This is a genomic window from Paenibacillus sp. DRB1-1 (assembly GCF_052119485.1).
GTDB lineage: Bacteria > Bacillota > Bacilli > Paenibacillales > Paenibacillaceae > Paenibacillus > Paenibacillus polymyxa_B.
Genome location: NZ_JBODQH010000001.1, coordinates 4,200,687 through 4,258,357 on the forward strand (window position 1 = coordinate 4,200,687; position 57,671 = coordinate 4,258,357).

At 42.6% G+C, this 57,671-nt stretch carries 46 protein-coding genes and 2 pseudogenes (2 of these 48 cut by a window edge); 33 read left to right on the plus strand and 15 right to left on the minus strand.

Features of this window, described 5'->3' with window-relative positions:
• From ACQW03_RS18910 to ACQW03_RS18930, 5 genes are all read left to right on the plus strand, one after another.
• Positions 1 to 4,471, plus strand: partial view of a WIAG-tail domain gene (locus ACQW03_RS18910; protein ID WP_441951161.1) — the 3' portion only. The gene continues 2,270 nt to the left of window position 1, outside the view; 4,471 of the gene's 6,741 nt are visible here — the last part of the coding sequence; its start codon lies off the left edge, out of view; its stop codon occupies positions 4,469 to 4,471.
• Positions 4,472 to 4,628: 157 nt separating this feature from the next.
• Positions 4,629 to 5,135 (plus strand): hypothetical protein, encoded by a 507-nt coding sequence (locus tag ACQW03_RS18915; RefSeq protein WP_076293888.1) that lies wholly within the window; start codon positions 4,629 to 4,631, stop codon positions 5,133 to 5,135.
• Positions 5,136 to 5,303: 168 nt separating this feature from the next.
• Complete coding sequence (locus ACQW03_RS18920; protein ID WP_076293889.1) at positions 5,304 to 6,014, plus strand: response regulator transcription factor; 711 nt, start codon at positions 5,304 to 5,306, stop codon at positions 6,012 to 6,014.
• A 2-nt stretch (positions 6,015 to 6,016) separates the two neighbouring features.
• Positions 6,017 to 7,396 (plus strand): HAMP domain-containing sensor histidine kinase, encoded by a 1,380-nt coding sequence (locus ACQW03_RS18925; protein ID WP_076293890.1) that lies wholly within the window; start codon positions 6,017 to 6,019, stop codon positions 7,394 to 7,396.
• A 214-nt stretch (positions 7,397 to 7,610) separates the two neighbouring features.
• Positions 7,611 to 8,678, plus strand: coding sequence for an ABC transporter ATP-binding protein (locus ACQW03_RS18930; RefSeq protein WP_013311421.1), 1,068 nt, complete (start codon positions 7,611 to 7,613; stop codon positions 8,676 to 8,678).
• Between the two features lie 146 nt (positions 8,679 to 8,824).
• Here the strand turns inward: ACQW03_RS18930 and ACQW03_RS18935 are convergent, their stop codons facing one another.
• The gene (locus tag ACQW03_RS18935) at positions 8,825 to 10,108 is read right to left on the minus strand and encodes a pectate lyase family protein (protein ID WP_071642335.1); all 1,284 of its coding nucleotides are present in this window, start codon (positions 10,106 to 10,108) and stop codon (positions 8,825 to 8,827) included.
• 479 nt (positions 10,109 to 10,587) lie between these two features.
• Between ACQW03_RS18935 and ACQW03_RS18940 the strand changes: the two genes are divergently transcribed.
• Positions 10,588 to 11,325 (plus strand): cyclase family protein, encoded by a 738-nt coding sequence (locus tag ACQW03_RS18940; protein WP_441951165.1) that lies wholly within the window; start codon positions 10,588 to 10,590, stop codon positions 11,323 to 11,325.
• Between the two features lie 159 nt (positions 11,326 to 11,484).
• Here the strand turns inward: ACQW03_RS18940 and ACQW03_RS18945 are convergent, their stop codons facing one another.
• Positions 11,485 to 11,898, minus strand: a complete 414-nt coding sequence (locus ACQW03_RS18945; RefSeq protein WP_071642331.1) for a DUF4183 domain-containing protein — start codon at positions 11,896 to 11,898, stop codon at positions 11,485 to 11,487.
• Between the two features lie 448 nt (positions 11,899 to 12,346).
• Between ACQW03_RS18945 and ACQW03_RS18950 the strand changes: the two genes are divergently transcribed.
• Positions 12,347 to 12,970, plus strand: a complete 624-nt coding sequence (locus tag ACQW03_RS18950; RefSeq protein ID WP_071642329.1) for a DUF4183 domain-containing protein — start codon at positions 12,347 to 12,349, stop codon at positions 12,968 to 12,970.
• A 56-nt stretch (positions 12,971 to 13,026) separates the two neighbouring features.
• Here ACQW03_RS18950 and ACQW03_RS18955 read toward each other — a convergent pair.
• A pseudogene (locus ACQW03_RS18955) lies at positions 13,027 to 13,347 on the minus strand (oxidoreductase); the annotation flags it as partial.
• A gap of 237 nt (positions 13,348 to 13,584) precedes the next feature.
• Between ACQW03_RS18955 and ACQW03_RS18960 the strand changes: the two are divergent.
• Entirely contained in the window at positions 13,585 to 14,169 is a 585-nt protein-coding gene (locus ACQW03_RS18960; protein WP_071642327.1) for a TetR/AcrR family transcriptional regulator, read from the plus strand.
• Between the two features lie 74 nt (positions 14,170 to 14,243).
• Complete coding sequence (locus tag ACQW03_RS18965; protein ID WP_025723258.1) at positions 14,244 to 14,825, plus strand: NAD(P)H-dependent oxidoreductase; 582 nt, start codon at positions 14,244 to 14,246, stop codon at positions 14,823 to 14,825.
• A 287-nt stretch (positions 14,826 to 15,112) separates the two neighbouring features.
• Here ACQW03_RS18965 and ACQW03_RS18970 read toward each other — a convergent pair whose 3' ends face one another.
• Both ACQW03_RS18970 and ACQW03_RS18975 read right to left on the minus strand, forming a co-directional pair.
• On the minus strand, positions 15,113 to 15,748 hold the full coding sequence (locus tag ACQW03_RS18970; RefSeq protein ID WP_071642325.1) for a LysE family translocator: 636 nt from the start codon (positions 15,746 to 15,748) through the stop codon (positions 15,113 to 15,115).
• A 300-nt stretch (positions 15,749 to 16,048) separates the two neighbouring features.
• Positions 16,049 to 17,242, minus strand: a complete 1,194-nt coding sequence (locus ACQW03_RS18975) for a glycoside hydrolase family 5 protein (protein ID WP_441951169.1) — start codon at positions 17,240 to 17,242, stop codon at positions 16,049 to 16,051.
• Between the two features lie 338 nt (positions 17,243 to 17,580).
• On the opposite strand from ACQW03_RS18975, the gene ACQW03_RS18980 reads away from it, so the two are divergent.
• The 10 genes from ACQW03_RS18980 (at position 17,581) to ACQW03_RS19025 (ending at position 28,632) form a co-directional block, all read left to right on the plus strand.
• Positions 17,581 to 18,603: a substrate-binding domain-containing protein gene (locus tag ACQW03_RS18980; RefSeq protein WP_441951171.1), complete on the plus strand. Its 1,023-nt coding sequence runs from the start codon at positions 17,581 to 17,583 to the stop codon at positions 18,601 to 18,603.
• A 333-nt stretch (positions 18,604 to 18,936) separates the two neighbouring features.
• Positions 18,937 to 20,175, plus strand: coding sequence for a PTS ascorbate transporter subunit IIC (locus ACQW03_RS18985; RefSeq protein ID WP_230486389.1), 1,239 nt, complete (start codon positions 18,937 to 18,939; stop codon positions 20,173 to 20,175).
• A 75-nt stretch (positions 20,176 to 20,250) separates the two neighbouring features.
• On the plus strand, positions 20,251 to 20,592 hold the full coding sequence (locus ACQW03_RS18990) for a cupin domain-containing protein (RefSeq protein ID WP_023989787.1): 342 nt from the start codon (positions 20,251 to 20,253) through the stop codon (positions 20,590 to 20,592).
• 224 nt (positions 20,593 to 20,816) lie between these two features.
• Entirely contained in the window at positions 20,817 to 21,260 is a 444-nt protein-coding gene (locus ACQW03_RS18995; RefSeq protein ID WP_441951174.1) for a HEAT repeat domain-containing protein, read from the plus strand.
• Between the two features lie 209 nt (positions 21,261 to 21,469).
• Positions 21,470 to 22,462 carry a Gfo/Idh/MocA family protein gene (locus ACQW03_RS19000; protein WP_441951176.1) on the plus strand — a complete coding sequence of 331 codons (993 nt, stop codon included), beginning with the start codon at positions 21,470 to 21,472 and terminating at the stop codon, positions 22,460 to 22,462.
• A 275-nt stretch (positions 22,463 to 22,737) separates the two neighbouring features.
• The gene (locus tag ACQW03_RS19005; protein ID WP_441951178.1) at positions 22,738 to 24,504 is read left to right on the plus strand and encodes a cache domain-containing sensor histidine kinase; all 1,767 of its coding nucleotides are present in this window, start codon (positions 22,738 to 22,740) and stop codon (positions 24,502 to 24,504) included.
• Between the two features lie 2 nt (positions 24,505 to 24,506).
• Positions 24,507 to 25,307, plus strand: a complete 801-nt coding sequence (locus tag ACQW03_RS19010; RefSeq protein ID WP_071642316.1) for a response regulator — start codon at positions 24,507 to 24,509, stop codon at positions 25,305 to 25,307.
• A 136-nt stretch (positions 25,308 to 25,443) separates the two neighbouring features.
• Positions 25,444 to 26,787 carry an extracellular solute-binding protein gene (locus ACQW03_RS19015; protein WP_441951181.1) on the plus strand — a complete coding sequence of 448 codons (1,344 nt, stop codon included), beginning with the start codon at positions 25,444 to 25,446 and terminating at the stop codon, positions 26,785 to 26,787.
• A 26-nt stretch (positions 26,788 to 26,813) separates the two neighbouring features.
• Positions 26,814 to 27,695, plus strand: a complete 882-nt coding sequence (locus ACQW03_RS19020; protein ID WP_071642313.1) for a carbohydrate ABC transporter permease — start codon at positions 26,814 to 26,816, stop codon at positions 27,693 to 27,695.
• Positions 27,696 to 27,750: 55 nt separating this feature from the next.
• On the plus strand, positions 27,751 to 28,632 hold the full coding sequence (locus ACQW03_RS19025; RefSeq protein ID WP_071642311.1) for a carbohydrate ABC transporter permease: 882 nt from the start codon (positions 27,751 to 27,753) through the stop codon (positions 28,630 to 28,632).
• Positions 28,633 to 28,973: 341 nt separating this feature from the next.
• Here the strand turns inward: ACQW03_RS19025 and ACQW03_RS19030 are convergent, their stop codons facing one another.
• The 3 genes from ACQW03_RS19030 to ACQW03_RS19040 form a co-directional block, all read right to left on the minus strand.
• Positions 28,974 to 29,483: an ankyrin repeat domain-containing protein gene (locus ACQW03_RS19030; RefSeq protein ID WP_076293898.1), complete on the minus strand. Its 510-nt coding sequence runs from the start codon at positions 29,481 to 29,483 to the stop codon at positions 28,974 to 28,976.
• Between the two features lie 309 nt (positions 29,484 to 29,792).
• Positions 29,793 to 30,401, minus strand: coding sequence for a hypothetical protein (locus ACQW03_RS19035; protein ID WP_076293899.1), 609 nt, complete (start codon positions 30,399 to 30,401; stop codon positions 29,793 to 29,795).
• The gene (locus ACQW03_RS19040; RefSeq protein WP_441951184.1) at positions 30,388 to 33,564 is read right to left on the minus strand and encodes a contractile injection system protein, VgrG/Pvc8 family; all 3,177 of its coding nucleotides are present in this window, start codon (positions 33,562 to 33,564) and stop codon (positions 30,388 to 30,390) included. The genes ACQW03_RS19035 and ACQW03_RS19040 overlap by 14 nt, the downstream gene beginning before the upstream one ends.
• A gap of 376 nt (positions 33,565 to 33,940) precedes the next feature.
• Between ACQW03_RS19040 and ACQW03_RS19045 the strand changes: the two genes are divergently transcribed.
• From ACQW03_RS19045 to ACQW03_RS19070, 6 genes are all read left to right on the plus strand, one after another.
• Entirely contained in the window at positions 33,941 to 34,903 is a 963-nt protein-coding gene (locus tag ACQW03_RS19045) for a helix-turn-helix transcriptional regulator (RefSeq protein ID WP_441951186.1), read from the plus strand.
• 113 nt (positions 34,904 to 35,016) lie between these two features.
• The gene (locus tag ACQW03_RS19050) at positions 35,017 to 35,643 is read left to right on the plus strand and encodes a type 1 glutamine amidotransferase family protein (protein WP_071642301.1); all 627 of its coding nucleotides are present in this window, start codon (positions 35,017 to 35,019) and stop codon (positions 35,641 to 35,643) included.
• Positions 35,644 to 35,694: 51 nt separating this feature from the next.
• The gene (locus ACQW03_RS19055; protein WP_441951189.1) at positions 35,695 to 36,219 is read left to right on the plus strand and encodes a VOC family protein; all 525 of its coding nucleotides are present in this window, start codon (positions 35,695 to 35,697) and stop codon (positions 36,217 to 36,219) included.
• Between the two features lie 785 nt (positions 36,220 to 37,004).
• Complete coding sequence (locus ACQW03_RS19060) at positions 37,005 to 37,277, plus strand: hypothetical protein (protein ID WP_441951191.1); 273 nt, start codon at positions 37,005 to 37,007, stop codon at positions 37,275 to 37,277.
• A 425-nt stretch (positions 37,278 to 37,702) separates the two neighbouring features.
• A complete protein-coding gene (locus tag ACQW03_RS19065; RefSeq protein ID WP_441951193.1) occupies positions 37,703 to 38,827 on the plus strand; it encodes a serine hydrolase in 1,125 nt (374 codons plus the stop codon).
• A 313-nt stretch (positions 38,828 to 39,140) separates the two neighbouring features.
• Positions 39,141 to 39,662 carry a M23 family metallopeptidase gene (locus tag ACQW03_RS19070; protein WP_441951195.1) on the plus strand — a complete coding sequence of 174 codons (522 nt, stop codon included), beginning with the start codon at positions 39,141 to 39,143 and terminating at the stop codon, positions 39,660 to 39,662.
• A gap of 390 nt (positions 39,663 to 40,052) precedes the next feature.
• Here ACQW03_RS19070 and ACQW03_RS19075 read toward each other — a convergent pair whose 3' ends face one another.
• Positions 40,053 to 41,480, minus strand: coding sequence for a pyridoxal phosphate-dependent decarboxylase family protein (locus ACQW03_RS19075; protein WP_441951197.1), 1,428 nt, complete (start codon positions 41,478 to 41,480; stop codon positions 40,053 to 40,055).
• A gap of 221 nt (positions 41,481 to 41,701) precedes the next feature.
• Between ACQW03_RS19075 and ACQW03_RS19080 the strand changes: the two genes are divergently transcribed.
• Positions 41,702 to 41,866, plus strand: a complete 165-nt coding sequence (locus ACQW03_RS19080; RefSeq protein WP_328800533.1) for a hypothetical protein — start codon at positions 41,702 to 41,704, stop codon at positions 41,864 to 41,866.
• A 195-nt stretch (positions 41,867 to 42,061) separates the two neighbouring features.
• On the opposite strand, the gene ACQW03_RS19085 is transcribed toward ACQW03_RS19080, so the two are convergent.
• The 4 genes from ACQW03_RS19085 to ACQW03_RS19100 all read right to left on the minus strand — a co-directional run bounded on the left by ACQW03_RS19085 (position 42,062) and on the right by ACQW03_RS19100 (position 46,906).
• Entirely contained in the window at positions 42,062 to 42,421 is a 360-nt protein-coding gene (locus ACQW03_RS19085) for a putative zinc-binding protein (RefSeq protein ID WP_013311396.1), read from the minus strand.
• Between the two features lie 190 nt (positions 42,422 to 42,611).
• The gene (locus ACQW03_RS19090; RefSeq protein ID WP_328800532.1) at positions 42,612 to 42,893 is read right to left on the minus strand and encodes a hypothetical protein; all 282 of its coding nucleotides are present in this window, start codon (positions 42,891 to 42,893) and stop codon (positions 42,612 to 42,614) included.
• A 192-nt stretch (positions 42,894 to 43,085) separates the two neighbouring features.
• On the minus strand, positions 43,086 to 43,784 hold the full coding sequence (locus ACQW03_RS19095; protein ID WP_328800531.1) for an Imm3 family immunity protein: 699 nt from the start codon (positions 43,782 to 43,784) through the stop codon (positions 43,086 to 43,088).
• 20 nt (positions 43,785 to 43,804) lie between these two features.
• Positions 43,805 to 46,906, minus strand: coding sequence for a deaminase domain-containing protein (locus tag ACQW03_RS19100; RefSeq protein ID WP_328800530.1), 3,102 nt, complete (start codon positions 46,904 to 46,906; stop codon positions 43,805 to 43,807).
• A gap of 423 nt (positions 46,907 to 47,329) precedes the next feature.
• On the opposite strand from ACQW03_RS19100, the gene ACQW03_RS19105 reads away from it, so the two are divergent.
• From ACQW03_RS19105 to ACQW03_RS19125, 5 genes are all read left to right on the plus strand, one after another.
• Positions 47,330 to 47,899 carry a GNAT family N-acetyltransferase gene (locus ACQW03_RS19105; RefSeq protein ID WP_441951201.1) on the plus strand — a complete coding sequence of 190 codons (570 nt, stop codon included), beginning with the start codon at positions 47,330 to 47,332 and terminating at the stop codon, positions 47,897 to 47,899.
• A gap of 325 nt (positions 47,900 to 48,224) precedes the next feature.
• Positions 48,225 to 48,812, plus strand: coding sequence for a restriction endonuclease subunit S (locus ACQW03_RS19110; RefSeq protein ID WP_262384613.1), 588 nt, complete (start codon positions 48,225 to 48,227; stop codon positions 48,810 to 48,812).
• A 4-nt stretch (positions 48,813 to 48,816) separates the two neighbouring features.
• Positions 48,817 to 51,873: a type I restriction endonuclease subunit R gene (locus ACQW03_RS19115; RefSeq protein WP_328800528.1), complete on the plus strand. Its 3,057-nt coding sequence runs from the start codon at positions 48,817 to 48,819 to the stop codon at positions 51,871 to 51,873.
• Between the two features lie 42 nt (positions 51,874 to 51,915).
• Positions 51,916 to 53,157, plus strand: coding sequence for a restriction endonuclease subunit S (locus tag ACQW03_RS19120; protein WP_328800527.1), 1,242 nt, complete (start codon positions 51,916 to 51,918; stop codon positions 53,155 to 53,157).
• 18 nt (positions 53,158 to 53,175) lie between these two features.
• Positions 53,176 to 54,792: a type I restriction-modification system subunit M gene (locus tag ACQW03_RS19125; RefSeq protein WP_328800526.1), complete on the plus strand. Its 1,617-nt coding sequence runs from the start codon at positions 53,176 to 53,178 to the stop codon at positions 54,790 to 54,792.
• Between the two features lie 184 nt (positions 54,793 to 54,976).
• On the opposite strand, the gene ACQW03_RS19130 is transcribed toward ACQW03_RS19125, so the two are convergent.
• Positions 54,977 to 55,222 (minus strand): nucleoside triphosphate pyrophosphohydrolase, encoded by a 246-nt coding sequence (locus tag ACQW03_RS19130; RefSeq protein ID WP_081112477.1) that lies wholly within the window; start codon positions 55,220 to 55,222, stop codon positions 54,977 to 54,979.
• 72 nt (positions 55,223 to 55,294) lie between these two features.
• Positions 55,295 to 56,057: pseudogene (locus ACQW03_RS19135) on the minus strand (IS5 family transposase).
• A gap of 161 nt (positions 56,058 to 56,218) precedes the next feature.
• Here ACQW03_RS19135 and ACQW03_RS19140 point away from each other — a divergent pair.
• Entirely contained in the window at positions 56,219 to 57,091 is an 873-nt protein-coding gene (locus ACQW03_RS19140) for a restriction endonuclease subunit S (RefSeq protein WP_328800525.1), read from the plus strand.
• Positions 57,088 to 57,671 carry the 5' portion of an ImmA/IrrE family metallo-endopeptidase gene (locus tag ACQW03_RS19145; RefSeq protein ID WP_328800524.1) on the plus strand. 187 nt of this gene lie beyond the right edge of the window, so only the first 584 of its 771 coding nucleotides appear in the window; it begins with the start codon at positions 57,088 to 57,090; its stop codon lies off the right edge, out of view. Before ACQW03_RS19140 ends, ACQW03_RS19145 begins: the two co-directional genes overlap by 4 nt.

Here is a 57,671-nt window from a genome sequence, read left to right on the forward strand (position 1 = left end):
CAGCGTGGGTCCTGGACATTTGGCTGCGCAAGCCGTACACACTCGGCATTTGGCAGCAGGAGCAGTACAGGAGACGGAATTAGCCCAGAACGCTGTGAAGTCTGCACATCTTACAGCAGAATCCGTCCAATCAGAGCACTTGCAAAGCGGGGCTATTCTGGAAGAGCATATTGCACTGCAGGCCATATCAACCGATGCTTTGCAGGATGCATCCGTTACATCCGATAAATTGGCGGATGAGGGTGTGACTTCCTCCAAGCTGTCAGCCCATGCAGTGCAGTCCGAGCATATTATGGACGAAGCTGTACGAAGCAACCACTTGGCTGTGGCCGTTGTGGACTCGACCCATCTAGCATCCGGAGCGGTCACTTCGGTGCACCTACAGGCTTCCTCTGTGCTAACGAGACATTTGGCTCCGGATAGTGTGTCCGGTCGTGCGCTTCAAGCAGAAAGTGTTACCTCGGAAAAGCTGGCGGCGCGTTCGGTACAAGGAATGAACCTTGCGGAAGGCAGTATCGGTCCTTCACATCTATCTGTGCAATCCGTTCACACGCGGCATTTGGCAGCCGGAGCGGTACAGGATCGTGTGCTGGCAGAGGGAGCAGTGAAGTCCGAGCACATTGCCCCGGAATCAATCCAGCCGCGCCATCTGCAAGCTGAAACCATTCAGGGAGAACACATTGCAACCCAGGCCATATCGACTGATGCTTTACAGGATGAGTCCGTAACATCTGACAAACTGGCAGATGAGGGTGTGACTTCCGCCAAGCTATCGGCCCACTCGGTACAGTCGTGGCACATTACAGACGAAGCTGTGCGAGGAAATCATTTGGCAGAAGAGGCCATCCAATCGAGCCATCTGGCGCCGGAATCCGTCACCTCAGCTCACTTGCAGGCTTCGGCAGTGCTCACAGGTCATCTGGCCCCAGAAAGTGTGTCCGGCCGTGCGTTACAAGCGGAAAGCGTCACCTCTGAAAAGCTGGCAGCCCAATCAGTGCAAGGAACGAATCTTGCAGAAGACAGCGTCGGCCCGTCACATCTGTCTGCACAGTCGGTACACGCCCGGCATTTGGCAACTGGCGCAGTACAGGATACAGCGCTGGCAAAGGGAGCAGTGAAGTCGGTACACATTTCCCCGGGGTCGATCCAGTCACATCACCTGCACACTGGAGCCATTCAGGGAGAGCATATCGCATCTGAGGCCATATCGACCGCTGCTTTGCAGGATGCGTCCGTTACGTCCGATAAATTAACGGATGAGGTTGTGACTTCCGCCAAGCTGTCGGTCAACTCGGTACAGCCGTGGCACATTACCGATGAAGCTGTGCAAGCCAATCATTTGACAGCGGAGGCGATCCAGTCAAGTCATCTGGCCTCGGAATCTGTTACCTCTCGTCATTTGCAGGCTTCGGCAGTGCTCACGAGCCATCTGGCGCCGGATAGTGTATCTGGTCGTGCACTACAGGCGGAAAGTGTTACCTCGGAAAAGCTGGCGGCGCGCTCGGTACAAGGGACGAATCTTGCGGAAGGCAGCATCGGCCCCTCACATCTGTCTGCACAGTCCATACACAGCCGGCATCTGGTAGCCGGAGCGGTACAGGATCGAGCGTTGGCAGAGGGAGCAGTGAAATCCGTGCATATCGCCCCGGAATCGATTCAGTCGCACCATCTGCACACTGGAACCATACAGGGAGAGCATCTGGCACCCCAGTCGATATCGGCTGATGTTTTACAGGATGCGTCCGTTACGTCCGATAAATTGGCAGATGAGAGTGTAATTGCCGCCAAGCTGTCGGCTCATTCGGTGCAGGCGTGGCACATTACAGATGAAGCCGTGCAAGCCAATCATTTGGCAGCAGAGGCCGTTCAGTCGAGCCATCTGGCGCCGGAATCTGTCACTTCAGCCCACTTGCAATCTTCGGCAGTACTTGCGAGCCATCTGGCCCCGGATAGTGTATCCAGTCGTGTGCTACAAGCGGAAAGCGTCACTTCAGAGAAGCTAGCGGCCCACTCGGTTCAAGGAACGAATCTTGCGGAAGGCAGCGTTGGTCCTTCACATTTGTCAGCCCAGTCGGTACACACCCAGCATTTGGCGAATGGCGCAATAGAGGATACAGCGCTAGCAGAGGGGGCAGTGAAATCTGTACACATTGCCGCAGAATCAATTCAGTCGCACCATCTGCACATTGGAATCATACAGGGCGAGCATCTGGCACCCCAGTCGATAACGACTGATGTTTTACAGGATGCGTCCGTTACGTCCGATAAATTGGCAGATGAAATCGTGACCGCTGCCAAAATATCTCCACATTCCGTACAGCCATGGCACATTACGGATGAAGCTGTGCAAGCCAATCATTTGGCAGAAGAGACCATCCAGTCGAGCCATCTGGCGCCGGAATCCGTCACCTCAGTCCACTTGCAATCTTCGGCAGTACTTGCGAGTCATTTGGCGCCAGATAGTGTATCCAGTCGTGCGCTACAAGCGGAGAGCGTCACATCGGAGAAGCTGGCAGCCCACTCGGTGCAAGGAATGAATCTTGCGGAAGGCAGCGTCGGTTCTTCGCATTTGTCCGCCCAGTCGGTACACACCCAGCATTTGGCGAATGGCGCAGTACAGGATACAGCGCTAGCAGAGGGGGCAGTGAAATCTGTACACATTGCCGCGGAATCGATTCAGTCGCACCATCTGCATACTGGAACCATACAGGGCGAGCATCTGGCACCCCAGTCGATATCGGCTGATGTTTTACAGGATGCGTCCGTTACGTCCGATAAATTGGCAGATGAGAGTGTAATTGCCGCCAAGCTGTCGGCTCATTCGGTGCAGGCGTGGCACATTACAGATGAAGCCGTGCAAGCCAATCATTTGGCAGCAGAGGCCGTTCAGTCGAGCCATCTGGCGCCGGAATCTGTCACTTCAGCCCACTTGCAATCTTCGGCAGTACTTGCGAGCCATCTGGCCCCGGATAGTGTATCCAGTCGTGTACTACAAGCGGAAAGCGTCACTTCAGAGAAGCTAGCGGCCCACTCGGTTCAAGGAACGAATCTTGCGGAAGGCAGCGTTGGTCCTTCACATTTGTCCGCCCAGTCGGTACACACCCAGCATTTGGCGAATGGCGCAGTACAGGATACAGCGCTAGCAGAGGGGGCAGTGAAATCTGTACACATTGCCGCAGAATCGATTCAGTCGCACCATCTGCACATTGGAATCATACAGGGCGAGCATCTGGCACCCCAGTCGATAACGACTGATGTTTTACAGGATGCGTCCGTTACGTCCGATAAATTGGCAGATGAAATCGTGACCGCTGCCAAAATATCTCCACATTCCGTACAGCCATGGCACATTACGGATGAAGCAGTGCAAGCCAATCATTTGGCAGAAGAGACCATCCAGTCGAGCCATCTGGCGCCAGAATCCATCACCTCAGCCCACTTGCAATCTTCGGCAGTGATGACCCGGCATATTGCGCCCGGGAGTATATCGGTTCACGCGCTCCAGGCAGGCAGCGTGAACGCTGAGAAGCTTGCGCTTCGGGCGGTGCGTGCTTCGAATCTAGCAGAAGCCAGCGTAAACTCCGTCCATTTGACGGAGCATGCCGTACACGCTCAACATTTGGCCGATGGGGCGATCCAAGGGTCCGCACTGGCAGAAGGCGTGGTGCAGTCCAGGCATATCGCGCTGGATTCAGTCCAGTCGGAGCATCTGCAAGCAGGGGCTATTCAGCCACAGCATGTAGGCTGGCAGGCGGTGGCTGAGGAAGCTATACAGGAAGGAGCTGTGACATCCAGCAAGCTGGCAGATGGAACGGTACAGTCTCGTCATGTGGCTGAGGAGGCTATTGAAAGCCACCACATTGGAGAGGAAGTTATTGATTCGCATCACCTAAAGCCGGGCTCGGTGACACTGGCTCAGCTGTCCACAGATATACATCTCTCGGGACTTTTGCCAGAGGAAGGTGTCAGTGGCGACAGACTTCAGGCAAACAGTATATCTCGCAGCCATCTGAAAGCTCAGGCCGTCGACAGCGAGGTGCTAAGCCCGGAAGCTGTGGGACCAGAGCATCTGCAAGCGGCTGCGGTACAAAGCCATCATGTGGCAGAGCGGAGCATTGAAGGTCATCATCTGGTGGAAGGCTCGGTAGGCTCACGTGAGCTGGAGCTGAACGCAGTGAAGCCGGAGCATTTGAGCATCACTCCGGTCCGTACTTGTGCGAATCAGCCCGCATTACAGCAGTTCGGCAGAGCGCCGTTTCTTTTGAAAGGCAGTGAAGGAGAGACGGAAGTAACCATTGTATTCGGAGAGCCTTTTGTAAACCCGGACTACACGTTGGTAGCGATGACGAACCATCCTCTCTTTCATGCGACGCTGAAATCTCAGACGCCGAATGGAGCAGTGATCGTCGTAACCAAGTGGAACGAAACCGCGCATAACTACGGTATTATTTCCTGGATCGCCATTGGTTAGTGAAGATGGTTATTGTAAAACTCATAGCGTGCAGACTCATGTATTTTCTAAATACAGGGCTGCACGCTTTTTCATATACTTTTCACACATTTGCTCCACAATTATCCCGAATTCTCCTGATAAGCTAAAGATACTTTAAAGGAGAGGTGATTCAATCATGAAAAAATGGACTAAAAATGCAGCAGCCGTATTGACCGTAGTAAGTGTACTGGGAGGAGCAAGCAGCGCATTCGCCGCTACAGCAACAACGACTCCAGCGAGCACTGCACCAGCAATTAAAGCTCCTGCGGTTACAACTCCGGCTACCAAAACACCGGCAAAAGCACCTGTGACGAAAACACCTGTGGTGAAAGCACCCGTTAAAAAAGCTACAACAGATCATAAAACAACAACCAAAGCGAAGAAAGCCCCTGCCAAAAAATCCGTTGCGAAAAAAGTGGCAAGCCACAAAACAAAAGCAGTGAAAGTGCAGCACCGTACAGTTAAACATCATGCAAAAAAACATAATGTTGTCAAACACAAAGCAACAACTCATAAAACTCGTGCACATCATGTCGTAGCTAAAAAAGTGACCCACAAAGCTCCAGTTAAAAAAGCAGTCCCAGCCAAAACAGCTTCAAAAACAGTCAAAACAGCTCCAAAAACAGTAACAACCAAGAAATAAGATTGATATGCAGTTAGCATTCAGCTCGCCTGGCATATACAGCAGCGATTCATGATAAGAAAGACGGGACCGGGAACGGTATACCCGTCTTTTGTCTATTCTGCTGGGCTTCTGTTAAGCTTAAAGAGAGGATGGAAGCATCCAGAACAACGGCAAGGGGTTAAGGTCATGACAAAAATAGTAGTAGTGGATGACGATGTGTTCATTCTGCAATTAATATCTGAATATTTGAAAAAAGAATCCTACGAGGTCACTTCCTTTTCCAGTGGTAAAACACTGGTAGAGCATATCCGTACGAACCGTCCGGATTGTCTCGTTCTTGATATTATGATGCCTGGCATTGATGGGCTTTCTCTATTGACTCAGCTTCGCGAGTTTACGGAAATGCCGATCATTATGATCTCTGCCCGTGGAGAAGAAAACGACCGTATTCACGGGCTGGAGCTGGGATGCAGCGATTTTTTGACCAAGCCCTTTAATCCAAGGGAGTTGGTAGGAAGGGTCAAAGCGATGCTGAGACTGAGCATGGCCGGAATGTCTGCATCAGACGATAGGCAAGCGGCAGAAAGCGCAGATATATGCCATGCGGGCAATCTGTATATTTTTGCTGACTTTCGTAAAGTCACAGTGGACGGACAAGAGCTAAATTTGACCTCACGTGAATTCGACCTGCTGTTGTTTCTTGCGAATCATCTGGAAAGACCTTTCGGCAGGGAGCATCTGATTCAGCAGGTGTGGAGCTATGATTTTATAGGTGATGTGAGAGTCGTGGATGATCTGGTCAAACGGATTCGTAAAAAGTTAGCTGAGTACCACTCTACGCTCGTCATTAACACCGTATGGGGCTTCGGATATAAAGCAACAGTTCAGGAGTTGTAGCCATGCGTACGATGAGAGCTAAAATACTGCTTTCCCTAACCATCGCCATGCTTATTACCGTCTGTATTACGGTGGTCTTATTCATCAGGCTTATCGACGACATTCTGGTGAATCAGGCCAAATCCAAGCTTCATGAGCAGGCACGCAAAGCCGTCCATATTATGAGTGACGGAGGCTTTGATCGACTGGATAATGCTGAATTTAACTATGTTATCAAGGGCGTGCTTTTATCTGCCGATTACTTTATTTTAAGCACGGATAACCGCATCATCGACTCAAGCGTCTCTGGAATGGAAGGCAAAAAGATCGAGCGTTTGCTTTTGATCCGACAAGGATTTTTTGCATCGGTTCATCCGTCTGCCCAGGATCTGACCGCTACACATGAAGGGGTGGCTGTGCTTCAAGGTAAAAAGGTACTGTTTACGAATGAAGAATTGCCCGGACAACCTTTTCGTATTTTTGTATACTCACCCTTATCTTCTTTGCGAGCACTGTATGTACCGTTAATGAGAACCACATTACTATCTATCATCGCGGGTTTTTTGGTAATTCTCGTCATTGGTCTGATGGTTGTCTCACGTCTGGTGCGTCCGCTCAAACGATTGATGGAGGCGGTAGGCAACTATGAGCCGAATCAGCCGCAGGATAGTGATTTTCCGCAGGCGGATAAAAGTGAGATTGGCGAGCTGATCAGCACCTTTCATTCCATGTCCGCCCGTATTCAGCACCACCACCACGGTCAAATTGAATTTCTGCAAAATGTATCTCACGAGCTAAGGACACCGTTAATGTCCATTCAAGGCTATGTATATGCCATTCAGGATCAAGTGGTATCCCAGGACGAGGGGCTGAGTATCATCAAAGTGCAGTCCCAGCGGTTAATTGATATGGTGGAAAAGCTGCTGCAGCTATCGAGGCTTGAGGCGCTGAATGAAGAATGGCCTGTCTCTCTGGTTGATCTTAGAAGCATGGCGGAGGATGCTGTTCATCTATTGATGCCAGTGGCTGCTGAACGTTCTATCTCGCTTCGAGTGGAGGGAGAGGGCCTGCATGTGGCCGTTCCGGCCGAGCAATTGTTCCGTATGATATTGAATTTGTTGCAAAATGCAGTTCGGCACACCTCTACGGAGGTTGTCATTCATTTGGAGACAGGGACAACACCGGAGGTTGTATGGGTTATGCACGTGGATGATGATGGGGAAGGGCTGACCGAACAAGAGGCAGCTGAGGTATTTGGAAGATTCTATGCGGGCTCGAATGGTGCCACAGGTCTTGGATTGGCTATTTGTCGTCAAATTGCTACCCGATTGAATGGAGAACTACTCTGCACACGTTCGCCATTGGGTGGAGCACGCTTCAGCTACATCCAGCGCATGTTATAAATGAGTACAGAAATGGTTAAAAATGATCGTTTTTTCGGACAAACATTCCATTTATATAACATGATATGAGAGGTTTTTGATGATATTTTAGATATAGCTTGACTGGTAGGTACTAAACTGAGTAAAATTAATCGTATATACCTTGACTCATGGACGTCGTTTTTTTAGATAGTGGTCAATAATAGTGATGAATAATAAATGAAAGAGTGATGAGATGAACCGCCTTTTGGAAGTGAAGGACTTAACGATATCTTTCAAGACCCGCCAGGGACTAGTGCAGGCCATTCGTGGCGTAAACTTTCATGTCAATAAAGGAGAGACGCTGGCGATTGTGGGTGAATCCGGCTCAGGCAAAAGCGTAACCTCACAAGCTGTTATGAAGTTGATTCCGACCCCTCCAGGCATTTATCAAAAGGGTCAAATTATGTTTGACGGACAAGAGCTAATTAATAAAACAGAGAAGCAGATGCAAAAAATTCGTGGTAAGGAAATTGGCCTGATTTCTCAGGACCCAATGACTTCGCTTAACCCGACGATGAAAGTGGGCAAGCAGATCACGGAAGTGCTTTTCAAGCATGAAAAAATATCCAAAGATGCTGCTCGCAAGCGGGGTATTGAGTTGCTGAATCTGGTAGGTATTCCACATCCTGAACAGCGTTTTAACCAATATCCGCATGAATTTAGTGGCGGTATGCGTCAACGTGTCGTTATTGCGATGGCATTGGCTGCTAATCCGAAACTTCTGATTGCCGATGAGCCGACGACTGCGTTGGACGTAACGATTCAAGCTCAAATTTTGGAGCTGATGAAGGATCTTCAGAAAAAGATCGATACTTCCATCATCTTTATTACTCATGACCTCGGTGTTGTGGCGAAGATGGCTGATCGCGTTGCCGTTATGTACGCAGGACAAATCGTGGAAACAGGTACGGTTAATGAAATTTTCTATAACCCGAAACATCCATATACATGGGGCCTTCTCGCTTCTATGCCAAGTTTGGACAGCCATGGTCAGAAGCTGGCAGCTATCCCGGGAACACCTCCGGATCTGCTTCACCCACCTGTAGGGGATGCTTTTGCAGCCCGTAGTTCTTATGCTATGAAAATTGACTTTGAGAAAGAGCCTCCACTCTTTCAATTATCCGATACGCACTTTGTGAAATCATGGTTGCTGCATCCAGATGCGCCTGCGGTTGAGCCACCAGAAGCGGTAAAGGCTAAACTTCGCAAGCTGGATAACGCATTTGAAAAGCCGGTTTTGGTAGAACAATACGGCAGTTAAGGCGTGTTATATTTGTAATTAAACAAATGAAAAATAAAAAAAAGGCTGTTCTCTCCGTGTGGAATTATTCTACGGAGGAAACAGCCTTTTTGGTGTAAAACCGCAGGTTGTATGCGCCTGTGGTTATTTGTGTTAGCGGGCAGTGTTTACAGCTTACCGGAACCGGCTTGGGAAGTGACTTCTGCCTTCACACTGGCGGATGGGGAAATTTTATCGTTCAGCGATGGTTTCCAGCCTACAGAGGAGCTAAGACCCGCGCTGGAGCCTGCGTTAACAGCTTGTCCATTCAGGATTGTGCCCGTATCTGACAGGGCAGTTCCTCCAAAGACAGTCACGATTTTAGCTGCAGATAAACCGGCAACGTCAATGACATTGTTTTCGGCGAAGATTTTGGAGGATTTGCCTGCGCCCCATATATACAGTGAAGGATATTCGGAGCGTTTTACATCACCAGTATAGTAATTGTTGTACAGATGGACTTGTCCATACCGCACGCGTGGTGTGCGTTGTACCGTGTTTTCATAATAATTGTGGTGTAGGGTTACACGTAAAGTCCCTTCATCTGCTGTTTTACTGTCGCTGTTGCCAATAATCGATGATTTATCATGATCGTAAAAATGATTGTAAGAAACCGTAACGAGATCGCCTTGGTTAATCACATCGAGAAGTCCATCATGATGCTGGTATTCTTGGCCGTAAAAGGTGCCATTTTGGCTATCGGGGTGAGACCCATCATTGAAGGTATTGTGGTCTACCCATACATGTGTGGCGCCGTTAACTGTAATGCTGTCATATTCCGAATTCCAATTGCCTGTACTGCCGTCCGTTGGGTCCCATTGAGGAAAATAATCGTAGGCATCCTGGAATTCGATATTACGGATAATAACGTTGTCTGTCCCTTTTTTTAGTTGGAAGTTTGCGCCATTAATGACCGCGTCGCTTCCCAGACCGACAATCGTAGTATTGGACGGAATTTCAATGACGACACGACTGGCCTGATTTTTTTGTGAAGCCTCACGTGCCTTTTCCAATGTGCCAGACGGGGCCTTTTTACCCCATGTGGACGGGTCATACGCTTTGAGGTAGGCGTCAAACTCATATTTAGAGTCCTTGTAGTCGTTCAATCCTAACGGTTTATTATTGTCATCGACGTTGGCATTGATCGTGCCTTTGACATAAATAATTTTAGGCGTTGTGTTGCTGCTTTTGCCTAAGGCATCAACTAATTGCTTGCGATTCGTTACGGTGAAAATATTGGAAGAAGAGGCTGCAGCTCCGCCCGTTGTGCCTGTAGAAAAAGCTGCCCATCCGTTTTTGCTGCCAAGCGTTTCTTTACCAATATCGCTGGCTGCATGAGCAGGTGCACCAAGAGGGGACAGGGTAGTGAACAGCAGAGCTGCCGCGATTCCGAGTGAAAATCTCTTTTTCATAAAATACCTCCGTATATTGGATTAATGGAGTAGACGAACGAAGGGAGTCCCGGGTGCTCCTGTGGTTTCTACATTTTCTATCATACTTTGTGTTCCAGTATTTGTTAATATAATAAAAGTTACATACTAAAATTTTTGTCGAATTTTTTATATAATTCAATAGACCCCTTCTTTTTCCAATCAAGACGTATATGTAATAATGAAAACGTTAACAATCACACGGAATAGGAAATGTATATATGAATATATGGAATTGTTTTTGTATTTTTATCAGAATGTTAACGATTTCATTCTAAAAGGAGGGATATCCAATGTTAAGAAATCGCTCATTTCATCGTAGACGGGAGGGTAGCTTCTTCGTCCATACGGTCGCACAAAATAGATTTTGTCTATATATTAGAATAGCAGATCGATTTATAGATTTTTGAAGAATCCTCAGGTAAAATGGCTTGTAATAAAGCTGAGGAGGAATGGGCATCATGGCAGAGCATTTAGCAGATATCTTGAAGTTGTTGAAGCAAAAAGAGTGGGTGGATTTGTCCCACGCTTTTTATCCTGAAATCCCTCATTTTCCAGTATTCGATAATGTTCAGGTGGATACCCTGTTTACCCACGATGATGGCTTTTTTGTAAAACAATACTGCTTTCCCGGTCAGTATGGGACTCATATTGACGCACCCGTTCATTTTGTGAAGGGCAAACGGTACTTGCATGAGCTTTCGTTGAAGGAGCTGATTTTGCCGCTAGTTGTCATTGACCGTTCAGCAGCCGTTGCAGATAATTCTGACTATGAACTTACGGTTGCGGATATTTTGGACTTTGAGAAAGAGCATGGACGCATTGCTGATCAGTCCTTTGTAGCTTTTCGCAGTGATTGGAGCAACCGTTGGCCTGATTCAGATGCCTTCTCAAACAAGGACGACGCCGGAGATGCACACTGTCCGGGCTGGTCGCTGGAAGCGCTACGCTTTTTGGTAGAAGAACGGAATGTGGCTGCCATTGGACATGAAACACTAGATACCGATTCCTCTGTAGCTTATCGCAAAGCTGGCAAGCTGGTAGGGGAATATTACATATTGGAGCAGGATCGGTATCAAGTTGAGGTGCTGACGAATTTGGACAAGCTGCCCCCGACGGGCGCGGTCATATATAATATCGTTCCCAGCATTCAAAATTCCCCTGGATTTCCGGTGCGTTCCTTTGCTATTTTGCCTTAATCATACAGTATCCAGTCATTTGAAAACGATTATATAATCATCTTGAACTTAAAAGACCGATTCAGATATTGACATCTGAATCGGTCTTTTCTAGCTTTTACGGGGTAATGTACATCGGGCTTGAATGTTCAATCCGTCAGACTTAAAATGTGAAACGTCTCAACTGGTAATAGTAATGGTAGGAGCAGAGATGGTAGGTTGGGTTGAGATGGTAGAGGCTGTGCCGCTAAAATTTGATATTTCGATAATAACCGGAACACCTACTGAAATATCAGTGGAGTCAATGACCAGACTTGTTGTGCTTAGGGTGAATAAGGAGCTTTGCTGAACAAGTCCATTAACAGAATAACTAGAAGTATCATTAGCCGTTAATGTCGGTAAATTAACAACCGGAGCATTGGCGTCATCTACAAAGCTTGCAGCAGGAATGGTTGTTACTGTTGCTCCGATCATCCCGGCGGTAATCGTTGCGAAAAAACGAGTGGTGGTTGGGGTTACGGTCGTGGTTACAGCACCACCTGTTGACACTGGAGCAGTAGCCACTGCTGTAAAAACGGGTTTTACGATAGGCATCGTTCTCACCTCCTTTCTTTACTGGTAATGAGCCATTCGCTGGCTCTTAATCAATAAATGATTTTTCAACCTATTCGGAAACGGCATATTAACCTTTCTATTAATAATAGGGTAAATGGAGAAGGCCCTATTTTGCTACAAATATAGATGGAAGCGAATACTTGGAATCAGCATGCTACAGATGCCTAAAACCCTAAAGGGGGATGTGCATACAATACATAAATAAGCATGTGATAAGGAGGTGTATACGGCTGGTATGAGGAGACGCGATTCATCACTAAGGAGGCTAGGAAAGAGGACCATACATTACAAGATCAACAAACGTAAAAAGTGTAAAACAAGTTATTCATTCAAAGGTAGAACAAAAACGGGGTTCCATCCCAAAAAGCATCCAAAGCTAATCATGCAACGGCAGTGTAGAAATACTCCTAGCAAGCGGAGGAGGAGCATGAGCCAGACGGGAAAGCGAGCTGCACCGGGTTCGGCAGGAGCACAAGGCATTCCCGGTTTGACAGGGGTACAAGGTATTCCAGGTTTAGCAGGAGCCCAAGGCATGCCGGGAACTGCGGGAACACCGGGAGTCCAAGGAATACCAGGAATACAGGGTCCAGCAGGAACACGGGGAGCGACAGGAGTGCCAGGTCCGGCTGGAGTCCAAGGTAGTTCAGGTGCAACAGGTGCACCTGGCCCTACTGGAGCACAGGGCATAGCGGGCCCTACTGGAGCCCAAGGTATAACAGGCCCAACCGGTCCGGCAGCTGACATTTCAAATATTGAAATTATACCCATAGCTGAGCGGTATTTTTATTTTGCACCTGCTACAATTGAATCTTCAATCACGATTATGGCGGATCAATTTTCTGTAGATGGTGTACAGGGGGCCTTTCAGCATTTTAATGTCGGAAGCAACAGTTATGCCAATCTATACATTAATGGAATGATACAAGAAAGCACATTGTATAGCCTAACACCTTCATCGCTGACGATTCGCCTTAACGAAGGAGAGGCAATTCTCTCCGGCACACCTATTATTGTGGAAATTGTCCAATTTAGTGTGCGATCCAGTGGATGATACTGTTTGCGGTGAGGTAACCCAGAGGCAGATATAGCTGTTTCTTGGGGCAACGAGCCTTTGCGTCCGACATGCCAAAGCTGAAGACCGGCTTTGGAGCCTTGGTCATGGATGGCTTGCACGACTTTTTGCAGCGGGGAAATGTGCTCGTCGCTCCATATGCCAAGACTGCCTGAGTCTTTTCCCTGCTGGGTGACTGCATGCACCTCAAGCATAATTAGTCCCACCTATCCTAGCGCCCGAGCACCATAATGCAGCGTATGCCAATCGGTTGCTTTTCCGTCTTCAGCAGCTGAGACGGTACCCATTGGAGACATCATAATCCGGTTTTTTAGCTCTACATCGTGTATTTGAAGGGGTTGAAACAGTAAGCTCATTGGGTTCACTCCTCTTTATTTACGGTTCAGAACACCCGTTTTTATTCGGTTACATATCTATTTTATATGAATAAAATGTGGTGATAAACGTATTGTTTAAGGTGTTCATGATCATTTGCTTATAAAAACATGTTATTTTAGGTTGAATCCAATATATTTTAAATGGAGATATGAAGACCGAATGAGCCTGCATAAATATAATTTGCACTTTAGTTAGTTATCGCTTACTATAAGCTTATGAATAAGAAAACACATGTAGACAGCAAAAAGAAAGATATTCTGCAGGCAGCAATGCGCTTATTTGCAACCAAAGGAATTGACGGGATTTCAGTCAAAGAAATTGGAGAGGCTGCTGGTGTGACGGATGCCGCGATTTATAAGCATTTTAAGAGTAAAGATGCGATGGCCTTGGAAGTATTCGGGCAGTATTGTAATAGCTACACCACATTAATTGACTTCTATCGCAAGCAGAGTGGGAACTTCGTTAGTCGTTTCCATCAACTGGTGGATGAAGTGCTGGATATGCATGACGAGGACCAGTATGGTTTGCTTCTACTATCACAGCATCATGAGCTGTATGTTGAAGCAAGCCAGAGCCAGAATGTGCGTCAGCCGCTGGAGGCGTTGACTGAATTCATCGAACAGGGGATTCAACAAGGTGAACTGCCGAAGCAGGATGCTCTGCTATCCGGTGTGCTCATCATTGGAGCCATTACACGCTTGTCCGTGTCCAGCCTGGAAGGTGAACTTCCACAGCAGTTGGTTCCATTTGCAGCAGAGGTCAAACAACGTTTAACTGCTTTATTAAGTAAAGGTCAGTAGTGACCTTTTCTTTTTAAATATAAAGTTAGTGTATTCTAACTAAAATCATAATATGAAGGTAGGAAGTGGTTTATATGTCTAAAAAAATATTGGTGATTCAAGGGAATCCGGTCGCTGGCAGTTATGGGGAAGCGCTGGCTCAATCCTATGTAAAAGGAGCGAAGGCTGCAGGGGCGGAGGTTCGTTTGTTGCAGCTATCCGCGTTGGACTTTAATCCAAATCTATTAGGTGGATATCGTAATAAATTGCCGCTGGAACCTGATTTGATCCAAGCACAGGAGTCGATTAAATGGGCAGAACATCTCGTTTTTGTCTTTCCGATCTGGTGGGGCAGCTTGCCTGCATTAATGAAAGGATTCATTGACCGTACCTTTATGCCGGGATTTGCGTTTAAGTATCAAAAAGGAAAACCCCTGCCTGACAAGCTTCTAAAAGGAAGAACGGCCCGCCTCATTACAACGATGGACGGTCCGCATTGGTACTACCGATTTTTCCAGGGACAGCCTGGACATCGGATGATGAAGGATTCCACGCTGCATCTATGTGGTGTCAAGCCGGTGCATTCTACTGCGATTGATCTCATGAATAAATTATCGGATCAGCAGCGCAACGATTGGCTGAGCAAGGTGGAGCAGCTGGGGCGAAACATGAGCTAGGTTTTCAACTGCCTGCCCCAAATTCATTGGCCTACAGGTAAATCATGGTGGTATCTGATCATAATTGACCTGCGAAAGGAAAAAGACCACAATGGGAGCAACTGGCTCGCATTGTGGTGTTCGGAATAGCTCATGTTTGCAATCAACGTTATGTAAATATCGATGCAACGATTAAAATAAATCCGATCGCTAGGCCGACAGGGCCCCAATAATGCATGGGAATAAAAAACAGACTGTAATTCAAAAATGTTCCTGTTAGTGGAACATTTTTGAACAATTATTCAGGTTTATTGAGGAGCCTTTGTTCGAAGAAGATTTAATCCTAATCCGATGAAGATTATCCCGGTTATTTTGTTTAAATAGCTGCTAAGCCTTTGGTTGACTTTTATTTTATGGGTAATGTAAGAGGAAAAATAGGCAATAAATAAGCACCATAACAATCCGGTGAACGAAAATGTAAGTCCTAAAATGATAAATGGAATGGGCCCAGAAGCCTTTGTATCAATAAATTGTGGAAGAAAGGCAATGAAAAACAAAGAAACCTTGGGATTCGTAAGACTGGTCAACATCCCTTGTAGATATGTTTTTCTGTTGCTGTGTTGTTTATTGGATTCAGATGCTCTAAAACTTGCATTTGTTTTATCTAATAGCATTCTAACCCCTAGATAAACTAAATAAATAACTCCAATTATTTTAATCATGTTGAACACGATAATTGACTTTGTAAGTATAATTGATAAACCAAAAGCAACTAACAACGTATGGATCAATGAACCACTAATGATACCGAAAACAGAATACACACCGGCTTTTCTCCCTTGTGCAATGCTTTTCCCAATTATATACATTGTGTCTGCACCAGGAATTAGATTTAGGAGGATTCCAGTAAGCAAAAATACTTCATAATTTACGATTCCAAACATTTTTTGAGCACCACCTCTTCATTATGAAATACATTAAAAGGTAATAATAATTTAGTAAATAGCTCATTGTCAATCATCAATATCTGTTATACGTATGTGTAAGTTTACCTAAAAAAACCGCTTTTCCCCCTCCATAGGTCTGGCATGACCTGATCCTGAAGGGGGGAAAGCGGCTTTTACAATGAGTATACTACGTAGTTACTCATTCACGATAATCAGCAAAAAACATGGGCAGCCTGTCCTGTGTCAAATGCCCAAAGGATGGGCCGTTGTCATATAACCGCGGAGCAGGCGACAGGCTTATTCGGCGGTTGCTTTCGCTTGTTCCGCTACAAAAATAACAGGTTTCATAATCCGGCTCAGCATATCTTGCTTCGGACGATTCCAGGTAACCCAGTCATCCAGTAGCAGACCGCCTGTGTCGCCGCTATTCGGATTCAGGGACCAGTACGTAAAGTACAGGTTGTTGGCACCAATATAGTCTACGAGTGCATTTTGCCATTTCCCCTCAGTAGTAGACACATCAACATTACGACCGCCGAATTCACCGACCAGCACCGGAGCTATGTTTTGCTTGCTGATGTAGCCCCAGGTTTGATCCCAGATCGCTGGCAGGTTGGACGGGAAAGACGAGTCGTTGAACCATGGCTGAGAAGACACACCAGGGCCGTAATCATGAGGAGAATATACGACACGGTTCGGTACGTCCAGAACGACAGGATAGTTGGCTACACCTGTCAGGTTGCCACCCCACCAGTATTGGCTATTGTTGCCTTGTACATTGTGGTCTACACCTTCTACGAGAATTAGCCAATTCGGATTCACGGACAGAATCGCATTCCCTGCACGTTGTGCCGCCATACGCCAGTCTGTGGAGGTATTGCCTGTACCCCAGCTTGCTTGCCCGTGTGGCTCGTTGTGCAAATCCGCACCAATGACGGTGGGGTTGTTTTTATAACGGTCAGCTAACATTTTCCAGTCACTAATCCAGCGAGACTCAGGGTACTGGGATGTGTACCACAGCTCGGATTGCCCACCTGAGTCTGGACGGTGACGGTCAAGGATAATCTGAATACCGCGTTGTCCAGCTTTTTCGATCAGCTTGTCCATAATTTGAATCGGAGTTAATCCGACCAGATCAGGGTTTTTATGGTAATCAATACTGTCTGGACGGGAACTGGAATCGAATAACTGATTGCTGTAAGGCAGACGAATCAAATTGTAGCCTTCTTTCTTCACCTGATCTAGCATGTCGTCCATTGAGCGGCTCCATAGTCCATGCAAGGTGTAATTAGGAGTTTCCAGACCGAACCAGTTCAGGCCGTTAAATGCCGCTTCTTTCCCGGATTCGTCTACAATCTTGTTTCCTTGGGTGTGATAATATCCTTTCACACTGGCTGCATCTACTGAAGCGGGAGTATAGCCATACAGTGTGAAGCCCATTACGAGGGAGGTAATGACGAAAAATGTTTTTTTCAGTCCTTTTTTCTTCATAATTCTGCTTCCTCCTTTATTTAAAAGAAATTGCAACCGATTACATTATCATTTTATGTTCAAATCTTCCATCAAACAAGTTCATAAAATTCGTATAATTCTAAGATTTCGTTCGAATTCAATAGATTCGTAACAACGGATGGTTAAGCTAAGTATCCAGCTTTTGTGGGAGTGGTTGTTTAGGGGCTGGAGGGCACGCTCTAACTCCTCATTTATTATATTTTCCTGCTGTAAAAGAAGGTATATAATAAAGTGAAATTCACTTTACACACAGGTTGCAGAATATATATATTTGAAAATTAATACACCTGACATGCAGGAAGGAAAGGAGGGTAATTATGGTAACAACGATGAAGGAAGTTGCAGAACGTGCCGGGGTGTCGAAGAGTACAGTTTCGCAGTTTCTGCAAAAGAGATACAACTATATGAGTGAAAACACCAAGAAGAAGATCGAGCAAGCGATTGAGGATCTCAGTTATATACCTAATGAGGTGGCACGTAGTCTCAAGCAGAAGAAGACCTTTATTGTGGGGGTTATTTCTTCAACCATTTTATCGAGATTTACAACAGAAGTCGTGCGTGCCATTGAAGATGAATGCCAACTGGAAAATGTCCAGGTCATTGTCTGCAATACCGATGATGATTCGCTCAAAGAGAAAAAGTATGTCCAGTCGATGATTGCTCGGCAAGTGGATGGACTTATTATTTTCCCGACGGAAGAGAACAAGAAATTATATGTTTCCCTTGTCAAAAATGGCTATCCTTTCGTGTTTGTGGACCGAAAAATCGATGAAATCAGCGTAGATACAGTGCTGTTGAATAATGAAAAGGCCAGCGAGCTTGCGGTTGAAGCACTCATTGAGCATGGTCATAACAACATTGGGATTATCACGTTCCCCTTAGGCAAAAAAGCAATCACCACACGAAGTGAGCGGCTGTCAGGTTATCGAAATACGTTGGGCAAACATGACATACCAGTGAATGAAAACTATATCAAAAGCGGCAGGTTGGATGAAATGCCTAATCTGATTGGACAACTATTCCACATGGAGCATCCGCCCACCGCAATCATTGCTACTAATGATATGATTTTGGAGCAGGTGCTGATTTATGCAAAAAATAATCATCTGACCATACCTAATGACTTTTCCTTGATTGGCATAGATGATGTATCCTTTGCTTCTTTTTATAATCCGCCGATCACAACCGTTTCCCAGCCGAGTTTTGAAATGGGGAAAAGAAGTGCGAGGTTACTGCTGGAGAAAATTGATCAAAAAGAACAGGATCATGAGAAGCTGTCAGAAATCATCCGAATGAATCCGGTCATTAACCACAGAGAATCTGTCCAAAAACTGAACTGAATGATTGAATAAGTCCTTTTCATCTTTTTGAAAACGTTTTTATAAATTCTATTGTAAAAAGAAAATAAAGAGCTATAATGATCTTATGATTCGAGTCATGAATACCCTTTCATTTATGTATGTCCTGAATTTAGTGATGATTGCGATTGAAGAGAGGGGAGGAATGAAGCTTAAACGAATAATGTATGGAGTAAGTTGTGAAATTATTCACAAAAAATGATTCTGCTTCTTTTTACATTCCCGAGAGGGAAATTTTTTTCGAGTATTACTAAATCGATTTAGTAAGAATGGAAAATAAATAAAAGAAAGTCGGAGATCACTATGGAAATGTTTATGAGCATTATCAGAGAGCCATCCATCATTATCGCGATTGTGACATTACTCGGCCTTATATTCCAAAGGAAGAAAGTATCAGAGATCATTACGGGAACTACCCTTTCTTTTATGGGTTTCACCATGATCAAGGTCGGCGGCGGAATTTTAGGTGGTGTTCTCACTAACTTCAGCCAAATTTTTTCTTATGCGTTCAACCTTAAAGGTGTCGTACCAAGCAATGAAGCCATTATGGCACTGACCATTGATCAGATCGGGGCGGATGCTGCGCTCATTCTGCTCTTTTCCATGATCCTTAACATCGTGCTTGCACGCCTGACCAAGTTCAAGTACATTTATTTGTCTCTTCACTTGATTTTGTTTATGAGCTTTGCCGCTACAGCCGTTATGAAAGGTCTGGGTCTCAGTTCGCTAACTACGATCATCGTCGGTTCTTTGGTAATTGGGAGCTATATGGCGGTGTTTCCTTACCTACTCCGGAATGCCAGCAAAAACATTATTAAATCGGATGAATATACGATTGCTCATGCTTCCATGACCTCTTACATTCTAGGTACCTATTTGGGGAAAGTTTTTGGCAACCGTGAAAATGACACCGAAAATGTGAAAATTAATGACCGCATCAGTTTTTTGCGCGACCCCAATGTTGCAACGACCTTGACGATGCTTGTGCTTTTACTGGTATCTGGACTGGTTGCTGGTTCTGATTATGTCAGCAAATTATCGGATGGCAAAGAATATATCGTCTTCATCCTCGAACAGTCAGCTATTTTTGCTGCCGGCTTGTATATCGCAAAAGCAGGTGTTAAGTTGTTCACAACTGAAATTGTACCCGCTTTCAAAGGTTTCTCCCAAGTGTTCGCACCTGGAGCAATCCCTGGTGTGGATGTTCTGGTACTGTTCGACAAATCACCCAATTCCGCGTTGGTAGGCTTCTTGGTTAGCTTCTTCACAGGCGTAGCCTGCGTCTTTCTTTTCCCGTTTATCGGATTGCCTGTCATTGTGCCAGGGATCATGGCCTGCTTCCTCGCTGGTGGTGCAGCCGCGATATTTGGCAATTCCAGCGGTGGTTTCAGAGGAGCTGTTATTTCCAGTTGTCTTAATGGATTCTTGCTCTGTCTGCTGCCGGCTCTCACCTTGCCGCTCTTTTCTTTTTTGGGTGCCGAAGGGGTAACGTTCGCCGATCCCGACTTTACTACCCTTTCTGGAGTACTTTGGCTTATTTTTCGCTGGTTTTAAACTAAATCGATTTATGAATTTTTTTCAAAATAACTTATCTAAATCATTTGCGCTTAAAAAGAGGAGGAATTATCCATGTTTTTTAACGATCAAGATATTCAAATTGATATCGTTGACAGTAATACCACCCGAAAAGTGCTGGCCCACAGTGACCAGCTTATGTATGTCAAAGTGATGTTTGCTAAAGCCCAAACAGGGGAGATTCTGTTGCATAAGCATGTCCATGAACAAGTCACTTATGTAATAAAGGGAAGCTTTAAGTTCATGATCGATAATGGCGAAACAAAGGAAGTGCAGACTGTCAAAGAAGGAGACAGCATCCATTTTCCATCCGATACTCTTCATGGCTGTATCCCACTGGAGGATGGCGGTATTCTGTTAGATGCATTTACACCAGCACGTGCAGATTTTCTGTAAATTCCCCTTTCAAAATACGGTTTATCTACCCAGATATCTGGAGGAATTTACGATGCTTTTCAGCGGCAGACAACAGAGGCGAATGAACGCCTTCTGGCCATGTCATGTCCGATACATTTCTTTTTATCTTTTTTTAGAAGAAGACCTGCAAGTATGTTATATTTAACAAACGGCAATCGTGATGAACAGTAATATAGTGATTTTTAGAAAAGGATGAGATTATTTTGGAAAACAACGAAACTCAGCAGGAATTTGCAGAAGTATATGAGCAGCTTAAAGTAGCTGCAAACCGAACCTCCGATTGGAAAACACGCCTAGCCGCGGTAAATGATCTGGGTGCATGGAAGAACCAGCAGACGATTGACTTGCTGACACACCGTTTGAATAATGATACGGTATATGCCGTTCAGGAAGCCGCTTACCGCAGACTTCAGGAATGGGGCGAGAATGTACAGCCGCCTGTGCGCAGAGAGGGTGAGCTTGTTAAGGGCCTGACGAAGATTCTGGTGCGGATTAAAAAAAGCTTGCCAGCCGACCATACCTATAACGATTTTCGCGAGAAGCTGCACAAGATGAGAGTCGATATTTATGACATCTATGAAGGCGACAAGGGTGCTGAATTTGATCAGTGGCTGGAGCAAAAATGGGCTTCGTTATCCACAAGATAATGTCTGAACCCTGTAATTGAATGTATTTTTAAGGATTGTTGCTGGTGATACAGACAGAGCCTTAACAAGGATAAGGGATTATCTTTGTTAAGGTTTTTTATCTTGTTCTCCTTAAGAATCATGTCCTTTATCTTTATGCCACTGTATATATACTTCAGCAATATACGATGGGATCGGATTATTTTAGTGTGTACATGGGAGGGACTAACATGAGCAAGGCGAGGCTGTGTTTTATCGGGGCGGGCTTTCATGCTTCAACGAATATATATCCTGCTGTCATTGGGGCAGGTGCTGAAATTCAGGCGATTGCGACTAGAGATCTAAGCAGATCGAAGACAGCACTTCAGCGGTTTGGAAGCAGCGGCACACCTTATGACAATTACAAGGCTATGCTGGAGCAGGAAGACTGTGATGGAGTTGTCGTGATTGCACAAGCGGTAGATCATCCTTCGCTCGTACTGGACTGCATTAAGGCTGGAAAACATGTTTTTGTAGACAAGCCACTGGGCTGGAATGCCGAGGAAGCGGCCCGAATTGCAGATGCGGCAGAAGCAGCGGGTGTCGTACTGATGGTCGGTTTCATGAAGCGTTACGCACCTGTATACATAAAATTAAAAGAATTGATTGAGGGTGGATCACTTGGAGCCGCACGCTCATTTCAGGCAAAATTTCTCGTGGACAGTACCCTGTTTTGTAAAACCGGCGAAGATTTCATGAAGCTGGCGGCGGTTCATATGGTCGATCTGGTACGTTATTTGTTCGGGGAAGTGGCGCAGGTTACCGGATTTGCTAACGATAACGGCGAGTGTATTTCCCATACGATTGCTCTGAAATTTGAAAATGGTGTAGTGGGTAGCCTATACTTCGCAGGAATGACAGCATGGACACGCGAGAGTGAAGGGTTCACGTTAACCTTTGATCATGGTTTTGCGAACGCGGATGAGGTGAATACACTGATCATTCACAAGTCGGAGAGTCATACAGAGCTTCCTTGGAAATCCCTTGCGGAAAACGATACGGTTCTGACACCGTCAGCCTCCGCGATGTCGGGCGGATACCGTGATTTGTACTTGCGCGGTTTTGTTGGTGAAATCGCACATTTCATGAACTGCTGCCAAGAAGGACGGACGCCTGATTCAAGTGGACGGGATAACGTGAAAACGATGGAGCTGTGCGACCGCATTTTGGCTGCGCTCCAATAGGATACCCATTTCATATACAAGCTTCGGAGCCTGGACGGTACCTTAGTTTGGGTGATTTGAAAGAAGCTTCGGTGTAACTGGTCAGTAGATGGCTCCTGCATTGTCGGGAGTCATTTTTCCGTTTACCCTACGTTCTTTCTATTTCATAGCATTCTTGCCCATTTTGATTAATCTCTGCTGAAAATACGCCAAAAGACGAACGATGCGATAGAATAGAAAAAGGAAAGCGCTATCATTACCCATTTTTTCTGCGATGGTTCAGGAGGAGAAGGCATATGCGTTCAAAGTCAAGGTTTCAGCCATTAAACACATTACGTAATCAGATTTTTATCGGATTTATACTGGTGATGCTCATTATGATGAGTGTGGCGGGGGCGTTCATTTATCTCAATGTGTCTCACTTGTTAAAAGACAGTGCCGAGCGACATATTGGTCAGACTGCGGTACAAGCAAGCGGTAGGCTGGATGCATTAATCGGCCAGATGGATAGCTTGACGGAGCAGGTCGCGAATCACCCGTCTGTTCAGCATATTTTGCTGGAGGAGCGCAACGGGGGCAAGGTGAATTTCGGACAGCGTCAATCACTCCTGCAAGTGATGCATAGCTATCAGGCATATATGCCGAGTGTCGGCTCGCTGGAGCTGTATACCGCCGAAGGGAAGATGTTGTTTCCGATTAGAGAGGGCAGTCTGGAGGAACGTATCGGACAGGCAGACATCCGGGAAGCGAATCAGATGAAAGGAAGACTGGTCTGGATCGGTATTGATCCCGAAGACCCCCGGTCACTGCTGGCAATTCGGCAGGTGAGCCTGGTGGATCGCTGGTTCTCGCGCGGAGGGTACCTGATTACCCGTATGGAGCGAAGCTATTTTGGATTGAATGGTGCGTCAGCGGTCAATGAGGAAGCGGATGAAACCATGCTGCTTGTAGATCGTCAAGGCCAGCTGCTGTCGGGTGAACCAATGAACCAGACGGATTTGTCAGGTGTACTGCACAGTAAGACACAGACGGTTCATATTGGGGAACGGGAATATGTGAAGGCAGTTCAGCAGTCGGAGCGGACGGGCTGGTCGCTGCTGATCCTGATTCCGGTTAGCGTCGTCACAGACGGAATTACGGTTTTACGGACTACACTTATCATTTCCGCGTCTCTTGGTGCCGTGCTATTCCTGTTCATGTCCTTTATGTTGTCTACGTTGATTACAAGACCGATAGGTCACTTGATTCAGGCGATGCGCCGTTCACGGGAAGGGGCATTGGCCCTGAATCCAGAACCGGCAGCAGCAGTCGAGCTGCGAGAATTGAACGCAGAGTACAACACGATGATTGTCGATATTAATGAATTGATCCGTGTTATTTGCGAGAAGGAGGTTTTACAAAGCCAAACCGAACTTAAAGCTCTGCAGGCGCAGATTAATCCGCATTTTCTTTTTAATACGCTGGATGCTTTCAACTGGTCGCTACAGGAGAAGGGAGAAGAGGAGCTTGCCGGGCTGATGGTGTCCATGTCGCGGCTGTTTCGTTATGTTATCGAACCGGCTCACCATGACTCTTGGGTGACCCTCGGGGAAGAAATGGCGCAAATCCGTCGTTATCTGGAACTGATGGAGATGCGTCTGGGTGAACGTTTGAGCTGGCAAATTCATATGCCTTCGGAGGCAGCCAGAATTCCGCTTCCTAAACTGCTGATCCAGCCTATTCTAGAGAATGCCATTTTGCATGGTGTCGAAAATCGCATCGGCAACGGTCGTGTTGAAATTAGTGTCACTCCTTCGACCAGAACGGGTTGGACCAAGATCGCGGTCATAGATAACGGACCTGGAATGACACTGGAAGAACTTGCAGCTGTGCGTACAGCGTTGATGGGGGGAGCAGCCTGCCAGAGCAAGGGAACCGGTATGGGACTAGTGAATGTGCAGCGCAGGCTTGCTCTCTATTATGACAGCGCATTTTATCCAACGGACGGCGTGCTGATACATAGTGCTGAGCAGGAAGGAACTGTGGTCGCTTTTGAAATTCCTGATGAATATGGAGGGCGGTAGAAATGAGTGTTTCATCCAAAACCATTGTCATTGTAGACGATGAACAGCGAACACGTCAGGGGATACACCAGACATTGGAGCAATGGGCCGCCGGGAAATACCGGATTGTAACATTCGATAATGGTTTGGAAGCGTTAAATATACTGCGTGCAGAGACGGTTCATCTGTTGATTACGGATGTCCGGTTGCCGGAATTCAGTGGGCTGGATTTAATCCGCTCTCTGGAACGGGATTCACGACGACCAGCGATCATTGTCATCTCGGGTTATGCGGAGTTTGATTATGTCCAGCAGGCTCTTCGTCTGGGAGCCGTCAATTATTTGCTCAAACCGATTGATAAGCAGGAGCTGTTGAATGCGGTCAATGAAGCGCTTCGGCTGGAAGAGGAGCGACAGCGGTACGAGAAGCTGGACAAGCTGGCTGACCCTGTTTTGCTAGAGCTTGATCTCCAGGCGGCTACTCTTAGTGATCCGGTACGACGTGCCTTCACCTATATGGCGGAGCATCTTCACGAATCCATTACGATGGCGCAGACTGCCGCGCATTCACACCTGAATGCGAGCTATTTTAGCGTTTTGTTCAAGGAGCAAAGTGGTTTATCCTTCAGCGAATATTTGCACCGGCTGCGGATCCAAAGAGCTAAGGAGTTGCTGCTGCATACTCAGTTGACGATTGCCCAAATCGGCGAGCGATCAGGCTACCGAACAGATAAATATTTTATTAAAGTATTCAAAGCGACCGAGGGGGTAAGTCCCAGCCGCTACAGGCAGCAGATGCGTACAGGGCCGGAGAATATCGACTGACGTATAGGCAGATCAAACCCAATAAAAGTGGAATTATACCCAATGAGTGTACCCTGTTGGAAGCCGAAATGAAGTGCTAAACTTACAAATGACAACGGTTACAAAAAATATAATTACAATAAACGGAGGTCTAACGATGTCCAACAAGAATGATTTGAGTAAGCGCTCACATCAAAAATGGTTTGCAGGGTTTGCCCTGCTGCTGTCACTTATGCTGGTACTATCTGGTTGTGGTGTTGGTAAGGATGGTCAAGGCGGTTCCAGTAAAGAAGGAGGAAAGGTTACACTCAAAATGATGCACCTGTGGCCAGAGGGAAGCTCGGCACAGCAGAGTAAGCTTGTGACTCAGATTATAAATCAATACCAAAAGGATCATCCGAATGTCGTCATTCAGCAAGAAGTGCTGGAAAATGAACAATATAAAAACAAGCTCAAAGTGCTGTCGGCTTCCAATGAATTACCGGATGTCGGCATTACCTGGGCAGCAGGCTTTATGGAGCCTTACGTTAAAGGTGGATTATTTACGCCTATGGATGACCTGCTGAACGGTTCCAAGCTGAAGGACAAATTTGTACCGGGAACGACCGAAGCTTATGCGCTGAATGGCAAAACGTATGCGCTTCCGATTGAATTGAACATAACACCTATTTATTACAACAAAGCTATATTCCAAAAATACAATTTGAAGGTACCTACGACATTTGACGAATTTAAGCAGGTTGTGAAAACTCTTACGGATCATGGAGTTGCACCGATTGCATTGGGCAATAAGGATCGCTGGACCGGCTCACTCTGGTACATGTATCTGGCAGAGCGTATAGCAGGTAATGACACGCTGAAAAAAGCGATTGACGGCTCAGGATCGTTCGATGACCCAGGTTTAATTAAAGCAGCCTCTGAAGTCCAGACACTTGTGGATATGAATGCTTTTAACAAAGGATTTAACGGCTTGTCCAATGATGAGGGAAAATCCGAGTTTATGAACAATAAGGCAGCTATGTATTTGATGGCTACTTGGGAATTGCCGAATTTTACGACCAATCCCGCAATCCCACAAGAATTTAAAGATCAAATTGGCTTCTTTAAATTCCCGATGGTTGCAGGTGGCAAGGGCAACGAGAACAGTTGGGTAGGAGGTCCGGGAGTAGGTTTGTTTGTTTCGGAGAATTCCAAGGTGAAAGAAGAGGCCAAAGCGTTCGTTGAATACTTTGTACTCAAATGGGGAGAACAATCGGTCACACAGGCTGGCGTTATTCCAGCGACGAAAGTGGACACCTCTAAAGAAAAACTGCCTCAGCTGTATGTTGATTTGCTGAACGGGCTGAACCAGGCCAGCAGCATTACATTGTTCGCTGATGTACAGATGAAGCCAAATGCAGCGCAGGTGCATTTGAACATGATTCAGGCGTTGTTTGGCAAAGCGGTGACACCGCAACAATTTGCCGACCAGCATAAGGCTGCCATCGAGAAAGGGAATTGAAATTGACCACCTAAGGAGGTCCGACCGTGGAAAAGGTCATGTCGAATAAGCTCGTCATTGCTCTATATGTATTGCCTTCTCTACTATTGCTATTCGCTATTATATATGTACCCATCGTACTGACTGGCTATTACGGCTTGAATCAGTGGAATGGAATTGGCTCTATGACTTTTGTGGGGCTGGACAATTATCAACATCTGTTTACAGACAAAGCGTTCTGGCAAAGTGCATGGCATTCGCTGCTGCTGGCCTTGTTTTCAGGCATTAGTCTGATCGGTTATCTGGTCATTGCGATGATTTTGTCAGGGAAAATCAAGGGAGCGAATCTGCTGCGGAAAATTTATCTGATTCCCATGCTGCTGTCTTCTGTAGCAATCGCACAGCTTTGGCTCAAAATATATCATCCAACGAACGGAGTGCTTAATTCCTTATTGGTGTCGGTCGGCGTTCACAACCCACCTGAATGGTTAGCTAATCCGTCTCTGGTGTTGATTGCCTTGTTTATCCCGATTATTTGGCAATATGCAGGTTTTTATATCCTGATCTACTATGCCGGGCTGAAAAACATTCCCGAAACCTTGATGGAGGCTGCCCGGATTGACGGGGCCAGCCCCTGGCAGATTGCGACTCGTATCAAATTGCCCCTGCTGCGCGAGGTAATTAACGTTACGATCATATTATCGATTGTCGGCTCGCTTAAATATTTTGACCTTATCTATGTCATGACGGACGGTGGACCGAATGGAGCCAGTGAAGTGATGGCCTCATACATGTACCACCAGGCATTCCGCAGCTTTGACTTTGGATACGGCAGCGCTACAGCCTTCGCCCTGCTGTTCATCTGTTTGATCGCTACGTGGCTGATCCGTAAGGTTACGGCCACAAGTGAAACCATCCAGTATTCATAATCCAGTCTTGCAAACAGATGAGGGTAACAAAGGACAGGAAGAGGGAGGAACGGATATGAAAACCCAGGCAGCCGCCAACTATCCGCTTGGAGTCGCTAGCCGCGGCAAAATGTTAAATCGGGTCGGTTATGCCGTGTTGTATATCATTTTAATTATCTTGGCGGTAACGCAGCTTTTACCGCTGGTGTGGCTGATGCTTTTCTCGCTTAAAAATAATCAGGAAGTGTTTAATCTTCCGCCGTTTGCACTCCCGTCCCAGCCGCATTGGGAGAACTATATGAATGTATGGACCAGCGGCAACATTGGGCGGTACTTTTTCAATAGTGTGTGGATTACGGTCATATCCGTAGCGCTGACGGTGCTATTAGCCAGCTTTGTAACGTTTGCCATTACGCGTATGCGGTGGAAAGGAAGCAAGTTAGTTCTCGGGCTCTTTATGGTTGGAATGATGATTCCAGTCCATGCCACCTTGATTCCGTTGTTCAGCATGTTTCTCAAACTGCATCTAACAGATACTTCACTCTCTATCATCCTGTCGTATGTTGCTTTTAATCTACCGACAACGATGATGATCTTGCTGGGGTTCTATTACGCCCTGCCCCGTGAAGTGGAAGAAGCGGCCGTTATGGACGGCTGCTCGGTCAACCGGATGTTTTTTCGGATCATACTGCCCATGACAACCCCCGTCATGGCAACGACATCCATTATTAACATGATCTATAACTGGAATGAGTTTATTTTCGTCAATACGTTCATCAGCTCGGACGCGAATAAAACGCTAACCGTTGGCGTCCAGAACTTTATCGGACAATATACGACCGACTGGGGAGCTATCGGAGCTACATTGATGATCAGCATTTTGCCCATTTTGCTCGTGTTCCTCATTATGAGTGACCGGATTGTGGAAGGTATCGCAGCCGGGTCGGTTAAGGGGTAAAACAAATTCCCCTGGTTAGAAGAGCACCCCCTAGTGTAGACATTGGATCAAACCTTTTGGTTTGTCCGATGAATGCTAGGAGGTGCTTTTTATGCGAGTCTAGTTTGAGTTGAAGGAAATATATAAATGAAGTGGAAAATCCATAGATTTAAGCTTTTCTGAAAATAAATGGTGAGCAAACGTGTTAATAATTACGAAGCCAAACAATTGCGTGAATCCATCAGAGGCTAGGATGTGGTTAGGATAGGGGAATGGCAAGGTCTTATTATACTCTTATAAAATCATTGTGACCAATTTTATTGTAACATCTCGATAGTGTATACCATTAAATAAGTCTTTTTCTATCTTTTTTCATCCATCTTCTGCTTTAAATATTCAGCAATTTTTGTTTGTCCTCTTTCAATGGCAAACGCATAAGCATCCATATCCTTCATGTTGTCACCAGAGTATTTTAAAAATATATCTATATTATTCTCGACTAACAATTTGACAATCTCAAAATGACCAACATATATTGCAGCGAACAGAGGATTTCTATCTGGCTCACTAGTATCAATCTCGACATTCTGGGTAATGAGATATTCAGCAATATCTAAATGCCCTTTTGTAGCTGCTCTTTCAAGGGCGTTTGTAGAAAAAGTTCCACCCTCTGCATTAATATCTATCCCTGCATTAATAAGATGTTCTATTATTTCTAAATGCCCATAAGCTGCTGCTACATGTAACCATGTACCAAAGGGTGTCATCCATGTTAACATTTCTGGTTCTTTCTCAAGTAAATCTCTTAACCTATCCAATTGGCCACTTTTTATAGCACCCCTAATGTCTTTCGCACTTTGAACTTTATACATTTTAGTTTCTCCTTTGAATTTTATCTTCTAGAGTAGCTCGGTTTCCAGGGAATTATATAATTTCAATAATATCATCTAAATCTGCGCCTGCCGCATCAACTGCCTTTAAGTTATTAACGACATTTTCCAACGCAGAAAAATTATATTGTCAGGTACTGGGTAAGGAGCTTTTAAGAAGCCGCGGCGGCCAGTCCACAGACTAAAAAAGACCACAATACGGGCGGTTAGCTCGCATTGTGGCGTATGTTTACACAAAGTTATTGACAGACCCTGGGCCGACAATTTACTATTCCTGAAAATGCCCAATTACTAATCAGTCATCTTATTTTCATCTTCTAAAATAATAATCCTATAAGTTTTATCTTTGACGATTAGTTTATTACCAACAGCAATGTCAATATCATTAAACTTTGCCTCTATGTTGGTTTTCAGTTCATTCAGATCTGGTATTTCGTTGACAAATAAATAAAGGTCATTGATTTTTAAGCACTCAATGTCAATATCCATTTCTATTTTAGATATATCTTGATCTTTACGTTCAACGTTTTCGACTCTACAAATAATTTTGTCTCCATTATCCATACCTGCTTTACCTTTGCCAAACCGTCTTTCAAACTCTTCTTTCTCTTTTCGAGCAGGTTCTAATCCATAACGAGATATCAAATATCCTTGTACTATTTCATAATTCATACTAAAAAGTGAAGAAAGCTCGTAGTAGTTTGGCAGCCCTTCTTTGAAAATATGAACCAATTCACATATAAGGTCAGCAAAGTTACTCTCCTTTATGATTCTCTCTAATTGACCCCTCTCGTCGTTCCCAAACCAGTCAAATTCATTTGAATCTGTGTCTACAATCACTCCAGCGAAATAGGGTTTAGCATATAGGAACTTTCTTTCCTCACTATTATTTGTATACATTAAAACTACCTCCCATCAATTCAGCAAATTCTTTCATCCATGCCATATCTAGCGCCGGTTGATCTCTTTGCCTTAATAATTCTGCGTACTCTGGTTTAGTAAGTACATTCTGTTTTGCTTTATTCAGAGTTATTTGTGTATCTATATTATCCCAATTCCAGCCATTTGGTCCCCGTTCTATACTAAGTGTTGTTCCATTCGGTAATGTAGCTCTTATTTCTGCCATATCAAAACCTCTTGCTGTCTCCAAATCCTGCCAACTAAACACACCATTATTAGGATGGTTATGTGTATACACTCCATCTTTAGACAAAGCTTTATATTTTGATACATCAATCTTACCTGGATGATAGTCTGTGATAAGTTTACTTATCGGGTTACCATTTTTATCGAATATAAGACCCCACTCATGGGGTTCAACTGCATCTCCATCTCTCGTCATTTTAAAGTAATCCTCTGCGTTCTTAACATTTGGTGGTGATGGGTCATTAATCGCAAATCGACTATAGTTCCGTCCTGTTTTACCTTCAAATGTAGTCCCACTACCTGCCTTAATAACATCACCCGTCCCCTCAATCCCTGTATCTTTATTAGGCTTCGGATTTGAGGGTTGGGGTGGCTCTGTTTTTTCATTGATGATTTTAGGGCCTGGATGAACAGGTTCTTTGACTGGTGAATTTAGTATGGTTTTCGGCTTGAAAAATGAACCGGCTCCCTCAACGATCGCTGCTACACTAATGATATTGGACAAATGGTCTGGTGACAAAGGATCTTCAGGTGTCACAGCCCCACGTATAGCTTCTGTTATTCCAAATGTAGCAAAATTGATTGCGTCACTACCAGAGTTACCTTGATTACGTCCGCGCTCCATATAGGCTTGATACAATCCTTTAGGTATACCAAATGACCAATAATCTAAAAATTCACCAATTGAGTTTCCTGCATTTTGATACCTTACGCTATTAGCCTGCTCTATGCCTTTGTATAATTCAGCTAGGCTGCTTGCTGTTTTTTGAGAAGCATGTGCCTGCTCCATGGCTATTTGACTTTTTATCATCAAGCTGCTACCCGTATAACCCAGGTAACGATCCCACCAAGACTTAGGCTTCTCAACTTGTTGTTTAGGCTGCTGTTGTGCCATGCGGCTGTCGTAATTGGCTCTCCAGCGTTTTCTTACTTCTTCCGGAACCTGCTGATACGCATGAACCATGGCATTCGATTCTTTAAGCAGGTTCTGTACCAGTTCCAATGTGCTGCCGGAATGAGCTATATGACGTGCGCTCGTATACACTTTTCCTAGAATCCACTTGTTATAATAGGCTTGTTTAGCTTTCTCATGCTCGTGTAGACTAATCAACCCTTGCATGGCCAAACCAGTCAAGTATTTTAATGGGTGAACTTCGCTCCCCTTGCTACTGCCTCCAACGGTAGGGGTTCCTTTGCTCCGAACAGGGATCGCTGCGGTTGCCCTCAGAATCACACCCGCCGCAGGTCCACTTAGCGCTCCCACAACAACGCCAGCCACTTTCCCCATTACCGGAATGGAGCCTAATAGCTTGGATACTGTCCCCATCATGGCATTCGCCTGTTGAAGCTCTGCTGGACTGGTGACTTTTGCTTTAGGGGTAGAGGCTTGGTTGCTAGATGAATCCTTGGCTGCTGATTGAGCTGCTTCAAATGCTTTGATGCTCATCAATGGCGGCTCAGGCACAGGAGGGAGGTCAGCTACGAAAACAGGAGCTTTCACCGTACCTTCCTGATAAATCACCGGAGCTTTGGTATCCGTCTCACCATCCAGTACCATACTGCTGGCTCCACCCTTTAAGTATAGCGCCGTGCCAGCTTCCAGTGATAGTTCCTCGCCTGCACCCAGCTTCACATGACCACCCTGAATCTGCACATTCCCCGGACTGTTAACGGTAATGCCACCATCTTCATTTAGTGTAATTGAAAATTCATCCGAGGTGGACAGGGTCAGTTCTCGCTCAGACATTTCTATGCCGCTTCCTTGCACGTGTTGCCACACCTTCATATCGGGCTGTCCATTCGCGTGGCGTTGTTGTCGTAATGAATCTGTCACATAGGCATCCTGTTCGTGATGTGTAGGCAGATATAACTCGACTTGTTCCCCGATCTCAGGCATATCGTACCAACCACTATGTTCTTCAGCTACATATCGAGTCGCTACAGGAAACAAGCAGGCTTTGGCAGGATCTTGCTTTGGGTCGATGTCCAGTTGAAGCTGGACGAAATCCTGCTGTACCTTCAGTACCGTTCCTGTCAGTGAAATCCCGGTAGCCTGATCGTTTTCATAACGAGCATAGCGGATATCCTGTTCGGCTTGAAGATCATAACGGGTACGCAGTAAGCCATCTGCTAACGTTGTCACTGCCCGAACCACGACTAGTTCTTTGCCTTGTCCAATCGGTAACCTGATGAGGTCGCCCAGCGCATAATATTGCAGACTTTCGATCATATAGGTGACATACGAACCGACACGTTCTCCCGGCTTTTCCGCATCCAGCACATGAAACGTTTTTCGTACTCGATAAAATACATCTCGCTCCACCTTATGCTGCTTGCCTTCGGGCATTCCGAAGAAGACCTTGGGCGAGGCTGCGGTTACCTCTGGCATGAGTACGGAACCAAAGCGAGAAGCGAGACGTTTTAAAAACGCCCAATCGGTCTCCTCATATTGTAAAACAAATGTCTCCAGTTTGGCATAGTTGCTTACCGTATCAATGGCATCTCCGTACTGATATTTTCGAACCAGCGCAGTGACCAAATCATCATAGGTGCGGTGAATATCTTGATAGGAGCGTCTTTTACGTTTAATATCCATCTGGTACGAATGGGAAGCGGCCTCTAGTTCAAACGTATACACGCCTCGCACACAATGTACGGATATACGTGTAACAATCCCATGGTACAATCTTCTCAGCGATTGTCCCTGATCATTCAACTGACGAATCACAATGGGCTCTTGCTCCATATTTTGACCGATACAAGCTGCTCCCTGTTCTTCGGAGAGCAACCCACTGATATGTAAAAAGGCATGATCGTTAATAGTACGTGTTATTTGAAGCTGATCGATGTGTAGTGGCTGAAAGGGACCATAAAAGCGTAGGCTTTCATATCCGATCCCATCTGATAATACGGTCAAGTGAGTTCATGACTCCTTTCTAGATGCGATGGGTATTTCCAAGTGAAGCACGTCATCTTAAATTCGCTTCTGGTTATAGAAGCCGTAGATGGGTACAACAGTGAGTCAAGATAGATATGTATTACAGGGGTTGTACGCTATAAAGGGACGAGAGGTGATATTTAATAAACAACCCAGCATATGTATTTATCGGTTAAAAGAGAGAATTAGTTTACAGAATGACCCATTCATTATGGTATTTACTATGTGTAAATCTGGAATTGGAAGATATGAGAGGGACGTATAAAATGGAAAAAAGCATATAATAGGTGATAAGAAGAGTACAAAGAGATATTTATAAAAGATTGAGCTTTAATAAGAGAGGAGGGTTCATGTTATGCCAAAAAACGATAATATGCTGGCCATTCTATGGATGCTGAATTCGGGTGTAAAAATGACCGCAAAACAAATATCCGAAAAGTTAGAAATAAATATAAGGACAGTTTATCGGTATATTGATGCTTTATGTGCCAGTGGAGTACCGATAATATCCGACACAGGTCATAATGGTGGGTATAGCTTGCTGAATAATTTTATTAGAGCACCTTTACTATTTGATATGGAGGAGAAAAAGGCACTCCTTCATGCTGCTGTTTTTGCAAAAGAGGCTGGATACCCTTTGAGTGAGGCATTAAGCAGTGCGACATCAAAATTGAAAATGTATTCGAATCAAGAGCAGGAAAGTATACTTAGCCGTCATTTAGCCGGATTTGAAGTGATAAACCGCATGGGAGAACCTTCTCTTCAGCCGATATTGGCAGAATTGGAGCAGGCTGTAGCCAACGAATTCTCTGTAGAAATGGATTATCGCACAAGCCATGAAGAACAACCCAAGAATAGGGTGATAGACCCCTATGGAATGGTTTACTGGAACAGTAAATGGTATACTGTTGCTTTTTGTCACCTGAGAAATGAGATCCGTAGCTTTCGGGCAGATCGGATTCTACAAATCAAGCGTACTCCAATCATATTTAAGCGTTCCGAAGCTTTTTCAGCCCGTGAATTTTTTATGCAAAATCTGTTACCTGATTTAGTGGGTAAGGACGATTTAATTTCTTTAACTATCGGAGGCAGGTCCGAGGCATTGGATGACTTATGTCTGCATTGGTTTTTGGGACATCATCTGAAAGAGCGGACATCCAATCAAGCCATCTTTTTGCTTGAGGAAAAATCACTTCATACATATGTCCCTTATTTACTCCTACCCTACGGGAAATCCATTCAAGTAATCGAACCACAGAGTTTGAAGGGAAAACTTGTTGCTGTTGCGTCGGAGTTAATGGAATATTATCAACGTTAAAAGCTTCACTGACAGCAGATGTCAGTGAAGCTTTTTTATAATGATGATAATCATTGATTACCGGAGGATGATTGGTATCACTCGATGAATTATAAAATAAGGAGAATTTGCAAATGAATAATACAGTATATCTTTATGTGTTTGACACCATGGCAGATTGGGAGATAGGTTATTTAACTGCCGAACTGAACTCGGGGAGATATTATAAAAAGGGGCTGGTCCCATCAAAAATAGTTACCGTGGGAATGGAAAAGACCCCTGTAACTACAATGGGCGGATTGAAAATCCTGCCTGACATCACACTGGATGAGTGCAGCATTGAAAGCACAGATATATTGATTTTACCCGGTGGAGATACATGGACAGAAACAATTCACCAACCCATCTTAAAAATTGTTGAGAGGTGTTTAGAGGAAGGTATATGGGTTGCGGCGATTTGTGGTGCTACCATGGGACTTGCCCAGATAGGATTGCTGAATTCACGTTGGCATACAAGCAATGATCTGGAATATCTCAAAATGATCTGTCCCACCTACACGGGCGAAAAGTATTACAAAACGGAGTCTGCTGTAACGGATGGAAAACTGATCACTGCATCTGGAACAGCTCCGTTGGAATTTTCCGTACACGTTTTGAAAGCTCTGGGTGTGTTTTCTTCTAAAACATTAGAAGCCTGGTATAGTCTAAACAAAACTCGAGCATCCAAATATTACTATGAGTTGATGAATTCAATCCAATGAAGGTATGCGCATTAAATTGAACTGTTACGATCATTTAAAGGAGGAGTTAAAATGACTGAAAGCAGCGAATATGTGGGAGTGTCAGGTAAATATACAAAGAAGGGAACACCCAACGGCTTTACATCTATCACCCCTTTTATTACAGTGAAGAATCCTTCGGAAGCAATAGAGTTCTATAAAACGGTTTTCAATGCAAGAGTTAAGGATATTACTGAATATCCTGATGAGAATGGCAATAAAATAATCGTTCATGCTGAATTAGATTTTGGAAATGGTTTTTTACAGCTGGGAGCAGCGAATCCGGCATATCAATTGGTCTTGCCGCTAGATGAAGAAAATGCGTGTTATTCTTTCGGAATCTACGTTATGAATGTTGATCGGGTCATTGAAAATGCGGTAGCAAGAGGAGCGAAAGTAAGGGAACCAGTTGCAAACTTTGTTTCAGGTGATCGATTCGGAAGTATATTGGATCCTTGTGGAGTAAGGTGGTCTATTATGACTAGGATCGAGGATTTGTCAGAAGAAGAAAGCAGTCGTAGGGTTGCTGAATGGGCTAAAAGCTTTAGTGGAGAATAAATGCAATTACTTTTTTGGTAAAATGTATTAAAGTGACTATCTGCTAAAATGATGTTAAGGAAAGATTGAATATAGGGAGCATTGGTATTTTGCCTTCAATGAGGGTCTAGTTGATAAATGGAGAGAGGCCCTTCAAGTCTGGTACATAAGGCTTGAAGAGCAATAATAATAACAATTAATGCATAGCTGAAAAAGTTTGGAATAGGGGTTCGACTCCCCCCGCCTCTATACTAAAACCCGCTCATTGAGCAGGTTTTTGTTTTTAATCAATTGAAAAATGTAGACATGAAATATTTAAGGCATAGAGTTTGATGGAGCTTGTAGACATTCTGCTATGTTTAAATCATGTTGTTTACAAAATCGCTGGCGTAATTCTTCTTGAAACCATCTAGCCAATTTGGCAGGATACATTATAATTTGAATTCATCAGCTTTATTTTTTGACTTTATCTATCATTTGGGAATTGTGGTTACTATTTTTTATTTAATTGGATACAAAGGCCGCCTTTTTTCAATTCTGACCTATCTATTTTTTTATTCACTGTATGTTCGTTCTTTTCATATAAGTGACGGAGGAGACAATTTACTGATAGTAAATATGTTTTTTCTCCTATTCGCCAATAATACTGCATATTTCTCTTTTGATTCTAAATTGAATAGCTTACATGGAAAAGGTCCGAAGCAGTCTTTGATTTATAAGTTATCCATAATAATTCACAATTTTGCAGTACTTTTTGTATTATACAACTGTGTATTGTTTATTTCTTCTCAGGAATGTATCAGCTTATGGGAGAAATGTGGCAAAACGGAACGGCACTTTATTATATCTCACAGGTGAGAGACTTTAGCAGACCTATTTTGGATTATAGGGTTAACCGTTATATTGGACTCACCATTTTACTCACTTATTTATCTATAATTGTTAAAATAGATTTTCCTTTTGCTGTAATTAATAAAAGCCTTAAACCATTTGTAGTTATTGCTATGATATTGTTTCATGCAGGAATCGGTATAGGCATGGGCTTACTGACATTTTCACTAATTATGATTGTTATGTAATTATTGTTGTTTACGGATCGAGAATATAAAAAGTTATACCATTTTTCAAAGATCAGTTTCCGGAAAATATCAATTATAATTCGAAGAAAAACAAGAAAATTAGGATATGTAAGCTTTCAACACAAACAAATTCTGGTTTTCTATGATGGTTGGTGTCCTGTTTATTAATGAATTAGAAAGGCGAATGCATAGTTTCTCAATGAATGATTCCAGTAAAATACAACGTGGAATTGACTCTATTGCACAAATTTGTACAAGAATACCGTATCTTTGGTGGGCGGTTCCCTTTATAATTATTTTCAAAAAAATGGGTATTGGTGGTTATTTGTATGATTATATAGCTTCTAAAAGAAAAGTGATTCCCGTGGGGAACTGTGACGACTTATGTGAACTTCAGCCTAAGCGTGTCCATTAAGGAGCAAAGTATGAAAATAATTTTATTGTTAGTAGCTATAATTTTAATATTTATGTTCATATGTATCCTATTTTTATTCATTGCGAAGCGCCAAAATAATAAGAAAACAGAAATGGATGTTCTAAGCTTTTTGAAGGAAAATCCGAGTAAAGCATCTTTGTTTATGATCAAAAATGGTATGGAGAAAATCAGCTATAACTCAGAAGTTAAAATGCCGCTTGCCAGCACGGCCAAAGTGATCATTGCTATCGAATTTGCTCGCCAAGTTGCAGCGAAAATATTAGACGAGCAGGAACTTGTTCCTTTAGAGGAATTAAATAAATTTTATATCCCTGGTTCCGATGGTAACGCTCATCATAACTGGATCAAATCCATTCGCGCAAACCATAAAGAGGTTCAAGGGAAAATTACGTTATTGGATATTACTCACGGCATGTTAGCATATAGTTCCAATGCCAATACAGAATTTCTGATGGCGAAAATGGGTTTGGATAAGATAAATGAGAATATTATGAAGCTCTCACTTTCTTCCCATGATAAAATCTTTCCTTTTTCATCTGCGGGATTCATGTCTCCTTATATCCAAGAGACCGAAAACATAGGTTTTAAAGAGTCGATACAAAAGATAAGTGAGATGAGTTACGAGGAATATATGAAAAAAGCTATTGAAATTCATCAGATTTTAAATCGTGATCAGGGGATAGAATGTATTCAGAAATGGAACACCAGGCAGAATTATGTGCGAAAGCTTCAAGTGCTGGAATCGCGCAAGCTTCCTCGTTCAACGACTAAAGAGTATGCTTACCTCATGAAGCTTATACACAAGGGGGAGTTGGTTCCTTCTACTATAAATCCATATCTAAAGATGCTAATTCAGCGACAAGTGGATAACTCCAAGTTAATAGAGTTTGGAAACAAAGGTGGATCTACCATTTCTGTTCTAACAGAGGCTTTATATTGTACGGATCGGGAAGGAAATGACATTCAACTAGCCATGTTTATTCAAGATGATTCTGGGGTGGATCATATTTGGCTCAAGCAGAAGCTGGATTTGTTTTTTTACAAATTATTAACGGATACTGCATTTCAAGAAGAGGTAAGAAGCAAATTATCATATGACAAGGGAAGAAATTGAATGTTTTTTTATTTTGTAAAAATGCTGCTGATTCCGCTTATACTTTACTGGATCATGGCTTACTTTCCATTTAAAAATCGTATTTCGTGGTATATACACACTTTGTTTACAAGTGCATATACGTTCATGATTTTATTCATAAATGATTGGCTCAAATAGAAAAACACGAATATTCCTTTCTCTTTATGGTTTATTAGCAATATATCAAGTTTTTATATGTATTTTATTTAGTATTTCATACATTACATCCACTCCTAAACACGAAGATGCAGTCGATTTAGCGTTCCCTTTGAAAGGAGGGGCTTACGAGGTAGTGAATGGTGGAATGAGTTCATCTATGAACTATCACTTTTCGCATCGTACTCTGAAATATGCGGTGGATATAACTAAGCTCACCCCGTTAGGTTCAAGAAAAGGGATATTTGATAATCCTGAATCTTTAAAATCTTATCCCATTTATAATGATTTAGTATATAGTCCGGTTGAGGGTAGAATTATCGAAGTTGTGGATGGAGTAGAAGATAATGTCCCAAACTCCCTGGGCCGTGGTACTACAAATATGATTATCATCAAACACCAAGGATATAATATTCTGTTGTTACACTTGAAGAAAAATAGTCTATTAGTTAAGAAAAATGATTTTGTCAAGGTTGGACAAGAAATTGCGAAAGTAGGGAACTCAGGTTACAGTAGTGAGCCGCATCTTCATGTTCATGCTATAAAACATGACAATAAGAGAGATTACTTCAATGGAACCTCGGTTCCTATTACTTTTAATGGTAATTACTTAAAGAGAAATGATTTGCTATTTAATCAAACACTTATTTTTCGTTAAAAATGTATACCTACCTAGAAAGTCGGTTTGAGAATTTGTTTACCGATTTTCAGTATGGTGTATTGTTCTTCAAAGCAAGTATTTTCAACTTAAGTGAGAGGTATATCCCTTCCATAGTTTCGACACATGTGGAGTGTGTGGTAGCGATATATCGAGATGAGAAGCATTGATGCACGAGGGATAGAGGGGAATTTGAATATGTTCCTGCATTCAAAAAAAACGTTTTAGGATTGAGTGCTGTTCATTGTTACTGCATTGTACAATGGCAAATAATTTGGAAGATGTACAGGAAAGACAGTAAAGAGGAGCGACGAGCTCCTCTTATTTGTGTGATGTTGAGCATTTTTATTCATTTACAGAAAGTGTAGCATTTCATTTCACAATTTTTCATCACAAAAAGGCTTTTGTCTCATTCAATGAGCGTGCTATATTCGATAAAAGCTGAATTGTATTCCTTATCTCATGTTCCGTAGTGTCTGGGTGAATTGCACAGATTCGGAGAACAGTTTTTCCATTAAGTTGTGTCGTAAGCACAGAGGCGTATCCGTTTGTCATCATTTCTTGGGAGATCCTTTTATTGAGTGAATCTAATTCTTGCTCAGATAATCCAGTTGGCGCATATCGAAAATTAACAATCGCTAACTGTGCGGGGGATACAATTTCCCAATGATTATGTTTTTTGATTTCATCTTCAGCCCATTCTGCGAGCTGAACTCCATGCTCTATGGCTTCACCGACAGCATTAGTTCCTAAAGCTTGTAGTGTCACCCATAGTTTCAAACTTCGAGCAGGCCGCGTTAATTCAGGGCCCAGATCCCAATAATTAATATGTTCTTCATTAGTCTCGGCATCTTTCAAATATTCTGGATGAGTGCTGAAGCAGTTTCTAAGCTGTTGATTTTCTTTGGCTAAAACTACGCTACAAGAATATGTCTGCATTAACCATTTATGTGCATCCCAGGTAATGCTATCTGAACGCGATATCCCGCTCAAAAGGGGCTTATATTTCGAAGAAGCCAAAATCGATGCACCGTAAGCTCCATCCACGTGTAACCAAATGTTATGTTTTTCACATAGGTCAGCAATTTCGTTTAACGGGTCAATGCTTCCCGTATTGGTTGTGCCTGCCGTGGCAATGATCGCAAAAGGCTTCATGCCAGCCGCCTGATCATCTATTACTTTTTTTTCTAAGGCTGAAACATCCATACGAAAATTGCTATCACTTGGAATCTTTCTGATTTGATCACCACGGAATCCGAGGATGCGTAACCCTTTGGCGACCGATGAATGAGTTTGATCGGAAACATAAGCAGTTCCAATGGCATATTCCTGCTCGGATAACCTTGCATTGCGTGCAGTTGCCAAAGCGGTCAAATTTGACAACGATCCGCCCGACAGAAATAAGCCTCCAGCAGTATCGGGATATCCTGCTTGGTCACACATCCACCGGATCACTTCCCCCTCTAAAAGGCTTGCGCTCGAACTCAGCATCCAGCTTCCGGCGTGGGTATTATAAGCGCTGGTCATGATATCTCCTAACCAAGAGTAAAGAGACATTGGACTAGGAACCAATGCGAAAAAGCGAGGGTGTTGCATGAAGGTTTGGTGAGGATAGACGTTTTTCCTCATTTCGTCGACGACTTCTTGTATCGGTCTTCCTTTTTTCGGAAAACCAATTTCCCTTAGATGGGCTAATGTATCCTCATCTGCAGTATTGATTACTTTTTGGGATCGAATATTGTTATTTTCTGCAATATATGAATGTATGAACTGTTCAATAATCTCACCTAATTGCTGATTTGGTTCTTGATTCATCATAAGCATCTCCTTTGCTTAACTTCAATCAAGTATAATATAACATCTGTTGTCATATTGTGATATTCGCCGATTTCATCATTACGTTTATTTTTAGGCTCTTCGCTATTACGCAAAGTAATTTGGGGGAACCTTTGTTATCTGAAAAATATTAAAAAAGAAGATAAATGTATAGTGTTGGTTTATGTTGTATAAATAAAATTTATATGTAGGAAGGGTAGAAGGTGGAACGAGATTGGTTCTATCGCACTCTTATAAAAGAAATTAATGAAAACCTTGATATTGATATAGCCGATGTTGACTCACTTGTATGTAAAGTGTTTGAAAACGCTCTGCCAGAAGTTGCAACTGAGCTACTCGTTTTCCAATTAGAGCTCCAAATTCTTTAGGATTTTTATATCCAATGATTAAACTGGGAATAAAAAAATACTGGTGGCCCTTAAAGGTGTGTTAGGAGCCACCAGTAAAAAAAATTATGATATTGTTACATAATGAGAGCAAGCTATACTTTTACTGTATACTGTCCCAACACTTAAAACAAAGGTGAGCCATCTTTCGATACACACCTTAATTTTGATTAAGAATTATTGTCCAATTTGTTCTAAGATTTGTGTGTAAGCATTCCTATAATGATCGGGGTTAGGATCTTCTCCTATTATCTTGGGTACGTCAAAGTCAGACAGCAGGAAATGGTGTTTGGGTTGAACTTCATGCCTTGCTAAGCAACTCTTGCAACAGGACAAGGGACAGCCGTCAATCGCAATGATGTCACGTCCCGATTTTGCTGTTCTGACAAGTGGTTTGACATCACCACCAACACCAGCAATGCAGGACATTTCAGCGACTTTTTCTCGATCCATTTGTATAGCGATCATGTTAGCGGTTTGTGCTGCGGAGGAACATCCAGAACAAGAATAGACAAGAGGTAAATCAGTTCTTTTCATCTTTGTACACTTCCTTGTTTTTTCTTTGTGATCCATCACGGTACCTTTGATTCTAGATGAAATAAAATTAAAATTGTTTGTATTTTAACTTAAATTTACAATCTAAAACGTGATCGTGATCAAGACAATATTTTTGTGAAATCTGTTATAGGGCTAACTGTGTGTATACAATTCAGCCAGACCCCCCTTTTTAACTTAATTTTTCTAATAGAGAATTAGCCCTATCTAAATATAAATCTGGATCGTCATCGTTAATCACCATTAAAATTTCTTTAAGTAAGAAATTACTAAATCTTTTGAATTCAAAAGTGTCCGATGGATTCTCTCTGCCCAAAATTCTGCATGGGGCAACATTTTGGAAGTACCCAAAGCCAATTTTGGTGAATAGATGCTCATCTTTTGATGAACATGAATTCTGTTGTTCGCTGGCGTAGTGCTTCATTAAACCAATCTGGCCAATTTGACATAACATATTTGCCCACCAAGTTTAGTGTGTTTATGTTAAACTCTGAAGAGGAGAGATAACAAGTCATTGTTTTTGTGTAAAATAAAGCTCATCCCTACTCAAAGATTCAAGTTGGAATAAGCTTTGGAAAATTTTCGTTTAGTTATGGGGAAATTGTAGTAGTAACTTATCAATGAAGTTTTAAACCATCTATTACTACTATGAGGAAACTTGGCTTAATACGTTTTTAATTCGCTTATCTAGTTCCAATTTTTCTTTTTCTAACAATTGTTCTTCAAAAATATCTGCTATGTTAAACTGCTGTAATTCTTGTTTAATTAGTTGTAGCCCATCAATCTTTGATAGCCCTTGGTTTAATAAGTTTTCAGCTAGTGTTGTGTACACGATTAATTTTTCACTTAATGTATTTTTACAATCACGTTCAAATCGCTGAAATACACTAGAAATAATTTCATCCGCCAAGGCATTTTCTTCGTTAACTTGTTTAAAGAAAACATTAACTTCATTTGTCAATTCATCGTAATACCAACATACTCTTGGATAATAGTCTAATATCTTATTTTCCAACTCTTGTAATACAAAATTCTTACGATTAAATAAGTCTCTGTATTGCTCGGAGCTTAATTTTTGTTCTTGTTCAATTAAATTAAAATCTAGTTCAGATAATCTTTTGCTTAAATTGTTTTTAACGGTATACAAAACTCTTGGAAGAGTTAATAATATTTCCCCGTAAACGACATTAATTAAAGCTTTGTCTGTTTCACTTCTATTCATTAATCCTTCAAAATCATAGAATGTTCTTGCAATTGCTTCTTTACTACTCATCATTTCTTCATTTTTATAATCTTGGTAATTCTCAAGGATACTATCAATTAACTCATCATAACTCCAAGCCATTTTTTAACCACCTTATTCAATTATTTAGGGTTAATAGTCACGCCACTATTATGGATAACCTCAATTCTAACGTTAGGATATTCTTTGTCAAATTGTTGGATGATTTCGTTACAACTTCCACATGTATCTTTTTCAGTGAAGAGCTTAATATTTCCTGATGCCTTGTGATTATCACCTAATTGATCTGCTACATCATTTAAAATTTTATATTCTGTATCCCCATCTCTCATATATATATTTCCTTCTGCATCTGGAGCTTCGGTTGCCTTGAATTTTGGATTGTTGGGTTTGAAAGAGAACTCTTCGGTTCCAGGTATCTTTTTAGCAGAGCTATGAATTTTACTATGGGCATAAAAATCTTGCTTCTCAACTCCTGACACCTTCACTTCTGCATAAGCGAAATTACCTGTTTCTTTGTATTTGTTGGACAATCGACCTCTGGCCTTCGCAACCTCTTCAATAACATGTTGATCCATTACAGAATCGATTCGACTGGTTGGAAATCTGTTTACCGTTCCCTGAGCAGCCTCGCCTGGCTTCTCAACTTTATTAGGTTTTGAATTTGAAGGGTGGAGTGGCTCTGTTTTTTCATTTATGATTTTAGGACCTGGATGAACAGGTTCTTTGACTGGTGAATTTAGTATAGTTTTCGGCTTGAGAAATGAACCGACTCCCTCAAGGAACCCTGCTACACTAATGATATTAGACAAATGGTCTGGTGACAAAGGATCTTCAGGTGTCACAGCTCCACGTATAGCCTCTGTTATTCCAAATGTAGCAAAATTGATAGCGTCACTACCAGAGTTACCTTGATTACGTGCACGCTCCATGTAGGCTTGATACAATCCTTTAGGTATACCAAATGACGAATAATCTAAAAATTCACCAATGGAGTTTCCTGCATTTTGATACCTTACGTTATTAGCCTGCTCTATGCCGTTGTATAATTCAACTAGGCTGTTTGCTGCTTTTTCAGATGCATGTGCCTGTTCCATGGCTATTTGACTTTTTATCATCGCACTACTACCCGTATAACCCAGGTAACGATCCCACCAAGACTTAGGCTTCTCAACTTGTTGTTTAGGCTGCTGTTGTGCCATGCGGCTGTCGTAATTGGCTCTCCAGCGTTTTCTTACTTCTTCCGGAACCTGCTGATACGCATGAACCATGGCATTCGATTCTTTAAGTAGGTTCTGTACCAGTTCCAATGTGCTGCCGGAATGAGCTATATGACGTGCGCTCGTATACACTTTTCCTAGAATCCACTTGTTATAATAGGCTTGTTTAGCTTTCTCATGCTCGTGTATACTAATCAACCCTTGCATGGCCAAACCAGCCAAGTATTTTAATGGGTGAACTTCGCTCCCCTTGCTACTGCCTCCAACGGTAGGGGTTCCTTTGCTCCGAACAGGGATCGCTGCGGTTGCTCTCAAAATTACACCTCCCGCAGGTCCACTTAGCGCTCCCACAACAACGCCAGCCACTTTCCCCATTACCGGAATGGAGCCTAATAGCTTGGATACTGTCCCCATCATGGCATTCGCCTGTTTAAGCTCTGCTGGACTTGTGACTTTTGCTTTAGGGGTAGAGGCATGGCTGCTAGATGAATCCTTGGCTGCTGATTGAGCTGCTTCAAATGCTTTGATGCTCATCAATGGTGGCTCAGGTACAGGAGGGAGGTCGGCTACGAAAACAGGTGCCTTCACCGTACCTTCCTGATAAATCACTGGAGCCTTGGTATCCGTCTCACCATCCAATACCATGCTGCTGGCTCCACCTTTTAAGTATAGCGCCGTTCCAGCTTCCAGTGAAAGTTCCTGTCCAGCAACAAGCTTTACGTGACCACCCTGAATTTGCACATTCCCCGGACTGTCAATCGTAATGCCGTTACCTTCATGAAGTGTAATGGAAAATTCACCGGAGGTGGATAGAGTCAGCTCATGCTCAGACATTTCTACGCCGCTACCTTGCACATGTTGCCATACCTTCACATTCGGCTGTCCATTGGTGTGGCGTTGTTGTCGCAGCGAATCCGTCACATAGGCATCCTGTTCGCGGTGGGTGGGCAGATACAATTCCACCTGTTCCCCGATCTCAGGCATATCGAACCAGCCACTATGTTCTTCCGCGACATAACAGGTGGCGATGGGAAACCAGCAGGCTTTGGCAGGATCTTGCTTCGGGTCAATGTCCAGTTGAAGCTGTACAAAATCCTGCTGTACCTTGAGCACCGTTCCTGTCAGCGAAATTCCAGTAGCCTGATCGTTTTCATACTGCGCATAGCGGATATCTTGTTCAGCTTGAAGATCATAACGGGTGCGCAGTAGGCCATCCGCTAGCGTAGTCACTGCTCGAACCACGACCAACTCTTTACCTTGTCCAATGGGTAACGTAATGAGGTCGCCAAGCGCATAGTATTGCAGACTTTCAATCTTATAGGTGACATACGAGCCAGCACGTTCCCCCGGCTTTTCCGCATCCAACTCATGAAACGTTTTCTGAACTCGATAAAATACATCCCGCTCCACCTTATGCTGCTTGCCTTCTGGCATCCCGAAGAAAACCTTGGGCGAGGCTGCGGTTACCTCTGGCACAAGTACGGAACCAAAGCGAGAAGCGAGACGTTTTAAAAACGCCCAATCGGTCTCATCATATTGTAAAACAAATGTCTCCAGTTTGGCATAGTGGCTTACCGTATCAATGGCATCTCCGTACTGATATTTTCGAACCAGTGCTGTGACCAGATCATCATAGGTGCGGTGAATATCTTGATAGGAGCGTCTTTTACGTTTAATATCCATCTGGTATGAATGGGAAGCGGCCTCCAATTCAAACGTATACACGCCTCGTACGCAGTGTACGGACATACGTGTAACAATCCCATGGAACAGCCTTCTCAGCGATTGTCCCTGATCATTCAACTGACGAATCACAATCGGCTCTTGCTCCATATTTTGACCAATACAAGCCGCTCCCTGTTCTTCGGAGAGCATGCCACTGATGTGTAAATAGGCATGATCGTTGATGGTACGTGTTATTTGAAGTAGTTCAATGTGTAGTGGGTGAAAGGGACCATAAAAACGTAGGCTTTCATATCCGATCCCATCTGATAATACGCTCAAGTGAGTTCATAACTCCTTTCTAGATGCGATGGGTATTTCCAAGTAAAGCACGTCATTTTGCATTTGCTTCTGATTATAGAAGCAGCAGATGAGCACAACAGTGAGTCAAGATAAATATGTATAACAAGGTTTGTACGCTAAAAAGGGGCGAGAGGTGATGTTTAATAAACAACCCAGCATATGTATTTATCGGTTAAAAGAGAGATTTAGTTTACAGAATGACCCATTCGTTGGGGGATTTACTATGTTTATTTTTGGAAGTAGGAGTATGAGCGGGAAGTGTAACATGAGTTAATATAGGAATATGGTAATACGCCACATGGTTTGCCATTTGGATGCTTTTCATGCTGCCAATACAGATACTTAAAACCAAAATGATGCCCTATCCAAACGATCTAAATTTAAAAATAATGGAGTGATAGAATGATAAGAGGACTTGTACTTTTAAATAGTGGGAATATTGAAGATTACTTACCAGACTTATATGAGTGGAGTCATACTGAAACCGAAAAAGAGCAGCATACTTGTAGACCCATAAGCGAACTACCTCCATATAACAATTATAAAGAGAATGTATTGAAAAGACTCGAAAATGGGCTATTAATATATATCTTAGTTGATAGAACTAACACTAATAAACGGATAGGCAAGATACAGCTTTTTGACTATAGTTCTCGGAATAAAAGTGCCGAGATCGGATACTACTTGCCTTTAAGGCATAGGAAGCAAGGATATGCAAATGTATTACTTGAGTTATTTTTAAACACAATGTTTGAACGTAAGGATTTAGAGTTGAATAAAATTTACGCGACGGTTGCAGCATGTAATCAAACATCCATAAAATTATTAGAAAAATTCCATTTTAAGCTGGAAGGGACTTATCGAGAGCATTACTGGTTTAGTGATGGTTCGATATGCAATCAATATCATTATTCTTTGCTAAAAAGAGAGTATGTTAGCTTATCTGAAAAGAAAATAGAGGCAATTGAATGATATTCATTTAAATGAATTGGAAGTATATCCTTTCCATCGTCTCGATACATGTGGAGTGTGTGGTAGTAATATATTTGAAATAGGTTGGTGGCAATAGGTTAAATGGTTTTTAACTAAATATAGAAGTGTGTTTTATGTTCCCCCGGACGAATGGTTCGGGGGATTTTTTTGACCTCCGGGGTCTTACTTTTACGCAGAAAAGAGTGGCGAAGTTCGATAATATGAAATATAATCGAATTACATATTATCGTTTGACAAAACAAAATGGATGTGATTTAATGTGTAATATAGGATTATTTCAAAAAATGCAATCTGATGTTTGGGGGTGATTTATTTGGAGAAAAGAGGATTAAAAGAGTTCGTAACATTCGTTCCAGGTATAAATCCAACAAGGGCGCAAAAACAGTTTAGTACTCAAGTAATAAATTATTATGACCAGTCGTCTTTTGAAGCTGATTATAATCACGAGGACGTAGTAGTTGAAGATGAGTCAAAGTCTTTATCTCAAAATAACATATCATTAAATGAAGGTGACGTTGTTATCAGTAACTCATTACAGCTTGCAACAATGGTCGGTAAAATTAATGTTGGTAAAGTGTTGTCCCTCAACTTCACAAAAATAGAGTTTGATAGCGAAAAACTTGATAAGAGATATTTCCTTTTCTTATTTAATGCTTATAAAGATGTGAGGCGACAAAAAGAAAGGGAGTTGCAGGGGAGTGGCCCTGTTCTAAGAATTCCACTTCGTTCTCTAGAGGAGATTATTATTCCCGTCGTTCCTCTTGAGGAGCAGCACAAAGTAGGTGCTATTTACGTAGAAACATTGAAGCTACAAAGTAGGCTAAACAAATACGCAGACTTGATCGGACAGTTTACGAGCTCAATCATAGAAGAAACTTTAGAGGGGAAATAATCAAATGAAAAGCCAATCGGAATTAGCATTTGAAAATGAAGTCGTCGATTATTTGACCAAAATCGGTGGAGTAAAACAATGGGAATACAAAAAAGACATAAGAACAACCGAACAACTCTGGGATAACTTTAAAATGATCCTAGAACAAAACAATCGTGCTCGTTTAGATGAACCATTGTCTGTTACTGAATTTAACCAGGTGAAGAAAATCATCACTAGTATCGAATCACCTTACCATGCTGGACAATTTTTGTATGGTATTAACGGAGTTTCTGAAATTGAAGTTGACCTTGACAATGGTAAGCATGTTTTTCTGACAGTATTCGACCAAGCTCAAGTCGGTGGTGGGAACACTGTTTATCAAGTGGTAAATCAAATTAAACGGCCAAAAGTAATTGATGGTAAGCCAAATCGTCGATTTGATGTGACGTTGCTTATTAATGGTTTGCCAATTATTCAAATCGAATTAAAGAAAGCACTTCACAGTACTACAGAATCCTTGAACCAGATGGAACAGTATATTGCTGAAAAACAATTCAGTGGTATCTTTTCAACCTTGCAAATTCTAATCGCGATGACGCAGTATGATATTCGTTACATGGCAAATACCCCGCTCAAAAGCTTTAACCGAGCTTTTGCATTCAACTGGCAAAATGAAGATGATGCTCGCCCTATTCGTTCGTGGAAGGTGTTTGCGGATAAAGTATTGTCAATTCCAATGGCTCATGATTTGGCAACACGCTACATGGTACTTGATGGTACTAAAAACAAAGAAAGTATCAAAGTCATGCGTCCTTATCAAGTCTATGCCACAAAGCGTGTGCTTGATAAAGTTAGAAAGTTTGACTTCAAGTATGATGATGGTAGATTAGGATACATTTGGCACACGACTGGCTCAGGTAAAACAATCACAAGTTTTAAGACAGCGTGGCTTGCAAGCCGTCTATCTAATGTGGATAAAGTTGTCTTCTTGGTTGACCGAATCGCACTTACCAACCAAACCGCTGATGCCTATAAAGCCTATGATCCTGTTGCGGGTTTTGAAGGGAAAACGGGTGTGGTGGGTGACACAGCCAATATCTCAGATCTTCATCGCAAACTAACGAAGAAAAGCGATAAGAACATAATTGTGACAAGTATCCAAAAGATGTCGCGTTATGTAGCACGGGATAGCTTCAAGCCATTGAATGAAAGTATTCTTTTTATCGTTGATGAAGCCCACCGTTCAACTGGTGACGGTACTGAAAATGAAGGTATGCTTGAAACGATCCGAAAAGCTATTCCTAATTCTGCTTGGGTTGGCTATACTGGGACACCAAAATTCCCCGGAACACGAGAAATTTTTGGTGATATTCTACATGCTTACACCATCAAGGAAGCTATTGCAGATAAAAACGTCTTAGGGTTTAACGTTGAATTCAAGGAAACGATCGAGGCTCCTAAAGATCCGACCGAAGATGATATCGACGATAATGTTCGTGGAAGTGTCTACGACTATAGTCCAGAACATGTGAAATTGGTAGTGAACGACATCTTCGAAAACTGGAAGAAACGTTCAAATGATCGCAAGTATAATGCCTTGTTTACAGTCCACGTTGGAGGTAACAAAGCAAGTACACCAAGAGCGATGGAATACTTCGATAAATTTGCTGAAGAAAATGCGAATCGTCCAATAGAGCAACGATTAAAAGTTGCGGTGAGTTTCTCAGCAGATACATCTAATAGTATTCATCAACTAAAAACGAACGAGAACTTGCATAGAGCCATTAAAGTCTATAACACATTGTTTGGCACAGCTTTTGATATGACGACAGTTAAAGCCTACACAGAAGACTTAGCACGACGGTTGAACAAGACAGCTGATGATGGTAAGTATTTAGATTTGGTTATCGTTGTTGACCAACTTTTAACCGGTTTTGATGCCCCTGAGATGAATACGCTCTATATTGACCGAACGCTTAAGGGTGGGAACTTGATTCAGGCATACTCACGTACAAACCGAATGCATAACCTTGTTGATAAGCCTTGGGGGAATGTTGTTAACTATCGTTGGCCAGAACAAAACGAATATGAAATGAATAAGGCTTTTGCTATCTATTCAAATCGTGAATCTGCAGCCGAACAGCTTTCACTTGAAGATTTGAAAGAAGGTAATGAAGAGTCTGGTATCATTTCGAAACCATTCAGTAAGGTTCAAGCTGAGATGCAAGAAGTCATCAAGAAGCTTGGGTCGCTTACAGATGATTTTGTACAATTACCACCAAGTGAAAAAGCACAGGATGAAGTCTTTGAAAATTTGAAAGAGTATAATCGTTTGCTTAGTCAGTTGAAACAATATACCGAAGATGATGACAAAAATCCTGTTTCTGCTTATGATCAACCTGAAGAGTTCTATGAACGTTTAGGGATTACTGAGGAGCAGGAAGTCATTTTAACAACTGTCATCGCCGGTGAGTTGAAAGAACGACGTGCTAAGCGAGAAAACATCGATATTTCGCAAGTCAATCTCTCTATGATTCATATTCACGACGTTACCATCAACTATGACTACTTAATTGATTTAATTGCTCGAATGGCTGACGAAGTTCATGCGAACTTTATGTCTAAAGCAGAAAAGACACGTGATGAAATCCATATTGAAATTGCCAAGTCAGATAATGAAAGAGAAAAATCTAAGATTCGCAACTTTGTATCTAAAATTTTCTCAAAAGAGTTTGAATTTGATAATTATCCAGCACCCCGAAGTGTTGAAAAAATGAACCAAGCGATGGATAGAGCACAAAAGGATACGAATATTCAACTTGTAACAAACTTCATCCGTACATGGGGGCTTGATAACAGCACAAAGCCTAAGGAACTTGAAACTTTAATTAAGAAACATCGTTTAGGTCAAGAGGATGTGGATAAACAAGGTGAGTTAACAGCAATCATGAATGACGCAAGAGCTGATTATAAAGAAATTGCAGATGAAAAGATTGCGGAATTATCCTGGGTGCGATATCGTATTGAATTCCGTAAGGCATTTTACGAAATGGCAGATGTAATTAAGAAGGGTGAGTAGTCTAGTGATGAAATTATACAGACTACAAAAAGGAGATTAGGAATGAGCGATAACATAGCAAAACCACCTCAAATCAGATTTGCAGGATTTACAGATGCTTGGGAACAGCGTAGGTTAGGTGATTTATTGATTTTCTCTAATGGTATAAATGCCCCGAAAGAAAATTATGGTAAAGGTAGAAAAATGATTAGCGTTATGGATATTTTAGCTAAGGAACCACTTACGTACGAAAAAATAAGGAATTCTGTTAGAGTTGATAAAAAGATAGAGGAAAAAAACAAAGTCGAGAATGGTGATTTAGTTTTTGTTCGTTCTTCTGAAATTTCTGAAGAAGTTGGATGGGCAAAGGCATATTTACAAGATGAGTATGCACTTTATAGCGGTTTTTCAATTCGAGGAAAGAGAAAAAATAATTACGATGCTTACTTTATAGAACTTTCTTTAAACAACGTTAATAGAAAACAGATTGAAAGTAAAGCAGGTGGGAGCACACGGTTCAATGTTAGCCAAGAAATTTTAAATAGTATTATTATTATAGAACCAAGTCTTGATGAACAAATGAAAATCAGCAGTTTGTTTAATCACCTCGACAACCTCATCACCCTTCATCAGCGTAAGTTAGAACTATTGAAGGATACGAAAAAGGGCCTGCTTCAAAAAATGTTTCCGAAAGATGGAGCCGATGTTCCTGAAATTCGCTTTGCAGGATTTACGGATGCTTGGGAACAGCGTAAGTTGAGTGACGTGCTAACTGAACGTAATGTTCAGCATCCACAAAACAAGAATTATCCACTAGTATCATTTACTGTTGAGAAAGGTGTTACACCTAAAACAGAACGTTACGAACGAGAACAGCTTGTTGTGGGTGATAAAGCTGCTAAAAAGTATAAAGCCACTGAGCTAAATGATATCGTCTATAATCCTGCTAACCTGAAGTTTGGTGCGATTTCACGAAATAGTTATGGAAAAGCGGTGTTCAGCCCAATCTATGTGACGTTCGAAGTAAATGACAAGTTAGCATTTCCAAGCTATGTCGAAATGTTCGTCACACGACAAGACTTTGTTCGGTATTCATTACGGTATCAACAAGGTACTGTGTACGAACGCCAATCAGTTAGCCCGGAAGATTTATTGAGTTTGAAAATTTTATTGCCAGGCAAGGAGGAACAGCTCCAAATTGGTAATTTCTTTGAGCAACTCAACGTCACTATCGCTCTTCAGAAGCGTGAGTTAAATTCGCTTGAAAATTTGAAGGAATCACTGCTTCAACAAATGTTTATATAAGAAAAGGAGATTACACAAATGAGTAATGCAAGAGATATTACATCAAAGCTATGGGAAATGGCTAACAAACTACGTGGAACTATGGATGCAAGTGAGTACAAGAACTATATTTTGCCATTTATGTTCTATCGCTACTTATCAGAAAATCAAGATGAATACTTAAAAGTCAATGATTTGGAAGAGTTCTACGAAGTGACAGATGAGACTGAAAAAGAAGATTACCTTGAAGAAATCAGTAAAGGTATCGGATATGCGATTGACCCAGCCTACACTTGGGATAAAATCGTATCAAAAATTGAAAATCACAAAATCAAAGCTAGTGATTTCCAAGACATGTTTGACTCGTTCAATACAAATGCCAAACGTAACGCGATCGCAGAAGCGGACTTTGCTAATGTATTTTCAGATGTTAACCTCGGGGACACACGTCTAGGCTCAAGTACAAACGAACGTGCAAAGGCTTTGAATGATATCGTTTTGATGATTAACGAGTTTACTTTCAAAGACGATTCCGGTCGTGACATTTTGGGCGACGTTTACGAGTATTTGATTGGGCAATTTGCTGCCAATGCTGGTAAAAAAGGTGGGGAATTCTATACACCTCATGAAGTTAGTCAAGTTTTGGCGAAAATTGTTACGATTGACGCAGCTGGTACTGGCAATCAATTCCGTGTATATGACCCTACTATGGGATCGGGTTCACTTCTATTGACAGTTCAAAAAGAATTGCCAAATGGTAACGAAGAAGGAAGCGTTGAGTTTTACGGTCAAGAGTTGAATACGACAACTTATAACTTGGCCCGCATGAACTTGATGATGCATGGGGTGAATTATCGCAATATGGAGTTGAAACGGGCAGACACACTTGATGCTGATTGGCCATTTGCAGAAAAAGACGGCACACAAATTCCTTTGAAGTTTGACGCGCTCGTATCAAACCCACCATATTCTCAGAATTGGGATACAAAAGACGTTGATCGAGAAAAAGATACACGTTTCAAGGGTTATGGTGTAGCACCTGCTTCTAAGGCAGATTATGCCTTTGTTCTTCATGGACTGTACCACTTGGATAAAGCTGGAACAATGGCTATCGTGTTACCGCATGGGGTACTTTTCCGTGGTGCGTCTGAAGGTAAAATCCGTAAAAATATCATCGACAACAATCTGTTAGATGCTGTTATTGGATTACCAGCTAACTTGTTCTATGGCACAAGCATCCCAACTTGTGTGCTGGTGTTCAAAGGTCGTGAAGCTCGGAAAAGTAAAGATATCTTGTTTATTGATGCTTCAAATGAGTTTGAAAAAGGAAAGAACCAAAACAAACTCTCTCCTAAAAACACCGAAAAAATTATCGAGACTTACAGTAACCGTAAAGACGTTGAGAAATATGCTCATGTGGCATCTTTGGATGAAATCAAAGAAAATGAGTACAATTTGAACATTCCACGTTATGTCGACAAGTTTGAAGAAGAAGGCGTTATTCCACTTTCACAAGTGGCTCAAGAGTTGTCAGAAGTAAAAGCAGATATTACGAATTCATATGAAAAATTGTTTGAGCTTTTGAACGAGTTGAACGGGACAACCGATGAAGCCAAAGAAGAACTGAGTAAATTTATTAATCTTTTAGGTAAATAATAGTGTTAGAAAAGAGCTAAGGAGGATTTTAAACCTTGGCTCTTTTCACAAACACTTGGGAACAGCGTAAGTTATTTTTGATGACCATTCACCAAAACAGGTGAAGTATGCTTTAGAAACTTTGATCAGACAAGCAGAATTAATGTATGGCATAAATTGTCCCCTCGCTTTTGAAATTATTCATTTATTCATCAACCTGAACCAATAACAGTCTATTCTTAAATCCCCCACGCTTTTCTTTCTTCTCCAGCCTTATCTGCTCAAACTCCTCTATGCTAATCCCCTGATTATCCAATATAGCATAAACGACCTCAACCAAATCCGCCAATTCTCCAACCTGGTCAGCAGTTTCAGCAGTAAGATATTCCTGAAGTTCCTCCTCTAACTTCATATCGAGCATGTCTGAGTAGTCATTGTCATCCAACACCATTATTGTTGCTTTCTTTCCTGAAGCTTCAATAATCTGTGGAATCTTATCACGGACTAGGGCGTGTCTTCAAACCTAAGCAAGCCATACGAGAATGGAAGCCAGCGTTAAAAAAGCCTGGAAAGTGCAGGCTAATTTATCATAGCGAGTAGCAAGTCGACGATATTTTTTCACCTTGTTAAAAAAGCATTCCACCAAATGACGCTCTTTGTAGAGATCGTGGTCGTATTTCGGTTTCACCCGCCGATTTTTCTTCCCTGGGATCACCGGGATCGCTTCATGCTCTTTCAAAAGAGATCGGATAGCGTTGGTGTCATACGCCCGGTCAGCTAAGACTTGCTTCATGGTTAGTTCAATGGTTTGGAGTATTTCGTATCCCTGGACAGAATCATGGGCCTGTCCTCCCGTCAATTCGAAACGAAGTGGTTTTCCAACGCATCAACCACGGCATGAATTTTCGTGCTTAGTCCGCCTCGGGATCGTCCGATTGCTTGCTTGTCTTGCCCCCTTTTGCGCCTGATCCATGCTGATGGACCCGCACGATCGTGGCATCAATCATTATGCTTTCTTCGTCGAGATCAAGCGAAACATGCTCTAGAACCTTATCCCAAATCCCTGCTTTCTGCCAGCGCCGAAAGCGAGTATATACCGATTTCCAATGGGGAAAGGTGTCTGGTAGATCCCGCCATGGGGCACCCGAACGAGCGACCCAAAGCATGGCATTTAACATCCATCGATTGTCCACAGCGGGACGTCCTCCTTGTGGTTTACGTTCGGGTGGAAACAGCTTTTGAATTAGCCGCCATTGTTGATCTTGGATTTCGTATCGTGTACTCATCTACTTTATTTAACCTATTTAAGCTTTGTTAAACAGTTTGAAGACACACCCTAGATGATTGCAGTAATCTTTTATCTATTCTTCGGCAATCTATCTTCCAAGAAGCCGTTCAAGGTAAACTTGTACCACAAGACCCGAACGATGAACCTGCAAGTGTATTATTGGAGAAGATTAAGGCTGAGAAAGAGATATTGATTAAAGAAAAGAAAATCAAGAAATTTAAGCCATTGCCTGAGATTACGGAGGATGAGACTCCGTATGAGTTGCCGCAGGGTTGGGGATGGGTTCGATGGGGAGAGCTTATATTTGGTATTGATGCAGGTTGGAGCCCAAAGTGCCATGATTATTCTGCAACATACCCAGAATGGGGAGTACTAAAAATAAGTGCTGTAACTTGGGGGAGATTTAATCCAAACGAAAATAAGTATTTACCAGAAATGAAAAAAGAAAAGGAGAAACTTGAAGTGAAAGCAGGGGATTTTTTAATCTCAAGGGCAAATACTGCTGAATTAGTTGCAAGAAGTGTTATAGTGGAAGAAACACCAGAAAGATTATTGCTTAGTGACAAAATTTTAAGGCTGTTATTTTCAGATGAAGTTATTCCTGCCTATATAAATTTGGTTAACCTTAGCCCTAGTGCTCGGAAATATTACTCAGGTATTGCTACCGGAACAAGTGATTCAATGAAAAATGTTTCACAAGAGCAAATTAAAGGCTTACTTATCCCACTGCCTCCTCTAAACGAACAAAAACGGATTGTTGAAAAAGTAGACCAATTTATGACTCTATTTGACGAATTAGAGAAATCAGTTGAGCAATCGAGACAGGATAGTGAATTACTGATGCAATCCATACTACAGGGGGCATTTGGCGTAACCGGAACTAAAGATAATATTGTTAAGTTTCCTATAGTTAATTCTGATAGCCTAGAAGATTGGGAGATCGCAGCTCGTTCAGATGGGGAGATTGATTTTGAAACAAAAGCCAAAATTAAAAATAGAGTTACTGAGTTACTCGGCAAATCACAGCAATGATAGCCGCTGAAAAGGCTCAACAAGTATTTCGTGAATTCAATATTACAACTGTACCTGCTTTGAGAATTAATCAAATTTTTGAACATTATAATATTATCTATGATGAGATGGAATACGGTGATCCAAATTATATGGGGAGCTTGATTCGTGCTGAAGGAAAAATAATTATTCTTGTTAATACGGATATTAAGAATGTTGGACGAATTAATTTTACAAAGGCCCATGAACTCGGGCATTTTATGTTAAACCACAAAGGGCAACAATTTGAATGCTCGCGAACCGACATACAAGATTCATCCAGAAAACCACTTGAAATTGAAGCCAACCAATTCGCAAAAGAATATCTTCTTCCAGAACAAATGGTCAAGCTCATATCTATGTCTGCACCATTTGATTTTGATACAATTAAGTCAATTGGCAACGAATTTATGGTTTCCAAGCTTGTAGCCGTATTTCGAATACTAGATTTTTATTTAGGAAATTATGCTGTAATTGGTTCTAAATATGGCATAATCACTCATCTTAAAATGTCAAAGAGTCTTGTTGGCAAGATTAATTTCTTGAAATTAGGTGCTCCTAT

What these genes read in the sequence shown, in the direction of transcription:
- ACQW03_RS18915 (WP_076293888.1), top strand. Translation starts at nt 4,629, where the DNA reads ATGAAAAAATGGACTAAAAATGCAGCAGCCGTATTGACCGTAGTAAGT.
- ACQW03_RS18920 (WP_076293889.1), top strand. Translation starts at nt 5,304, where the DNA reads ATGACAAAAATAGTAGTAGTGGATGACGATGTGTTCATTCTGCAATTA.
- ACQW03_RS18925 (WP_076293890.1), top strand. Translation starts at nt 6,017, where the DNA reads ATGCGTACGATGAGAGCTAAAATACTGCTTTCCCTAACCATCGCCATG.
- ACQW03_RS18930 (WP_013311421.1), top strand. Translation starts at nt 7,611, where the DNA reads ATGAACCGCCTTTTGGAAGTGAAGGACTTAACGATATCTTTCAAGACC.
- ACQW03_RS18935 (WP_071642335.1), bottom strand. Translation starts at nt 10,108, where the DNA reads ATGAAAAAGAGATTTTCACTCGGAATCGCGGCAGCTCTGCTGTTCACT.
- ACQW03_RS18940 (WP_441951165.1), top strand. Translation starts at nt 10,588, where the DNA reads ATGGCAGAGCATTTAGCAGATATCTTGAAGTTGTTGAAGCAAAAAGAG.
- ACQW03_RS18945 (WP_071642331.1), bottom strand. Translation starts at nt 11,898, where the DNA reads ATGCCTATCGTAAAACCCGTTTTTACAGCAGTGGCTACTGCTCCAGTG.
- ACQW03_RS18950 (WP_071642329.1), top strand. Translation starts at nt 12,347, where the DNA reads ATGAGCCAGACGGGAAAGCGAGCTGCACCGGGTTCGGCAGGAGCACAA.
- ACQW03_RS18960 (WP_071642327.1), top strand. Translation starts at nt 13,585, where the DNA reads ATGAATAAGAAAACACATGTAGACAGCAAAAAGAAAGATATTCTGCAG.
- ACQW03_RS18965 (WP_025723258.1), top strand. Translation starts at nt 14,244, where the DNA reads ATGTCTAAAAAAATATTGGTGATTCAAGGGAATCCGGTCGCTGGCAGT.
- ACQW03_RS18970 (WP_071642325.1), bottom strand. Translation starts at nt 15,748, where the DNA reads ATGTTTGGAATCGTAAATTATGAAGTATTTTTGCTTACTGGAATCCTC.
- ACQW03_RS18975 (WP_441951169.1), bottom strand. Translation starts at nt 17,242, where the DNA reads ATGAAGAAAAAAGGACTGAAAAAAACATTTTTCGTCATTACCTCCCTC.
- ACQW03_RS18980 (WP_441951171.1), top strand. Translation starts at nt 17,581, where the DNA reads ATGGTAACAACGATGAAGGAAGTTGCAGAACGTGCCGGGGTGTCGAAG.
- ACQW03_RS18985 (WP_230486389.1), top strand. Translation starts at nt 18,937, where the DNA reads ATGAGCATTATCAGAGAGCCATCCATCATTATCGCGATTGTGACATTA.
- ACQW03_RS18990 (WP_023989787.1), top strand. Translation starts at nt 20,251, where the DNA reads ATGTTTTTTAACGATCAAGATATTCAAATTGATATCGTTGACAGTAAT.
- ACQW03_RS19000 (WP_441951176.1), top strand. Translation starts at nt 21,470, where the DNA reads ATGAGCAAGGCGAGGCTGTGTTTTATCGGGGCGGGCTTTCATGCTTCA.
- ACQW03_RS19005 (WP_441951178.1), top strand. Translation starts at nt 22,738, where the DNA reads ATGCGTTCAAAGTCAAGGTTTCAGCCATTAAACACATTACGTAATCAG.
- ACQW03_RS19010 (WP_071642316.1), top strand. Translation starts at nt 24,507, where the DNA reads ATGAGTGTTTCATCCAAAACCATTGTCATTGTAGACGATGAACAGCGA.
- ACQW03_RS19015 (WP_441951181.1), top strand. Translation starts at nt 25,444, where the DNA reads ATGTCCAACAAGAATGATTTGAGTAAGCGCTCACATCAAAAATGGTTT.
- ACQW03_RS19025 (WP_071642311.1), top strand. Translation starts at nt 27,751, where the DNA reads ATGAAAACCCAGGCAGCCGCCAACTATCCGCTTGGAGTCGCTAGCCGC.
- ACQW03_RS19030 (WP_076293898.1), bottom strand. Translation starts at nt 29,483, where the DNA reads ATGTATAAAGTTCAAAGTGCGAAAGACATTAGGGGTGCTATAAAAAGT.
- ACQW03_RS19035 (WP_076293899.1), bottom strand. Translation starts at nt 30,401, where the DNA reads ATGTATACAAATAATAGTGAGGAAAGAAAGTTCCTATATGCTAAACCC.
- ACQW03_RS19045 (WP_441951186.1), top strand. Translation starts at nt 33,941, where the DNA reads ATGCCAAAAAACGATAATATGCTGGCCATTCTATGGATGCTGAATTCG.
- ACQW03_RS19050 (WP_071642301.1), top strand. Translation starts at nt 35,017, where the DNA reads ATGAATAATACAGTATATCTTTATGTGTTTGACACCATGGCAGATTGG.
- ACQW03_RS19055 (WP_441951189.1), top strand. Translation starts at nt 35,695, where the DNA reads ATGACTGAAAGCAGCGAATATGTGGGAGTGTCAGGTAAATATACAAAG.
- ACQW03_RS19060 (WP_441951191.1), top strand. Translation starts at nt 37,005, where the DNA reads ATGGGAGAAATGTGGCAAAACGGAACGGCACTTTATTATATCTCACAG.
- ACQW03_RS19065 (WP_441951193.1), top strand. Translation starts at nt 37,703, where the DNA reads ATGAAAATAATTTTATTGTTAGTAGCTATAATTTTAATATTTATGTTC.
- ACQW03_RS19075 (WP_441951197.1), bottom strand. Translation starts at nt 41,480, where the DNA reads ATGATGAATCAAGAACCAAATCAGCAATTAGGTGAGATTATTGAACAG.
- ACQW03_RS19085 (WP_013311396.1), bottom strand. Translation starts at nt 42,421, where the DNA reads ATGAAAAGAACTGATTTACCTCTTGTCTATTCTTGTTCTGGATGTTCC.
- ACQW03_RS19090 (WP_328800532.1), bottom strand. Translation starts at nt 42,893, where the DNA reads ATGTTATGTCAAATTGGCCAGATTGGTTTAATGAAGCACTACGCCAGC.
- ACQW03_RS19095 (WP_328800531.1), bottom strand. Translation starts at nt 43,784, where the DNA reads ATGGCTTGGAGTTATGATGAGTTAATTGATAGTATCCTTGAGAATTAC.
- ACQW03_RS19105 (WP_441951201.1), top strand. Translation starts at nt 47,330, where the DNA reads ATGATAAGAGGACTTGTACTTTTAAATAGTGGGAATATTGAAGATTAC.
- ACQW03_RS19115 (WP_328800528.1), top strand. Translation starts at nt 48,817, where the DNA reads ATGAAAAGCCAATCGGAATTAGCATTTGAAAATGAAGTCGTCGATTAT.
- ACQW03_RS19120 (WP_328800527.1), top strand. Translation starts at nt 51,916, where the DNA reads ATGAGCGATAACATAGCAAAACCACCTCAAATCAGATTTGCAGGATTT.
- ACQW03_RS19125 (WP_328800526.1), top strand. Translation starts at nt 53,176, where the DNA reads ATGAGTAATGCAAGAGATATTACATCAAAGCTATGGGAAATGGCTAAC.
- ACQW03_RS19130 (WP_081112477.1), bottom strand. Translation starts at nt 55,222, where the DNA reads ATGGTGTTGGATGACAATGACTACTCAGACATGCTCGATATGAAGTTA.